Origin of the sequence: Xenorhabdus stockiae (assembly GCF_002632825.1) — a bacterium.
In the GTDB taxonomy this organism is placed as follows: domain Bacteria; phylum Pseudomonadota; class Gammaproteobacteria; order Enterobacterales; family Enterobacteriaceae; genus Xenorhabdus; species Xenorhabdus stockiae.
In genome coordinates this window covers 3055-60725 of record NZ_NJAJ01000015.1, presented here as the reverse complement: position 1 = coordinate 60725, position 57671 = coordinate 3055, and the positions used below count along the sequence as shown (strand labels likewise).

Here is a 57671-nt window from a genome sequence, read left to right as displayed (position 1 = left end):
CTTATCAACTTCCAACTGTTTATGAACTACAGCCAAGAGACGATGTAATAGTAAAGGATTCCATAGGTTGCAAACATGCTATACTCACTTATCTTGCTTTATTAAATAAATACAAATTTTTCGAAGTGCTTGATGGAGATTTTCCAGAAGACAAGCAAACATGGAATGATTGTCTGCAAGTAACGCGGGATGCTTGAAAAATAAGCCCCATTCAACATGGGGTTTATTCATTAAAAATCATTTATTGTTTACTGGTAAACTCACTGAATTACAAAATACCTTGCGCCAGCATGGCATCAGCAACTTTCACAAAGCCCGCTATATTCGCACCCTGTACATAGTTGATCTGTTTGCCTTCTCCACCATATTCCACACAGGATTGGTGAATATCGAGCATGATGTGATGTAAGCGGATATCCACTTTTTCTGCTTTCCAGTTCTGTCGTATCGCATTCTGCGACATTTCCAGGCCGGAAGTGGCTACACCTCCCGCATTAGCGGCCTTACCCGGCGCAAACAGAACACCGGCTTCAAGGAAAGCATCAGTAGCTGCGATAGTTGCCGGCATGTTGGCTCCTTCTGCTACCAATTTCACACCATTCTGAATCAGTATTTTTGCATCTTCCAGATGCAGCTCATTCTGTGTCGCGCAAGGCAGAGCGATATCTACAGGCACTGACCACGGGTTTTGCCCTTTAAGGAAAGTCAGCCCACGTTCTTTGGCATAATCCTCAACACGCCCATAACGTTTATTTTTAATCTCTTCCAGATGAGCCAGTTTCTCTGAAGTGAATCCTTCTTCATCCAGAACAGTACCGCCGGAATCGGATACCGTCACCACTTTAGCCCCCAGTTCCAGACATTTTTCGATGGTATATTGAGCGACATTTCCCGCTCCCGAAACCGATACCCGCATACCATCCAGCGCCATACCATGACGTTTCAGCATCGCATGAATGAAATAAACCAGACCATAGCCCGTCGCTTCCGGCCGGATCAAACTGCCACCAAAAGAGAGCTCTTTACCCGTGAAAACACAGGCCGTGTTGTTGGATAACTTTTTCATCATCCCGGTCATAAAAGCCACTTCCCGGCCACCAACTCCGATATCTCCGGCAGGAACATCAGTATCAGGCCCCAGATGGCGATACAACTCTGTCATTAATGCCTGACAAAAACGCATAATCTCTCCCTGACTTTTCCCTTTAGGATCGAAATCAGAGCCGCCTTTTGCACCGCCCATCGGTAATGTTGTCAGAGCATTTTTCAATGTTTGCTCAAAACCGAGAAACTTCAGAATAGAGAGGTTAACGGAAGGGTGAAAACGCATCCCGCCTTTAAATGGCCCGATGGCCGAATTGAACTGTACCCGCCATGCGCGGTTTACCTGAACCTTTCCCTGATCATCAACCCAGCTAACGCGAAATTGAATAACTCTTTCTGGTTCAACCAAACGCTCTAATAACCCCTGTTCACGATATTGCGGATTGCGCTCAAGAAAAGGCCAGAGAGAGGTCAATACTTCTCTTACTGCCTGTAAATATTCTGGTTGATGTGGATTGTGAGACTGAACAGATTCAAGAAATGAGACTAAAGATGATGGTACATTCATTTATAGCTTCCTTTATACATTCAGATGTGATGCCCTCCCCATTTCCTTTGTTATTTTTTGTCGAAAATGTGAGGTAATTACGGTTTGCTTTCTGAATATACCACTATTTTATGATTGAATTTCAATAACTATTTTTATTAATTTTGTTGAAAATAAATTTTTTATTTTCTAAATAAAAAGCTTTTTAAAGCACCTTATACTTTGCACAAGCAAAAAAATCGCCTGCAATGAGCAGGCGATTCCATAGAATAAGTTTTCGGCAGAATATTAATCTTCTTCACGCAACGGAACGATAAGCATATCAACATGGACGGTGTTAATGAGCTGACGAGCTGATGACATCAGCTTGCTCCAAAAATCCTGATGATGACCACAGACAACGAGATCCATATCATATTGCTTAATCGCATCAACAAGTACTTGCCCTAAATCACCACTACCACTCAGCGTTTCCTGAATTTCATAGCTTGAATTCTCTGACAGTTCTTTCAGGGAGTTACGAGTTTCATCTGCGATGCGTGCCTGCATATCACCAAGATTGACATCTATCAGGCCGGTGTATAAATCAGAGTAATTTACATCAACATGGATCAAGGAAACCTTAGCATTGTATGGCCTTGCCAAAGAAACCGCTTTATCCACCAAGACCCTGCTTTCTGGAGATAGATCAACTGCTACAAGAATATGTTTATAAGCCATATAAGTGAACTCCTTCCATAAAATGGATTGGCGGCATTAAACGCCATGATTTTATACTTATACTATAACTGCTTGACGCCTCTTTTGAGTGTCGTCGTGATCACAACTTGTTACTTTATTTAGTTAACCAGTTGAAAGAAAAGATATCTGCTTTCAATACCATAACTGTATTAAACATTTTATCTCTGATACTGAGGCCATTTTTCAATATCATTTGGCTTTTCTAATAAGCCATTTCCTCCTAAAATTTAATACTGTGACTATTTACATTGCTACCTTTTCAGATAAATTCTTAATCCATACACAATATCCCGTTGCCACTCTAAGGAGGGGGGAATATGTTCAGTATGCTTGCATTCTTCTGGGCAATTTGCATTATCTGTATTATCAATATATTACGTTACATTTCTTCACTACGGGCTTTATTATTTATTCTGCGTCAGGCAGATCCGATGCTATATCAAGCCATTGATGGGAATGGTTTTTTTACTGGTAATGGCCAATTCAGTAAACAAATGCGGCTGGTACGCTACATTAACACACAAAGCTATCTCAACCATCACAATGATGATGTCATCTTTTTCTGCGAAAGGCTGCGTAAGCAGTTTATATTGACGAAAGTGTTATGTGGGATTGTCTTACTGTGTCTGGTAGGAATAGCGATAGTCTGATAACAACAGAGAGGGAAAGCGAGTTGAAAATAAAAAGTGGCAATAAAAAGGGTTGAGCTGCTGATATCGCTGCCAACCCTTTTTAAAAACTTAAGCTTAGATCAATTGCAGAGCAATCCAATACAGGCAGCCTGACAGGGCAATTGAAATCGGCAATGTCAGTACCCACGCCAGCATGATATTTTTGATAGTCTTACTTTGAACACCACCACCATCAACCAGCATTGTACCTGCGACCGCAGAAGAAAGAACCTGTGTCGTCGATACCGGCATCCCCGTATAACTAGCAACCCCAATCGATACTGCGGCAGTCACCTGAGCGGAAACCCCCTGAGCATAAGTCATGCCTTTTTTACCGATTTTTTCACCAATAGTGACAGCAACACGTTTCCAGCCAACCATTGTGCCCAGAGACAGTGCCAGCGCCACCGCGATGATTATCCACATTGGTGCATATTCAACGGTATTCAGCAGATCTTTACGCAATTTATGCAGGAAACGTGCATCTTCCATGCTAGTTTCTGGCAATTTAGCCACAGCACTTGCTGTATCAGCAATACACATCAACATGCGACGCATGCTGTTACGTTGATCAGGATTCAGCTCACTATAATTCTGAATGCTTCCCAGCATTGTTTCCGTGGTATTCAGCACATCCAATGCCCGTGAATTATCACAGTGGAAATTCATATCCAGTTGATCTTCAACCGGAGATATAGCCGGAGTCAGCTCAATTGCATGAGTAAGCGCAGGTTCATGATGCTCATAATACTGCTGCAAATGCACAACAGCATCATGGGTACGAGCAATGTCATAGCTTGTTGAGTTCATATTCACAACAAAGCCAGCAGGCGCGACACCAATCAGTACCAGCATGATCAGACCAATCCCTTTCTGGCCATCATTGGCGCCATGAGAAAAACTCACACCAACAGCAGAAAGGATCAGAGCTGTTCGTGTCCAGAATGGTGGTTTACGTTTACCATCCTGCTTTTCACGTTCAGCCGGCGTCATGTGGATACGACGGCGCTTTTTAGTACCACTCCAGTAACGGCGCAGTAAAAAGACCATCGCTCCCGCGATCACCAAACCAATCATAGGAGACAGAATCAAGGACATAAAAATCTGTATCATCTTCGGAATATTCAGCGCATCAACAACAGAAGAGCTGGTCACTATCGCGTTGGTCAGGCCAATCCCGATAATAGAACCAATCAACGTATGAGAGCTGGATGCCGGGATCCCGAAATACCATGTGCCCAGATTCCAGATAATTGCCGCCAGCAGCATGGAAAAGACCATCGCCAAACCATGGCTTGAGCTGACATTCAGTAGGAGATCTGTAGGTAATAGATGAACAATCGCATAAGCGACACTTAATCCACCAAGTAGAACACCAAAAAAGTTAAAAACCCCTGCCATGACAACAGCAAATTGCGAGCGCATAGCGCGGGTATAAATAACAGTTGCTACTGCATTTGCGGTATCATGAAACCCATTGATGGCTTCATAAAAAAGCACAAACAACAGAGCAAGTACTAACATAAGGCCGGTATAAAAATCCAGGCCAGTAAACAGATGTAGCATAAACGTTAAGCCAGTTAGTAGGACATGAACGCGGCGCATTATCAGTGACAAACGCTGGCGGGAAAAGAGAAATATGACCTTTTTTTGATTTAATGACAATAAACCGGCAGCGAATGATTTACTTTTCTCATAAAAATCAAAAAATTATGGGATTTTTATCTTTTTATATTTTTTTGATGAAAAATGGCCTGCCATAATAAAAGTTCAACCAAGTACTTATTTTTCTCTGCATTTAGCAGATAGTCCCTCCACAATGAAGTGTATTTCCTGAAAAATAATCCGGCAAGAAAGTTATTCTGCAAGTATAGAGATAGCAAACGAATGGAAAAATTTGATGTAGTAATTATTGGTGCTGGCGCGGCTGGCTTGTTTTGCGCAGCACAGGCCGGACAGTCAGGGCTAAGTGTTCTGGTACTGGATAATGGTAAAAAAGCAGGCCGCAAAATTTTAATGTCCGGGGGCGGACGCTGTAATTTTACCAATATATATGCCGAACCCGCAGCCTTCCTTTCAGCCAATCCGCACTTTTGTAAGTCAGCACTTGCTCGCTATACACAATGGGATTTTATTGACTTGGTGCAGCGTCATGGTATTGCCTACCATGAAAAAACTTTAGGGCAGCTTTTTTGCGATGACTCAGCTCAGCAGATTATTGACCTTCTTTTGAAAGAGTGCGAAGCGGGCCAGGTTACAATTCGCTTACGCAGTGAAGTCACTCAGATAGAGAAACATGAGCAGAAGTTCGAAATTACTGCATCAGGGAAAAAAGTGAGCGCACACTCACTTGTAGTGGCTTCTGGCGGATTATCTATGCCCGGTTTAGGTGCCTCTCCTTTCGGTTATCGCATTGCGGAACAATTCGATCTTAATATCCTGCCAACTCGTGCCGCCTTAGTTCCTTTTACCCTACACAAGCCATTGCTGGAACAGCTTCAAACTCTCTCCGGTGTGGCGGTCCCTTCCGTTGTTACCGCACAGGACGGAACGGTGTTCAGGGAAAATATCCTGTTTACTCACCGCGGACTTTCCGGCCCCGCTATTTTGCAGATCTCCAGCTATTGGCAGCCCGGTGAATATGTGAGTATTAACTTACTTCCGAATATCGACTTGGATGACTTCTTAACTCAGGAGCGTGAATCCCACCCTAACCAAAGCCTGAAAAACACCCTTGCCAAACTGTTGCCAAAACGTCTGGTGGAGTGCCTGCAATCTCTTGGTCAGCTACCAGAACTCTCTCTGAAACAGCTCAATTCAGCACAGAAAAAAGATCTGGTCACTACCCTGCAATGCTGGCAGGTACAGCCAAATGGTACTGAGGGATATCGCACCGCAGAGGTAACTCTTGGTGGCGTAGACACTAATGAGCTGTCATCGAAAACAATGGAGTCCCATAAGGTGAAGGGATTGTATTTTATCGGTGAAGTTGTCGACGTCACCGGCTGGCTTGGCGGATATAATTTCCAATGGGCATGGAGTTCAGCCTGGGCCTGTGCGCAGGCACTGGTGACTGTGGAAAGACAATAACATTTATCTGTTGGTAATAAATTTTGCCCATAAGAACGATTCGATTCTTGTTCTTACGGGCAACCATAGCTGCCACTACAGGGATTCAGAGTGAAATACAGCATATCCTTAAAAAGGATAAATTAGTGCTTAAAAATCAGCTTAATTAAAATGCAAATTCTGTATCAGATAATCAATAAAAACGCGGCATTTGAGGCGAATACGATGATCACCGGCAAACACAATCGTGATGTCCTGCTTGGGCAATGTATAGTCAGGAAACAACTGGATCAGCTCCCCTTTCGCAATTTCCTCTTTCACCATCCACTCCGGCAGAATGGCTACACCGAGTCCGGAATACACCATCGTCTTAATAGCTGAGGCTGAATTAGAGTGAAACCGGGCCATAGCACGAAATTCGAATTCTTCCTTTTTATCGTTGCGTAAAGTCCACTGTGTTGGTGCCTGTAAGTTACTGTTAGCAATCCACTGCACAGCATTTAAATCATCAAGGGATTTAACAGGATTATTTTTTAACCACTCTGATGAGGTCACCATAACAATGGCATAATTACCCAGTTTTCTGCTTCTTAAAGTCGAGTCACGTAAAGTCCCTAAGCGAATTGCCAGATCAAACCGTTCTGAAATTAAATCATTCAGTGATGAATCAGCGTAATAATTGATGCCTAAATTTGGATGAAGTTTGCAAAACTCACCAATTAACGGCAGTAAAAATTGTGCACCAAATTCCGCCGTGGATGTAATACTCAGAGTTCCGGACAAAGAACGATGAATGTCAGATATGTTTTCAATAGATGTCTGAATATTAGAAAATATTTCCCGAAAATCCTTATATAGGACTTCACCGGCTTCTGTCAGAGTGATGCCTCGTGTGTTGCGAATAAGCAGCGGCACATTCAGCACTTCCTCCAACGATTTCACATGAATACTCGCCATCGCTTTGCTAATGAAAAGCCGTTTTGCAGCAAGAGTGAATGACCCACAATCTACTACCGCAAGAAACGTTTGAATTCGGTTTAAGTGATTAAAAACCATAGATTGTTAAATATTAGTAAACACTGAGTTCAATTTAATCTAATCGACACTACCGAGCAAGCCAAATTAGACTCCAAACTGGAGGATAAAATGACATATCGCTATCGTATTGCCTTTATTTTTTTAGCTGGCTTTTTCATTGACTGCATAAATATTTTTATGTCAGCGATTGCATTGCCTAATATTTCCCACGAACTCAACATTTCTGAATCTAGTGTGGCCTGGGTAGCAAACAGCTATATTCTGGGGTTGACGCTCATTATTCCACTCAGTACCTGGCTTGCCAGTCATCTGGGTGCCAGATTGACCATGGCAGCTTCCATGGCAATATTTTCTGTAGGGGCTTTACTATCAGGGTTATCCAACGATTTTGTGTCATTGATCCTGTTTCGATTTATTCAGGGAATAGGCGGTGGCTTATTGATCCCGGTAGGTCAGGCACTCACCTTTGGCCTGTTTAAAAAAGATGAACGCGCAAAAGTATCGACGCTGATTATGGCTGTCGCGCTAATTGCACCGGCTATTTCTCCCGGTGCTGGCGGAGTTATCGTGGATCACTTTTCTTGGCGCTGGGTATTTCTCTGCAATATCCCTTTCAGTCTCATCACGGCATTACTGGCAATATTGTGGATCAAAGAGGAAAAAACCACCGCCCGCCGACCGGATCTCATAGGACTATTATTGGTGAGTCTGGCACTTACTGCACTGCTGTTTGGCATGTCACTGTATGCGGGTTCTACCAGTCCGTGGCTCCCCCTCACCTTAGCCGGAATTGGCATTTTATTTAGCCTGCTCTACGTCAGACATGCTCGCAACATAGAGCACCCAATTCTCGACCTGAATGTGTTGCGCAATAACCGCATGCGCTTCTCTGTCTTAGTTTACTATGCTGTACCGGGCATATTTACCGGTGTGAATCTACTCAATATTTTCTTTCTCCAGCAGGTGATTGGCTGGACAGCCAGTGAAACCGGGCTTTTGATGATATTGTTCGCGGGTGGATCATTCTGTGCCATGGTAGCTTGCGGTCATCTCTATAATCACATTGGCGCTGCCCGACTATTCTGTACTGGCCTGATATTGCACGCCGGGGGGATCGTATTGCTGACGCTGGTCGGGTCGGAACATGAGTTACTCTTGCTTGTTGCTGCTTACTTGCTGATGGGAATTGGCGGAGGTATTTCAACCAATACCGCTCAGACTACTGCGATGCTGGATTTTGAGGGGGAACATCTGGCCCGCGCCAGCACTGTCTGGAACCTCAACCGCCAGATGTCATTCAGCATCGGCGCTGCGGTTTTTACACTGCTCTTTAATCTGCTACAACAGCAAACTACCACGACATCCGCTTACCATTTCACATTCCTTATTGCCGCCGGGTTAGGACTACTTCCCCTGCTAAAGCTCATTCAACTCAGTCAAAAAACGGAGTCCGTATGCAATCAGAAAAAGAATTAATTGCTCACCACAGCCTAATCGAGCTTCCTCAATGGATAGAAGAGGTATTTACTGGCCGGGAAGGTCATCCATCTGCGCTGAAGAAACTACTGGGCAGTTTTCCCGCTGATTTCAGGATGGTAACAATGAAAGGCCAAAGCATCGGTCTGGCTGAAGTAGAAAACCTGTTTCGTCACAATATAGGCACCCGGCCTCAGCTACGCATTGTTATAGATGCCTGTGAAACATTAGCGGAAACCACAGAAGGCGTGATATGCCGCTATCGCGAAACTCAACATAATGCAGGAACTACACTGGTTCGCTGGTCCACAGTCATTATAGATATTCATGCGGGGCAACCCTACTGGCGCTATCTGCACGAAACAGCTATTGAGGAATAAAAAAAGAAGTATTATTCAATCAACATCAGTAAGACATACTTATTGCCTTTCAAGTTGCAGCTTTATTGTCTGCAACTTAAAGCCTGGAGAGTATATATTCTACTTTGATCTTTTATCATTATTTAATGAAAATATATCCTTATAAAATATTAAAGACAGAGGAAAATGAAATATTCAATATATTGAAAGTCATTTGAATTAGGTGTATTAACGATGTTAGTGATGAATAATATCATTCATTTTAACACGAAAAGAATATTGCCATTCATTATAAGATAATGAAAATATAATTGATTGGATAAAATAACTTTAAAGAACAGCATTTAAAAAACAGATAAATCAATATAATTAAAAATTAAGAAAGGAGAATGATAATGTCATTAGAAATGGTTACTGCTTATCGTAAATCAAATGCTCTATTTTCTTTTGTAGACAGTGAAGCGCCATTACATTTAAGCACTCAAGATGGCAAAACAGTGGAACAACTTGCTCAGCTATGCAATGTTTATCAAGATAGATTCCATCGGTTATTGGACTATATGCAAACACTCAATGTGTTAATAAAAAAAGAAGATAAATTTTATCTCACAGAACAATGGGCATCACTCAGTAAGCCAGACAGCTTTGAAACGTTATATATAAAGTTCGAATTAGACCCCGCTTTCTGGAGCGCCTGGGCACAATACAGCTCATCATTAAGAAAAAATAATACTAAATCTGCTTTTGAACTTACCCATAATGAATCATTCTTTGATTATCTCAATAATGGGGAAAATAAAAATATAAAAACAACTTTTGATAATTTAATGGCGAAAATGACCAATATGATGAATGAATATGTTATTAACCGCCTGCCGTTAAATAACATCTCTTCATTTATTGATATTGGAGGTGGAGTAGGTTCTTTTGCAAAAAATATAAAAAGGCATTATCCCCATATTCAGTGTCATGTCATGGATCAATATGATTTTACCGAGCAAGAATCAGAAGGTGTAACTTTAATTAATGGCAATTTCTTTTCTGCTATTCCATCAGGATATGACGTTTATTGTATGAAAGGTGTTTTACATGACTGGCCAGATAATCAGGTCATCCATCTTCTCAAAAACTGTCATAAATCTATGCGGGAAGATTCTGTCTTATATGTTATCGATATGATCAAAGAACCAGATGAAACCGCATCATTTGATTTATATATCGATACCCTTCTGTTAGGCCGGAAACGGAATCAGTCTGAATTTGAATTTGTGGCAAAACAAGCCGGATTCTCTATTACAAATATCTACAATCTGAATTTCTCTACCGTAAATGGAAACCAGTACATTATTGAAATGAAAAAATAAATTTATTCTGAATTAACAGCCATGTCGCTATGACTACTCGTGTAATCCGGCTGAACGGCGTAATACCGACTCACAAACGGAGTCTATGCGAATTGATTGATATCCATGCAGGGCAGCCCGCCGACACAACCTGCATGAAACAGCTATTGTGGGGCAGAAAATGCAGCAGTATCCGATCTGCAATATTCGTACTCTCAGTGACACGATCCGGGAGTTTACTTTAGAGGCGCCAGAATGGGAACTCGCGGCGTTAACACCCGGTAGTCACTTCCGCTGGTTGATGCCCGACAATATTGGTACACGTAGTTATTCTTGCGTGATGTTGACTATACCAACAGCCACACTGACATTTGCCATCCAACTCAATACAGCGTCTGCCAGTAGCCAATATTTACAGAGCCTGAAGGTAGGTGACAGTGTCAGGCTTGAAGGGCCATTTAACCACTTCCCACAGCTCTCCGCCCCTGAGGGAGGACGAGATATAGTGATTGCAGGAGGCATTGGCATAACTCCCATCACCGGCATCATAGCGCGCCTCATTGCAATGGGAAAACACCCGGAATGTCACTACCTTATCTCCTCACAAGCACAGGCTGTCTATGCAACTGAATTGGCAACGCTCGCCGCTTCATATTTTTATCTACACAGTACAGCAGAGCAAAAGGTCTGCCTTTCCGAATTATTGGGTGCATTACAATCCCGCGATCGGCTGCATGTGTGTGGCCCTGTACGCCTGCTCAATGCCGTATTGGACTTCTGTGATAACCACCATTTTCCACGGCAACACATTGCCTTTGAGCTTTTCACCACCCCCTCAATTGAAGCTGATATTGCCAAGACGGGTTACGAAGTAGAAGCAACAGAATCAGGTATCAGGCTACAGGTCGCAGCTGGCCAGTCACTACTGGATGCCCTGGAAGCGGCAGGGTTAGAGCCACTATATGATTGCCGGCGCGGGGAGTGCGGTCTATGTGCACTGAAAGTGATCGAAGGTGATGTCGAGCACCACGATTTCATTATGACACCGCAAGAAGCGGCTACCTCCCGAACCATTTACCCCTGTGTTTCCCGAGCAAAGGGAAGCTTCCTTAAATTAGCATTGTGAATCGTTTTATGAATAAAAATCTTATATTTCGCGGAACAGAAATTCACAAATCTGCATATCTCGATGAGGCTATATTCATCACTGAGCAAAAGAGCGTCTTTATGCAGAGCTGGCTCTATCTGTGCCACGGCAGCCAGATCCCCGCAATCGGTGACTATTTCACAACTGAATTAGCATCACAGCCATTAGTCGCGATTCGCCAGAAAGATAATGAAATAAAAGTACTTTATAATCGCTGCCCACATAAGGGCGTAAAGATCTTACCCGAAACCAATGGTAACAGTGGGCGTTTTCTGCGCTGTCCCTATCATGCCTGGACATTCAAACCTTCAGGAGAATTACTCAGCATTCCGGTAAAAACCGAATATGATCCCAGTGTACTGTCCGAGTGCGAAGCCAGCATCGGTATGAAAGCTGTCGACAATGTAGTGTGTTATCGCGATTTCATCTTTGTACGACTGAGTGCTCAAGGTCTGCCATTTGATATTTTCTTCGGCGATGCTCTCTCAACGCTGGACAATATGATCGATCGTTCTCCTAAAGGAGCATTGCGAGTCGTTGGTGTACCACTGCGTCATCGTCATCATTGTAACTGGAAAATGGTGATGGATAACCAAACTGACACTTGTCACCCCATGGTGGCGCATGAATCTTCAGCAGGAGAAGCGGTTAATCTCTGGGCTCAGGCTGATCAGCAAGGTGCTCAACCCACAGCGGTGGAACTTTTGTCTCCTTTAATGTCTCCCCACGCTTTTTTTTCTGAAATGGGGATCCGCATCTGGGCTAATGGTCATGGGCACACCGGTGTCAGTAACTCTATCCATAAAGACTATTCAGAAATCCCCGATTACTGGGAAAGTATGGTGGAGAGTTATGGTGAGGAACGAGCACAGCAAATCTTGAGCGATACACGACACAATACCGTGTACTTCCCTAATCTGGTTGTAAAAGGGCCTATCCAGACGTTACGCATTATCCGTCCGGTTTCCGCCAGCGAGACTGTTGTTGAATCCTGGATTCTGGAGCTGGTAGGGACACCACAAAAGATGCTAGAGCGTACTGTACAGTACAACAACTTAATCAACTCCCCCTGTTCAATAGTGGCGCATGACGATGTGGAAATGTATGAACGCGCTACCGAAGGACTAAAAAGTCAGGCTAACGAGTGGGTCAATATCGCTCGCCTCTATGATCCTGCGGAATGCTGGGATCGAACCACTCAAATGTCAGGAACCAGTGAAGGCGCAATGAGAAACTTTTATTCCATGTGGCAACGCATGATGGAGGGAGGCAATGGAGAATAACAATGTCATACAGACCCTGACTGATTTGATTTATCACGAAGTCTGGCTACTTGATGAACAGAAATTTGACGACTGGTTCACTTTGCTGGCGGAGGAATATACGTGGTGGATTCCATCACGACACGATCAACTTAGCCCGCTGACAGAGTCTTCTTTACTGTATGAGGATCGCTTTGTCACACAACTGCGTATCAATCGACTTCGTAATGCGCGTAATTTTTCGCAGCAGCCACGCAGCCGCTCACAGCATCTGCTCCAGCGCCCCATTATCAGCTGGACTGAAGGAGAACAGAGTGCCAGTGGCGTTAGTCAATTACTCTACAGCGAAAGTCGTGGTGACAGAGAGTGGCATTACGCCGCACGTCTCGAACACCAGTTTCATTGGCGTGAAGGACAATGGCTGATCAGAGGACGCAAAACCGTCTTACTTAATCTCGCTCGGCCTTTCGACAGTTTGCAGTTGATTATCTGAGACTCAATCATGACAACAAATGATATCTCATCTGCCCAAACCCCCTCATTTCCGTTTATCGACACGCTATTTGACTATGGAGCCTTTTTGGAACAAGTTGAATCGCAGCAAGCTATTGGGCATTTACCTGACAGTCAGCAACATCAACATATTGCCATCGTTGGCGCTGGGCTAAGCGGTTTGGTTGCAGCCAGGGAGTTGTTACGTGCTGGCGTACGCAACATCACCTTGTTTGAAGCTGAGCCGGGACGTTATGGCGGGCGTTTATTGAGCACACGTTTTAATCCAGATATACCACAGTACATCGCAGAAATGGGAGCTATGCGCTTTCCTCCAACTTGTGTAGGACTGTTTCACTACCTGAATCTATTCGGTATTAATACCACCTCAGTGTTTCCCGATCCCGGTATTGTGGATACCGAGATCCACTATCAGGGAAATGCGTTAAGCTGGAAAGCTGGCGAGTCCCCGCCAATCCTATTTCAGCGTGTCGAACGCGGCTGGAAAGCATTTCTGCATGAGGGCATTGAACTGGAAGGTGAGCAACGTCTAGTGGCACCGACAGCAATAACTCAAGCTTTACGTGAAGGACGTCTAACAGATGCGAAAGCAGCCTGGCAGCACTATCTAGACGTCTTTGGTGACAGCTGTTTCTACTCTGCACTCGTGCGCATTTTCACCGGAAAAAATCCTCCTGGGGGACAATCTTGGGTGAAGCCAATTGACTTTGAGCTGTTCGGGTCGCTCGGTATAGGCTCCGGAGGCTTTCTACCTGTATTCCGCGCTTCATTTATTGAAATCCTACGACTCGTGGTGAACGGATTGGAGGAGGATCAACGTTTAGTTCCTGAAGGTATATCTTCGCTGACTGAACACATAGGGGAAGAAATAATCGGAGGCCGTCCACTGGCAGAACGCATCCGGTATCAAAAAGTCACACAAATCAATCAACAAAAAAACGGTCGCTTTTTGGTAGTAACAGAAAAGGGAGAATCCAGTACTTTTGATCGGGTCATCGTCACCATTTCCACACGTGCCATGCAGGTATCTCTTAAGCTGTCTAAACACCCACAGTGGCTGGTAACAGGTGTCGCACGTGCGATTAATGAAACTCACCTGATTGGTTCATCAAAACTGTTTCTACTCACACGAGAAAAGTTCTGGCTTAAAGAGAAATTACCACACACCATTTTGACGGATACTCTGGCAAAAGGCGTCTACTGTCTCGATTACCAGCCTGAAGATCCCAACGGGCACGGCGTGGTACTCATCAGTTATACCTGGGAGGATGACTCTCACAAGCTAGTTACGTTGAAGGATAAACGTGCTCGTCTGGATCGGCTGGTTGAAGAGTTGTCACTGACTGCTCCGGCCTTCGCCCGCCACCTAGTCCCAATGAACAACGACCCTCGCTACATACTTGAATATGACTGGTTAACAGATGCTACCGCTATGGGAGCATTCAAACTCAATTATCCTGGTGACGATCGCTATTCTGAATCCCTCTTTTTCCAGTTTCAGAGTGCCTGTTCCCGCGAAACCGATACAGGTATCTACTTAGCCGGTTGTAGCTGCTCCTTTACCGGAGGCTGGGCAGAAGGAGCTATTCAGACAGGAATTAATGCCGCCTGCGCAGCTTTATATAGTCTGGGAGGTACCCTGCAAGCCAACAACCCGTTGACTTCTATGGCTCACCATTATCATTACTGAGCACAATCCCATCATACATATAAATTCTCATATACTTCTGGCCAAGGAGGAGGCCATTAATTTTTGCAATCTGAATGCTCTTCAAACAGGCTGAATAAATAATAGAGACTAACTCAAAGATAAACGGCAGCGTTTATCGTCGTCTCCCATTTGCAGTCAGTGAAGCACTGCCTGCAACGCAGGTGGCGGCCAGAAGCATTACCACAGCAAGACCTATCAGTAATCCGGTGAAACTGGATACATCAGCCACAATGAGCGGCCCGGTGCTGGCACCGATAAACAGGATAAATCCATTAAGAGCCATACCCCCAGCCCGATTGGGAACGGACATCGTACCAAATTGCGTAATCATCGCCGGAATGGCGAGTGCCACACCTGCAACAAAGATCAGGCTCCCAATGGAAACGCCCGTCAGGGATTGTGGTAAGACTGCCACCAAAAATAAGCCAAAAGACGCAAACATATAACCCGTAATAGCAACGCCCTGCATCCCAATCCGGGCGGCAATCGGCCCGGCTAACAGTGCTGCAAACATTCCGGGTAATCCAACCATACGCAGCAGAATAATTTTTTCGGGTTCCAGTCCCAGAACTACAAGATGTGGCCCCAAAGCGGTATAGATAGCAACAAATGACAGTAGCAACGTGATGTGGGCACAAGACAGTAATAAAACAGCCGGACGCATGGTAACCGCTCCCAACTCGATAAAGCGATATCCCAGATGCCCATTAACAGCAGCACGTTCTGGTTCTCTGACCATAGCTGCAACGAATGGAATTGCCACCAGCAGACAAGTTCCTGTTATCAGAAATACCCAATACCACTCCCATCTCAGTACCACCCAAGCAGCCAGTACCTGCCCGAAAATACCGGCAACAAGAAATGAAGTCGACATTGCTCCGGTTGCTATCGCACGTCGGCGAACCGGAATCGCTTCACCGAGATAGGCGAGTGCTGTCGGTGCAAAACTGGATGCCGCCAGCCCTTGTATCGCCCGCAGCCCAGTCAGCCATGATAATGATGGCGCGAAAGCACATGCAAAGGTCGCAATTGACAATATAACTAACCCCGTCAGCATCACCGGACGACGGCCATACTGATCGGATACCGGCCCCCAGATCAAGAATCCACAGGCATAGGCCAGACTGAAACTTGTAGCAAGTGCAAATGTGACATGCCGCGGGCTGGTCGGGCTAAAATCCTGACCAACTTGAGCCAGTAGAGGGATCACCATATAAAGCTGAGTCAGAACGAACAGCGCAATCACGACCAGCAACGTAATGATACCGCCACTCGCTGCCTGAGACTGGTTATGCATGACACTTTGTCTCCACTGAGCCAAACGTGACGACGGTTTAATCATCCGTGAAATAACCAACAAAATGCTGGATCTGAGTCTAGTATGGTTTTTGTGATACTGACAGTTGTATACACAATATATTTCGAGGATATTAGTTCATACAGAAAATATAAATAATAAACTTCTGCGATTAATATATTCAATTATAAATAGACCTTTCAATTAATACTAAAACTCCTCCTATTATTTAAAAATGCTATTTCTTCCGGGCAGGAATAAATAATGAAATAGGTATATCAAATATTGATACAAGATTCTGTATGATTCAGAGTTAAACATTAGAAAAACAGATTGATTATTATATTTCTATTTGGAATAATGCGCGGCAAATTAGGACTGACAACAAACTATAAAACTGGATAAAGTACGTTTACCCAGTCAAAAACCCAATTAAGATAGTTTAAAAATAACTTTAAAAACGGTCAGAACCTTCCAACATCATTCTTCAACAAAGCCTCAGGGATTAATTATTAGTACAAATGATTTATATCGGGTAACGAAATAAATCTATTAGAAATCATTACATCCAAAATATGAGCAGACAAATTTATTAACCTTTATTGGGACATGGATCCCAAGATTGTTCTGTTCAAAAAAATGAGTCTTAACTATGCAAAACTTAACCCATGTTAAAGCGCTATGTGCTTTAGCAGATCCTTATCGTGCCTGTGCCGATCATGATGCGTTATTTAATGATGCCATGCGTGAACTGACATTATATCACTGTGAGCATACTCCGGGCTATGAACAGTGGCTGGCAAATAATGGTTTGAATAAACAATCTGTAATGGCAATGGATGACTGGTCAGCCCTGCCACCTCTTTTTGCCAATTATTTCAAACGTAATTTGATCGTGAGCAACAGCTCGGTAGATGCTTTGGAGTTAACGTCCTCAGGCACAACCGGACAAAAAAGCCGTATGCACTATGACAACCGAAGTATTACGGCTGCGCAGAATATGGTGGATCGTATTTTTAATTATTATGGCTGGAATACACCTGACCAACCCTGCAATTATCTTCTACTCAGTTATGAACCTGCCGGAGCCATTTCTCTGGGAACCGCTTATACCGATCAGTTTCTGTGTAAGTATGCACCGGTAAACCGCTCCTACTATGCCCTGCGTCATAACGGAAAAAGTAATGAGTTCGATCCTTTCGGTACGATTAAAGCCTTACAGGAATTTGCTGAAGAAGGGCTGCCAGTGCGTATTTTCGGCTTTCCGGCTTTCCTGTGGTTTACCCTGCAAAGAATGGAGCAAATGGGGCTACCCCCACTGAAATTACATCCGGATTCCCTGCTCTCTCTGGGTGGCGGCTGGAAAACACATTCCGATAAAGCAATTTCTAAACAAGAACTGTACCAACGATTGGAAAAACAATTAGGTATCCCGAATGTCCGCTGTCGCGATGGATACGGTTCCGTTGAACATCCTGTGCCTTATATGGAGTGTTCTCATCATCGTTTCCATGTTCCGGTCTACTCACAGGTCTATATCCGTCATACCGCTAATATGTCACGACAGCCTTATGGCGAACCGGGTTTTCTGCACTTCGTCTCTCCTTTTATCACTTCCAGCCCGGCGCACAGCATCGTAATGAGTGATCTGGCGGTACTGCATCCCGGAAGTCAGTGTGGCTGTGAGCTGGATACTGATTGGTTTGAGTTGCTTGGTCGTGCTGGTACCAGCAAAAGTCGTAGTTGTGCTATTGCCGCTTCAGAATTGATAAAAGAGGCCTGAGATGTCTTCCATAGAAAATATTAATGAGCCGCTTTCTGTAGAACAGCTGGCAAAACAAAAAATTGCAAAATTAAGTGCCCGTTTACCAGAGCTTCTGGCACGGCCTCATACTGCGGAACAGGTGCTTGAGTGTGCACAACGCTTTGCCGATCATCTTGCCGATATGGATGATCACCCTCTTTTTGATGCTAAAACACGTGAAGCATTAATTGCTTTCTGTCAGCGTGAAGCGCTACAGGCTAAGCTGGAGCGAGAACTGGGAAAAGACGCATTCTCCCTGCGCCGGTTCGATTATAACCAAAACCGCTATGAGTCATGGAAGCCACTGGGATTGGTCGTCCATATCACACCTTCCAATGCTGCACTGCTTCCTTTTATGGCTGTGCTGGAAAGTTTACTGGTCGGCAATATTAACTGGCTACGTCCGAGCAGCAGTGATAAAGGCTTTAGTGAACAACTTCTGCATGCGTTCCTTGCTCATGACATTTCCGGTGATTTAGCTGATCGCGTCGCTGTTCTGTCGTTACCAGCCACACAGCTGGGAGCATTGTTAAGTCAGGCTGATGCGGTTTCTGCCTGGGGCGGAGATTCTGCCTTATCTTCCATTCGTAGCCAGTTGCCAGCCGGCTGCCGCTGGATAGACTGGGGACACCGTATCAGTTTTGCCTGGCTGAACCCTGATGTAGTCGATGATGCTCAACTGGATGCGCTGGCAGATGATATTTGTTGTTATGACCAGCAAGCCTGTTCCAGTCCGCAATGCCTGCTGGTTGATAGTGATGATCCGGCCGTTTTGCAGAATATCGGGCAACGTATGGCCGCTGCTCTTGAACGTCGTTCTGGATTGCACCCTGCATTGCAGGCAGATGTACAGGAATCCGCTGAAATTACCACTCAGATGGCATTTCAGCACCTCGATTTCGCCTTCGCTCCGGTAAATGGCAAACTCTGGCAAAACGATGGATGGCGGGTAGTATGGCGACATGAGCAGGAGCTGGCTGCTTCTCCCCTGTTCCGTTCATTACAGTTACGCCCGGCACCCCGTCAACAATTATGTTCTATTCTGCGCCCGTGGCGTAATCATCTCCAAAGCTGTGCTTTGATTACCCGTCAGGAAGATATCGCTGAAATGAGCCATGCTCTGTTCGCTGCGGGAGTCAGCCGCATAGCCTCTGCCGGTCAGATGCACAATGGCTATAGCGGTGAGCCGCACGATGGCGTTTATGCATTGTCACGCCTTGCTAAGCGGGTTTCTGTCAGCCTGCCTGCGGGTACGCTGGATGGCTGTGCGCATCTGAATACTCCTCCCTCCCGTCCATACGGGCTGGATAACCTGCCAGTCATGAATAAGGCAGATTTTCAGGCACTGACTCCAAACGAAAAAAGCCGTTTGTACTTCCGTAGCGGAGGCAGCAGCGGAGCACCAAAACTGGCGGCTTACAGCTATTCCGATTATCACACACAAATGCAGTCCGCCGCTGACGGGATATTCGCTTGCGGGCTTGAGCCTGCTACAGACCGGGTCATGAACCTGCTGTACGGCGGAAAGCTATATGGCGGCATGATGAGTTTCTTCACGATTCTGGATAAGCTGGATGTCGCTCAATATCCGATGGGCGGCCCCACTGACAGTGATTTCAGCGAAATAGCGGACTTAATCATACAGGAACGCATTAATACACTGGTCGGGATGCCAAGCACGATACACCGATTATTCCTGAGTGAAGCCGACAAGCTGCGCCAATATGGCGGAGTTCGTAAACTGTTTTTGGGAGGCGAGCACCTGAATGTTGGTCAGCGGAATTTTCTGAATGAATTCGGCATCACCCTGATACGTTCAGCAGCCTACGGTTCAGTAGATGCAGGCCCATTAGGCCACGGATGTACCGCCAGCGAAGATGGTGTTTTCCATTTAATGGCTGATACCCAATGGCTGGAGATCCTTAACATTCATGATGATAAACCCGTAGCAGAAGGGGAAACCGGTCGCCTGATATTTACCTCTCGCCACCGCGAGGCGCAATCCGTCCAGCGCTATGATTTAGGCGATCTCGGGCACTGGATCACTGAACCTTGTTCCTGTGGCCTAATTACGCCTCGTTTCCGACTTGTTGGACGTAATGGTGCTTTACTGCGTGTCGGCAGTATTTTTATCAATCTGGCTGAATTGTCAGAACAGCTGGAAACGCCTGTGCAATGGATAATCGATCACAACGAAGAAGGTATCGGTGGTATCCAGTTATTGATTGAAAATCCTGATGTTGCCACAGTCCGCCAATATTTATTGGATCTGGAGCAGAATTCAAAAATTAAGGAAGTTATCGACGGTGGAATGTTGAATCTGGATGTTACATTTTGCCCAGTATCAGAATTTCGCCGAAATGCTCATAGCGGAAAAGCACCATTGTTCATTGACTTACGTAAATCCTGATTAAGTGAAGCGAATATCATGAAAAGCATAGCGTTAATTGATCTGTTCAATCATGTACGTAAGCATTCTGTTTATTATCGGGAACTCTACAAGTCCGTTCCTGATAACTGGACGCTACAAGATTTACCCTTAGTCGAACCCGGCAATTACTGGGTCGGCTCAGAAAATTTACAAACGTGGCCGGTGCTTACCGCCCCACTGGAAGGGGGGCATGTGTTTAAAACGGGTGGCTCAACCAGTGATGGTCGGCTGTCGGTTTTCAGCCAGCAAGAGTGGAAAGCATTTATCCAGTCTTTTGGCAAAGCTGTTGCCCGTCAACTCCAGCCGGGAGATCGCGTCGCCAATTTGTTTTTTGCGGGCGATCTTTATACCAGTTTACTGTTTATTCATGGTGCTTTGTCTAACTCATCATTACCTATTGTGGAGTTTCCCTTCACTTGTAAGGTCGATGACAATTTGCTGGCTCACAACATTCAGCATCACAATATCAATGTGCTGGCGGGCGTTCCCGTCCAGCTCATCCGCTTTGCTCAATATCTGAAAGAAAACGGGCAGACTCTGCCAATGGTAGAAACCATTCTGTTTGGTGGCGAGAGCCTGTTTGAAGGGCAAATCGCAGCAATGCGGCAGGTTTTCCCGCAGGCTCGCTTTGGCTCCGTAGGCTGTGCCAGTGTTGACGGCGGGTTAATCGGCTTTGCTGATCCCGCATGTGGGCCGGGAGAACATCGGGTTTTCAGTGAAGAGACTATTATTGAGATTATTGATGAAATTACTCATGAACCCATCACGGAACCGGGGCATCGGGGAATGCTGGTGGTTACCAACCTACAACGGCAACTAATGCCGGTACTCCGCTATCCGACCGGCGATCTGGCCTGCTGGTGTGAACCTGAGCAGACTCATCGTAAGTTTGCACTTCAGGGGCGCGCCAATCAGGGTTACCGGATCAGAGTGGGTGATCTTTCCTTATTTCCTGATGACTTAGCAACCCAGTTGTCACCGCAGACCGAACTACTCGCCTGGCAATTGGTACTATCTCAGGAAGAGTCAGAAGACAAAATCAAATTATTGGTGGCCAGCCCTGAACCCGTTAATATCGAGAAAATACGCCATAATATGCTATTGGCATTTCCGGGTCTGAACACAGCACATTTCCGGCAAAATATGCTGGAGATTGTTCAAACCAATATCGATGCAATGTATACCCACCCGCGTTCAGGCAAATTGCAGCGGGTTGTGGATCTGCGTAGTTATAATTGAAGGATCAAATTTATGACTACTTTTCCTTCAGCTATTTTAGATTCTGCTATTCAGATCCGCAGCTACCAATCAGGTGACAGTAAACATATCAGCAAATTATTCCGTGATATTTACGGTGATTCGTATGTCTACCCTGATATCTATCTACCCAAATTGATAGAGGATTATCAGACTACAGGAAAATGGTATTCCGCTCTGGCTTTTTCTCAGGGGCGGCTGATTGGCCATGCATCACTTGTGAAGGATTCGGTTCAGCAGGCTCAGGCAGAGCTGGCGCTGGTTGCGGTATACCCAGAATTTCAGGGCAAAGGTATTGCCACCTCTTTGGGGAATTATTTATGCCACTATGCGAAAGAGCAGCAATATTGTTTGTTGACGATAAAGCAAGTTTGTTCGCATATGAAAAGTCAGTATTTAGCCCAGAATCTGGGCTTTTATTCAACTGCGTTGATGCTGGATTATGTCGATTCTCCCTTTGGGTTACCGGAACCAGAAAGCATTGTTCAGGGTATTTTGCCACTGAAATCGTTTCCATTGCCTAAACTGAATTGGCCGCAATCCTGGCAGAACTGGGCTAACCAGATAAGCCGATATGTTGGTGAATCATCACCTGTTCAACAACAAAAAGGCTGTACCCCTTTTACTTCCAGTGCATACGCAACTTCCCAGATAAAAGGGCGACGTCTGGAGATCACATTATATGAAGCTGATCCAGACTTCTTATCTGAGATCATAGATTACCCGGCTAATCAGTTAATCTATCTGAAACTTCCGGCTAATGAAGAAGCACTACAGTTCTACCCACAATTGCAAAAAGGCGGATTCCGCTTTGCCGGACTCTGCCCTGACCCCCAAGAAGGGTGGTTTTTGCTCTGGCTACGGGGTTACCAACCAACGCCCTATAAATTTTCCGATATCAGCATACAGCATCTCTACCAAATGGAATTGGGAGAAACGGCAGGGCATTCACGACAACCCCGCGTAAGTGAACTGATTCCGGGTTAAAACAGCTCGTCTAACTGTTCGAAGAATTCACGCTTGGCTACGTTATCAAAGTCGCCAAGCGTAGTAAGAAACTCTGCGGCTATATTCACTGAAATCTCTTCACGCAAGTTACGATGCACAAATGCAATATCCAGCCAGCGATCAGCCACACCTCCCCGTCCAAGATCAATAAAGTACAGATAGTCATGTTCATCAACGAAGATATTGCTGTCACAGAGATCACCGTGGGAAAACACTCGCTCCTCACTGGGTAAAGTGGCATGCAGATGCTTCAGCAAACTCTGTGGAGTCGTTATCCCCGGCCACTGTTCAAGATCATATTGCTCAGCACACAAACCGTGATTCAGAAAATACTCAAGCTCATTGAGACGAAACCCGGCTCCAGAATCAAACGGACAATCAACAATAGGCACAGACTGCATCTGGCGGACAGCTTCGTGAAACAGTTCCAGTACCGGCTGCCCAGCATTGAGCCGTTCGTATAATGGCTTACCGGGAACAGCGCGGGAGATCATAAATTCACCTCCTGAATTTTTTGCCACGCAGACAACTTCCGCGACATTCAGGCGATCAGCCAGCCAATTCAGTACTGAGGCTTCCCGCATGACACTGTAAGTCGTATTGGCATAAACAGAAGGCGAGTATTTGAGAAAAAACCGATCATTCCCGCGTATGAAGCTGTAAACACGACAAGGAGATTCACCAATTTTATCTGGGATTAAAGCTGAGTTGCCGATAAAACAGTCAATAGATGGAGGCAGTTTAGGCAGCATTTATCTTCCTTTTGTCATTTGAATGACCTAAACACAATTTAATTTACAGGCTCGCCATCAAGCTACTCTATGTTCACTTATTCCTGCCATTTTCTTAACTGAATTCGTCAAGGTTCTGACCAGAAAGCCGATCAGGATCTAATTTTGGTCAAAAAAACACTTTACAAATGATATTGAGAACGATTATCATTATTAACACTTTCAGTGCACCACCTTCAGGGTCATGTGAAAGTACGACATTGCTCACATTGCTTCCAGTGTTTACTTTATAGCCAGCAACTTAATGTTGGCTTTTTTTTATCCTTAATATCCTCTTTTTATTATTCAAAATTTTTGATTGTTAATATTAAATTTCTAATATTTCATATTTAATTCCATCAACTAGACTATGAAAAAATGTTGAGGGATTTTGAAGATGATTTACCTACGTAAGGCTTCAGAACGAGGCCACGCTAATCATGGCTGGCTGGATAGCTGGCACACTTTTTCATTTGCACATTATTATGATGCCAACTTCATGGGCTTCTCTGCCCTAAGAGTCATCAATGAAGACCTGATTGATGGTGGTCAAGGATTTGGCATGCATCCTCATCATGATATGGAAATTCTGACTTATGTTCTGTCCGGTACAGTAGAGCATCAGGATAATATGGGAAATCTGGGCCAAATATCAGCAGGCGAGTTTCAGATAATGAGCGCGGGTACTGGTATTCGCCACTCAGAATATAATCCACATTATGATAATCCTCTTCACTTATACCAAATCTGGATTATGCCAGCAGAAAATAGTCTGACACCCCGCTATGAACAACGCCGCTTTGAGTCGGAAAAAAACCACCAGCTCATACTTTCACCTGATGCCCGTGATGGCTCATTAAAGATATTTCAAGATATGACGTTATGGCGTCATACATTGAAACGTAGTGAAAGGTACGAATATCATATAGAAAAACCGCGAAAAATCTGGCTTCAAGTGGTTCGCGGCGAAATCGATGTCAACGGTGTAAAAGCAGGGATTAGCGACGGTATCGCTATCAGGGATGAATCCGACATTCAGATAACCGCAAATCAACAGAGTGAAATCTTATTGTTTGATCTGCCGCCTAATTGATCACTCTTCCAAAAAGTAAGAAACGTCATAGTGATAAACCCCGCTAGTTTTTCAACGGGGTTTGTTAACAACTTGAAGTGGGATCGTTCTCCCACTTTATTTAATGCAGATAGTCTGAAACTCTTACAACTTCGGCCCAGCTTTTACCAATGCAGCGCCAGCGGCGGTATCGGTATATTTGTCGAAGTTATTAATGAAACGCTCAGCCAGATCTTTGGCTTTAACATCCCATTCCGCTTTATCCGCATAAGTATTACGTGGATCAAGAATACCGCTATCAACGCCCGGCAATGTCGTTGGGACAGTCAGGTCAAAAATCGGCAATTCGACGGTATCTGCATCTTCAATATCGCCACTTAGGATTGCATCAATAATCGCGCGGGTATCTTTGATAGAAATTCGTTTGCCTGTGCCGTTCCAGCCAGTGTTAACCAAATAGGCTTTTGCACCGGATGCCTGCATGCGCTTCACCAGCACTTCAGCATACTGTGTCGGATGTAACGACAGGAATGCCGCACCAAAACATGCCGAGAAAGTCGGCGTTGGTTCAGTTACACCACGCTCAGTTCCGGCAAGTTTAGCGGTAAAACCTGACAGGAAGTGATACTGAGTCTGTTCTGGCGTCAGGCGGGAAACAGGAGGTAATACACCGAAAGCATCAGCCGTCAGGAAAATAACTTTAGTTGCGTGTCCGGCTTTTGATACCGGCTTAACGATATTTTCAATATGGTAGATAGGATAGGAAACGCGGGTATTTTCTGTTTTAGAACCGTCGTTGAAATCAACCGAGCCATCTGCCAGCACAGTGACGTTTTCCAGCAGGGCATCACGGCGAATAGCGTGATAAATATCCGGTTCGGCTTCTTTCGACAGGTTGATGGTTTTTGCATAACAACCACCTTCAAAGTTAAATACGCCGTCGTCATCCCAGCCATGTTCATCATCACCGATCAGTTTACGTTTCGGATCAGTGGAAAGCGTGGTTTTACCTGTACCGGAAAGACCAAAGAAAACAGCGACATCACCCTGCTCACCCACGTTAGCAGAGCAATGCATGGAAGCAATACCTTTCAGTGGCAGCAGGTAGTTCATCATTGAGAACATGCCCTTTTTCATCTCACCGCCATACCAAGTACCACCGATCAGTTGCATTCTTTCTGTCAGGTTAAAAGCAACAAAGTTTTCAGAGTTCAGGCCCTGCTCTTTCCATTGTGGATTCGTGCACTTAGCACCGTTCATCACAATAAAGTCCGGCGTGAAGTCGATCAGCTCTTCATCCGAAGGGCGGATAAACATGTTTTTGACAAAATGAGCCTGCCATGCCACTTCCGTAATGAAACGCACTTTCAGGCGGGTATCCGCATTCGCGCCACAGAACGCATCGACTACAAACAAACGTTTGCCTGAAAGCTGCTGAGTAACTAATCCCTTAAGATGAGACCAGGTTTCCTGACTGAGAGGTTTATTATCGTTCTTACCTTTTCCCTGATCGGCCCACCACACTGTGTCGCGAGTCACTTCATCACGTACAATGTATTTATCTTTAGGAGAACGCCCTGTAAAAATCCCAGTATCTACTGCGACAGCGCCAAGATTGGTCAATGTTCCTTTCTCATATCCCTGTAAAGAGGATTTAGTTTCTTCAGAAAATAACAATTCATAGCTTGGGTTATAGATAACTTCGCTGATATCACGAATACCATAAACCGCAAGCTCCTGCGCAGTAACGCCTGTAACGCTCATTTATTGCTCCTGATCAGTTAGATTTAATCTCTGTCTCAGCCGGAAATAATAAATAATTATGACTAATTAACCGCGATTGTTATCAAAAAATTGAAATCTTATTATTTTTTTTAGTGTTATATGAGACACAGAACACGAAACAAAAAATTTTTAATAATAAAAAGGGCGTATTTATACGCCCTCCAAAATCAATACATAAATACAATCAATATAATTATTATTACTTCACTTCTTTTATTTTATTAATCGCTTTTTCATCGAAAATATAATGCATTCCACAGAATTCACATTCCATGTCAATTTTGCCATCTTTATGCAGAATATCTCGCAGATCCTCTTCTGGTAAAGTTGCCAGAGTATCGGCACAACGTTGATGAGAACAGCCACAACGGAATTCAACCTGCTGAGGTTCATACAGAGTGACATCTTCTTCATGGTAAAGACGATACAGAATTTCTTTGATATCCAGTGTAAACAGCTCTTCACCTTTGATGGTTGTCGTGAGCTGAACCAGATGGTCAAGCATATCAACATCACCGGCTTGCGCGCTCGGCAAGCTCTGCAATAACATGCCACCCGCCGCCATTTTGCCATCCTGCACACCTGTGCGGATAAACAATCTGGTTGGTAACTGTTCTGACTGCCTGAAGTAAGCATCCAGACATTCCGCCAGCGTCTCTCCTTCCAGCGCTACAACCCCCTGATAGCGCTCACCTTCTGTTGGCGTAACTGTAATGACCATATAACCATTACCAACCATATCACGCAGGCTACTCTCAGCATTAATATCACCATCAATACGGGCAGTACCACGCATTTGTTGCTGGTTATTACCATTGATAACTGCCAGCTTAACCGGCCCGTCGCCCTGAATTTGTACGGTAATATCTCCGTTGAATTTCAGGGTAGCGGTCAACAGGCTGGTTGCGACCAACAATTCACCCAGCAACTGCTGTACAGGTTGAGGAAAATCGTGATTTTCCAACATCCGCTGGTAAGTCTCACTGACGGTAACAAGTTCACCCCTGACAGAATGACTTTCAAATAAAAAGCGGTGTAATTGGTCATGCTTGATCATAAATCTCTCTCATTTCACTGAGGCGGTTATTCCCTTTATCTTTCAAGCTGCCGCTTTGCTGGCAGCGCGAAGCAACTCGAAATTTGTTAGGAATGTCCCGACTCATTTAATTTTGTATTCTTGAACTTAATCAGTGTACGCCGCTCTTTCTTATCCGGGCGACGATCAGGATGTGGCATCGTTAGTGCATTCATTTTACGGGCTAACGCCATTTTTTCCCGTTTAATAATGCTTTCTTCCGTTTCCTGATAAAGCTGCTGGGCTTCTGTAGCACCACGCCTTTGGCTGCTGAGGGCCAGAACGGTGACTGTTCTCTCATCACTACCCTGACGCAGTTTAATGACAGCATTCAACTCAACCAGTTTACTCGGCTTTCCACGCTGACCATTATAGTGGACTTTTCCTCCATCAATCATGTCACGCGCAGTGGAACGGGTTTTGTAAAAACGGGCTGCCCACAGCCACTTATCAAGGCGAACAGCTTGATCGTTGTCTGAATTAGGCATGATTGTTCTCTCTGATTGCTCTGTTTCAATATTAACGGGTAAATATTAACGGGTAATGTGTAATAACAATACCTGATCGGAGATGACAAAAAACAGGTTCAGGGTAGCATAGCCCACCGGATTATCGCTAATTCATTGGTGGTTGTTTCACATTGAAGCAACTATCGTAGTGCTGTTTTATCCGCAGCAAACGCTGCCTGTTTTTTTGTTTTTTCTTGATAGTCAGTATCCCATTGACTATCAGCGTCGCCATAATTACCGCCAGAAAAAGGCAGCTACCCAGATAACGAATCAGTGTTATAGAATCAGGCTCACTGTGCAGCGTTATATGGCGGGTGCCATTTGCATCTTCCGATAACTCCGTTACGATGCCTTTCGTTTCAAATGGTACATGCGTCAGCATTCCCGCTTGCCGCAATAAATCATGCCATTGCTGCAATGCATTGGAATCATAAGTAAAAAACGATGAAATAGGATATTCAACTAATGGACGCTTTTCATCACTAATCAATAAAACGCCCCCCGGTGGAGGACTGTTCAGAAGAATACTGTATCTATCCGTTTCCCGCTGGACAAATGAAGCTGCAGTGGAATCAACTAACTTTCCTAATGCATCCGCACTGACAGAACGTAGTAGAACCTTAGTTCCATTCAGTTTCCCTTTTTCAGCCTGATTCAGGAGATCATCCCAACTTTTGGCATTACTTAAATTGACAAGTGCATTTTTTAGCCGGTTACAATCGCCTTCCTTGAAGCAAAGCGCATTCGTCTTCAAAATAATCTGAGGAAAATTGTCGAGTAATATCATTCCCGACTTAGTAATCACTTCATTCAGGGCGGGATTATATTTCCGGGCATGCTCCATAGGACGCAATTGCTCATTCACTGTTGTCAGTAACGCCGAAGCTTTATTGATAATCTCCGATTCAGGAATGGGTAATGAGCTGCCATTGTTCCAATAAATACCAAGGCAATCAAACGGTAAAAAAGAAAAATCATCCGGGGAAGACAGTGTCCCTGATTTTGGTGGCATGTAACACATTCCCGTACCTTTCACCCTCAACACATCCCCTTCCCGCAGTGGCATATTCGATAACTCACCGGCATCAGTAATGACTGTGGTGTTATTACCATGCAGCCACGCGAAACTTAATCGCATCGATAGACTAACCGGCGGATAAAGATACAGTACAAGCATGGCTAAGATAGAAAATACCACCAGCATCTGATTCTTCTGGTAACGTTGATAAGGGTAAAGCCTTTCTTCCTCATTCAATGAAAGATGCTGCCCCTGACGGACAACATGGCCATTGGAGTACATTTCTACATCAGTATTTTTATCAAGTTCATGCGCAACATACGGCTCCCAATGAACAGGATAAATGAGATCAACGCCTCCAAGAGAGATGTTCTTTTTGTTTTCCTGCTCAAATTCACTAAATACCCCCCAGCGTTTCAGAATGCCGCTGAAACAGCTTATATTCAAATAATTACGTGTGGAGGGTAACCTGAAAAACGGCCAGAAACTGGCAAGAATAAACAGCACAGAAACCAGCATCAGCCACGGCAATAATGGTGAAGGAACAAAAAGCGCCAGAAACCACAACGATAAGCCAGCACACATCAGCACACCTTCCTGAATACCTGTTGAGTGACGCAGGCGATACTCTTCCGGAGTTTCTTTACGCAGGTACAGCAGGTTGGCATTCGAATTACCGTTTTTCTGAATTGAAGCGTGCTCTGCCTTTTTGATACTCGGTGTAACCAGCAGGTCTTGCTGATAGTCTGTCAGACTGTGACCATTTACCGCAATGACTAGCGGCATTGAAGAAGTTTCAACAATATCGATTGTATTTCGCTGATTAACAAAAGGTTCAAGCAAGGCAGGAAAATAGATTTCTGTTTCATCGAGATAGTAACGCCAGTGCTGCGTTTCCCCAGAAACAGCAGAAAAACGGGTGATAGTATGACTGATGGTATAAACGTTATTATCCCTGATGGGAAATACCGGATAGCCGGATACGTAGCTTCTGTCTAATTTCGTCTGGGGTAGGATATTTTTCAAATAAGATTCAATAACTTGAAATTCGACTGCATTCAACTTACGACTGACTGTGTTAGTCTTCAATGACATATAACGCGCGTTATCAGACCGCCTCCATCTGAAAGTCAGAAAGGAAGCCATTATAGTCAGGCTAATAATAAAAATAGCCAATATAATGACCAGTGAGCTCATTTGTTCTCCACGCCCATGACAGCAGTAAGAAACTGACAAAATAACAATCGAAAGAAACCCGCAGAATCAGGTTATTCCTATTCTCGCCTTCTATTTTTAATTTTATTTACAACATGTTATATAAATTTTCTCACACCAATTCACAAAAAACAGCATTTTCTGCAAAGTAGAACCATAACAAAAATACATACAAGCGATAATCGCTATCATTTACTAACATAATCAGCCATATTAAAGCAAAGTTTAAATACGCAACAACCATCAGGGGCAAGCATGATTGAACTGAAAAAGCCTAAAATATTGAATATAAGTAATATTGCCCATTCTCGTTTATTCAACATCCAGTCCGTCGATCTTGAATTCAGTAATGGTGCCAGACGTATTTATGAACGAATGAAACCTACCAATCATGAAGCGGTTCTCATTATTCCGGTAATTGGCGATGACTTACTTCTGATACGTGAGTACGCCGTAGGTATTGAACAATATGAATTGGGTTTTCCTAAAGGCGCGATTGATGCAGGAGAAAGTATTCTTGAAGCGGCTAATCGTGAATTAAAGGAAGAGGTAGGATTAGGTGCCAACAAACTGGAATTGTTGACAAAATTGACGATGGCGCCTTCTTATTTTTCCAGCAAAATGAACATCGTGATTGCACAGGATTTATACCCCGAAGCTCTGGAAGGAGATGAGCCGGAGCCACTGGTACAGATCCGCTGGCCTATAGCAGACATGATGTCACTACTGGAACACCCCGATTTCAACGAAGCCAGAAATGTCAGTGCGTTATTTTTTGCACAACGATACCTGAATGAAATGTGTTAAGACTCCGTTTACAGCAGCGCTGATTACTTATCTGAATAATAGAAATTAATAATATAAATTTATGAAAAAGGGGGTATTGGAGACAACCATCTTTAATACCCATTTTTTCACTATACTGAGCATACACAAAAGCATTCACTTTATTAAAAATAACAAATAAACATATTTATTATTATTTAAAAATTAATACCCACAATCGCGATATTCCCCTGATAACCCCTTTATGATTTATTCAATAAACTCAATTTTTAAAACTCCCATTGAAATAAAATAACTTTTTAATAAACGATCAGATCCGGAATATATTTTAGGCTGGATAGCTCACAATAACAGGCCATAGTGTAGCCGTTTCAATAGCACCAGAAACATAACTTAATGTTATGAGAAAGGTGTTATGAAAAATAGAAGTGCCGTTTTCTTTTAATCGAATTTCTATTTCAAAGGTAATCATGTATGGCAAATAATATAAATTCACAGATTAGTTATAAGACACTCTTTAACGATAATCCGGATCTTTATTGTTTTCCGGGTTTACCCGAAGCCAATGACGGGCCGTTAGCCTATCTGGTTGAGCTATATCAACAGATTCAGATGTTTGAAAAAGACGCAGACAAAGAGAGTGCCCGTTTTCTCAGCCAACGGCGGACTGATATCGAAAAATTATTGCTTGATAGTACTAACCTCAATCAGACTAGCAGCCTGTTACCACTCGTCATTGAAGCTCTGGCCGAAAAAGTCAAAAATCATATCAATAATAATCAGCCTTTGACGCATTCTCTGGCTGATATTCATTACCCGCTTTCGTTGCCATTCCACTTTCCGCTAAAGCAAACTACAACCGTACTGGCAAAAAAAGAGATCCCATTACTAGATTTGATCCAACGGGCTGACAGCAAGTATCCCAATTTTATCGATGACAATCTGAGTGCTGACTCGCTGCAAACAGCAATGATGATAAGCAGCACACTGGCACCGAAACTTCAGGCATTATTGCTGGAAAAATCACAAAGCAGCCAAAAAGATTTCTTCGAAAAATATTACGGCCTAAAAGGAGATACAATCAAAGCCGCAGGATCTCTGGAGCGTCTCACCATATTCACTCAACAAACCGGCCTGACTTCTCAGGAAGCAGAATCATTGTTTGCGGTTAACGGAATCGCCGAAGAAACCAAGACTCACAGTATCGTCACCTACTCCAGTAACGTCACTAAACCGGATAATGCGGATAAACAATTTCCCTCCGGGGCCAACTATGCCGCTTCCTATATCAACGCAGGTAAAGCCCCTGCTCTCTATCTGGAAAAAACAAAAGATAAAGACACGGCAAAAGATGTTATCCGGATTAAAGAAGCCAGTAACGATAACTTTGACCGTATCCAGCGTTTCCTTCATATCCAGAAAGCATTAAAACTCAGCTATGAAGATCTAGATCTATTATTGGTAACAGCCAGTAAAGCAGAAAAACAGACTGAGTTTTTAATAACAGAAGCAACTCTGCGCACGTTGGGGGTATTTCTGCATTTTCAGCAGGAATATAACGTCAGTGCAGAGCAATTTGCCGCTTTTATCGGCCAAGTAACCCCCTACTCTCTTGAGAATAAACTCTCTTTCTTTGATCAGCTTTTCAATGCTCCGGGATTGTCACAACAGGCATCTTCTTCATTTGTGCTGGTTCTGGATGATAAAGAATTTGATCCCGCCGCGACCGAAGGTATTGATGCACTGACTATCAACCAGTTATGCCGGGGGTTGAATATTGATGATGCAACCTGCCAGATATTACTTTCTTTCGTTATGCAGGCACAGAATCTGAGCAAGCCCAAACGTTCGCTGGATGTGGTTTCCGCACTGTATCGTCTGGTTGCCATACCCCGCATATTGCGCATGTCAGTGAAAGAAAGTTTAGGTCTATTGTTGCTATTGAACCGCGATAATCCGAACTATCTGCAACAACTGGCAGGTATTCCGGTATTAGCTAAGGACGCTAAAGCCATTGATATTCTCGATGTACTTATCGCTGTTATGAATGCCACGCAATGGATTAAGCAGCATAATCTATCCCCCTTGTCCCTTAACCTATTACTGATGCCTTATCAGTCCGGCAGCAATACCTCTGCTGATATTGAAAATATTGATTGGATTAAAAAAATCAGATCCGTTATTCCCAGTGCAAATGATGCCATGCTGAGTGAAGATAAAATCGCTTCTGCCATGCAGGGCTTTCAGGCAAAAAACACATCCGTCATTTGGATGACTGCGCTCGCCAAACTGGTGGATACACAATTCGGTATTATTCTGGACAGTGTAATTTCAACTAGCGGGGAGAGCGAAAAAGCCCTGTTCAATGAAGTGAATAAAATACTCAAAGATCTGGCTCAGGAAGCCGCATGGAAACAACAGGGGGATATCTGGACGCAAAATCTGGTAACGTTACTGACCAATGCGTTTATTGCTCAGCAAGATCTCATTATTAACGCCGTTAACCATGTATTTGGCATTGATAATACACTTTCCCTACCGCTATTACGCTGGACAAACAACAAACAAGCTGATTTTCTGCGTAATACCATAGCACTGTCCCGCAATTTAGGTGAGCAACAACGCAAAGATAAAGCCGTTGCTGCATGGTACGATCTCAACCGTTACGCCGCGATTTGCAATATATTCAAACTGACAGAAAAAAGTATAGAAACCCTGATTGACCATCCGGATTGGTTCAAACTGCAAAAAGATGGCAAACTCCGCGCTCTTGATCTGACCTTCCTTCATCGCCTGAGCCGCTATAGCGACTGGCTGAATTTATTACCTGAGAATAAAACGGAAGACGATGTTATTTATTACCTGCGTCAGGCCAACCAAATCGGTCAGAATTCATCTGCCACAAATGTCTGGAGCATAGAACAGGCAGCCGCCAATCTGGCTGAATTGATAGGCTGGTCAGATAAAGAAATCCTTCGCGTAACACAATACTTTGCGCCGAAAGTGGCACAAAACATTGTCGGCATCAGTAACGTGATGCGGCTAAAAACACTAGCAGAGAAAAGTGAAATGTCAGTTCAGCCGCTATTAGATGTGGCTAAACTGAGCACCGCATCCGGTTATGATCACTGGCATCAGGTCAGTAGTGCCTTATTTGCAGCCATTAAACCAGAAGATCAATCTCGGCCAGAGGGTATACTCAATGAGCTCTGGCGTGATGCACTGGTAGATTACCTTTTACGACGCTGGGCACCTTCTGATGATTCATTGTCAGATATCGTCACCATTGAAGACCTTTCAAACTATTTTCTGACTGACATACAGGTTGCCGCAGAAGTTGATACCAGCCGGGTAGCTTTCGCTATCGCCAGTTTGCAACGCTATTTGTTCCGGCTCTTTTCTCATCTGGAAATGGGCTATGATGCCATTCCCATTACTGATGAAAGAATTGAATACTGGAATCGCTATCTGAGTCAGTATAGCCACTGGCAGGTTTGGCAACGACAAAGAAACTTCCCGGAAAACTTTATTGACCCGACTCGCAGGTTACGTAAAACAAAGGCATTTAACGATTTAGAAAATGATTTGGGCCAGTCCCGTTTAAATAACGATATGCTGCAAACAGCTATTCTGCGTTATCTCACCGAATTTGAACGGATCAGTAATCTTCAACTCATCAGTGGCTATATTGATGGCACAGATCCCACGAGTGATCGCTACCACTTTATTGGCAAAAACAATTCTGAACCAGTGGAATATTACTGGCGAACGCTTGATATCAGTTTGCGTGACAGCAATAACATCATTAGCCCACTAGCCTGGAGTGAATGGGAAAAAATCACCCTGTCTTTATCAGGCACCTTGCTGGCAATCCGGCCCATTGTAATTTCTGGTCGCCAATATGCTATCTGGGTTGAACGTGAAGCCACACCTCTCATGGGAGCCGATCAAAAACCAACGGATTACCGTGCTATCAACGTAAAATTTACTTTCAAGCAAAGCAACGGTGAATGGAGTGCACCCAACGAATTATTCCGTCTGGATGGCACCGATGCTAACGGTGAATATCCAACTAAAGACGGTAAGCGGATCCCTGATAATGAAAACCATTATTTGAAGGATGAAAAATACAAGCCCGCTCTAATCGCAATGGTAGACGTACAACGTGAAGAAGATCCCTGGATGGGCGTTCTGTTATACGATACCAAAGAAAAAGACAGCAGCGCATGGGTAAAAAACAAAGATTATTATCTGGAGCTACGAGATTTATTATTAGTAGATAAAAAGACGCTTGATGATGAAAGGAAGATTGTCGAAACGTGGTATAAACTGTTTAACAATCCTGATACCTTACAACATCATTATGCTGGTACAGAGAAATTTGTAATTGTTAAAGAAATTGAGGCAAAAACCAAACATAGCTTCTTTAGTCTTAAGCCATTTAGATCTCCAATTCTGACTTTAGATGTCAGATTAGACCCAACGAAAACCAAACTTCTATTAATGGGTAAGAACTCGCTAATCAAGTTTGACACTAATAATCAGGCTGCGTCAGTTAATTCCAATAAACTCCCTACCAAAGAACTCCAATGGGTAATCAATACTGATGACATTCATATTGAAGCTCAAATACCGGCCAGTGACACAGGTCTTAAAACCTTTAATTTTCAATGGAAAGGGCAAAACACCCCAACAGAAGTATTCACTATAAGCTATGGCGAAACAAAACTTTTCCAGTTATTACCCAATGAGTGGAAAGAAAATAAAATTATTAAAAGTTGTGATCTTTCATGGGTTAGCGGGAAAGTATTCCAAAAAAGCATTCAATGGGATGCTAAAAGTGACAAGAAACTCTCAATCTCAATTGAGGGAAACAATACTTCTATCGCCAGTAAGCAATACCAGACTAAAAATGAAAAGTTTGCACAATCTTTTTTTGTTATGGGAACTTATCCACAAGAAAAATCACTATTTGGCCAAGAAGTATATCTTAATGGTCAGGCATCAACGGGAGAAATACCATTTTCTCTTAAGCCAGACACTAAAAAATATTATTTTATATTAGGTTCAATTTTTATGTTGGATCAAAATAATCCAGAAGACACCTCAAGATTTGTCGAGAATGTATACGAGGTCACTATCGGAGAAAGCGACAAAATTCCCTCCATCACATTGCAGCGAAGCAAACAACAGGCACAATATCTCGATATCAAAACATTAGGATTCAATTCCACTGCCATCAGATTAAACACACTATTTGGCAAACAACTGGTCTCACGAGCCACCCAATCCATAGAACGAGTTCTGGCATGGGACTCCCAATCATTACCCGAACCCACCTTAGATGACAAATCATCACTAACCAAAGTCGATTTTAACGGGGCTAATGGGCAATATTTCTGGGAACTGTTCTTCCATCTCCCTTATCTGGTTTCAGCCCGGCTCGGTGACGAACAACGTTTCTACGATTCCCGCCGTTGGTTTATCAACTATCTGTTTGACCCTTATGGCGGCATTCGGATGTGGAATTCTCGCCCCATTATTGAAAGTGGCAGTAATCTTCCATCATCATTCAACGAGATTGATCCGGATACAGTCGCTTACAGCCAGCCTGTCTATTACCAGAAATCCCTATTCCAATACCTCATAAAACTTTGGATGCAGGAGGGAGATTACCTTTATCGGCAACTGACCAGAGACAGCCTCAACGAGGCCGGTTTACTTTACCAACAGGCGCAGCAATTGCTCGGGGCATTACCGGAAGGCATGGATGCAACGCGCTGGTATCCTGTGACTCTGGACAAGATAAAAACGAGCTTTAAACAGAATGTGCGAGCTATTGATAGCTTATTTATATCCCCTTTCAATACCCAACTCATCGAACTCCAGCAAACACTGAAAAATAGACTGTATAACCTGCGTCATGGGCTGACAATTGATGGCAAAGCATCATCGTTGTCACTTTATGCCAGTGCTGCCAATCCAGATAATTTAACGCAGAGAAATACAGGGTATGCCACCAGCACCCTCAGCAACATGCAGCAGCAAATTCCGCCATATCGCTTCCCAATCATGTTAAAACGCGCCAGTGATGCCGTGAAACAGCTTACTGATATGGGGCACCGATTACTTCAGGCTACAGAAAGCGAAGTCAATGCAGAGCAAGAGGTACTGGAACAATCACAATTGATTAGGTTGTCTGAATTTGCCATTGAACTGCAACAAGAGGCTGTCCAGATGGCCCAAATGGGTAAGGCAACACTGGAAGAAAGCAAGAAAATGGCTCAGGAGAGATATGATCATTATCACAACCTGTATGAAGAAAACCTTTCTTCTTTGGAAATCTCCGCCATCAGCATGAAAACCATGTCAGAAGTTGCCAAACTGGCTGCCGCTCCTTTCTACGTTACTGGTGCCGCACTAGAAGTTGTCCCCAACATTTTTGGTATGGCAATGGGAGGGGCTAAATATTCGGCCCCAGTCACCACTGCGGCTATCATCGCACAACTTACTGCGGAAGGATTAGATATTGCCGCCGAAAGGTTGCAGGACGGTGCAGATTACCAACGTCGCCGTCAGGATTGGGAAATTGAATACAAGCAGGCTCAAAGTGAAATCAATATCATTGAGATGCAGTTGAAAGAGCAGGATCTGTTAATTAAGAGTGCCCAGATTGCTCTGCGGGAAGCTCAGGCTCAGCAATCCACAGCCCGTGAGCTGTATGAATTTATGACCACCGGATTCCTGATCGTTCCCACCTACCAATGGCTGATGGGGCGTCTTGCTGCCCTGTATGCTCCGGCTTATGACGCAGTGTTATCCATGTGTCTGATGGCAGAAAGTAGCTGGCGCTATGAAGTCGGAGATTACAAACGTCAGGGCTTTATCAAAACGACGGCATGGAACGACTCTTATCGTGGGCTACTGGCCGGGGAATCATTACAGCTGGATCTGCTGCAAATGGAAAACACATGGTTACAGCGCAATGAGCGCCGTTTGAATATTAAGAAAACGGTCTCCCTCAGTTCACTACTAACGAGCGGCGGGTTAAGAAAACAGATCGATAATAAACAATCCATCAGCTTTACCCTGAATCCAAAACTGTTTGACGACAATTATCCCGGCCATTATCTGCGTCAGATTAAACGGATTTCCGTCTCAATCTCTCTGGATACTCTGAATCTTGGCTCTGTCCTGTCATCAGAGATTAGTGCGATCCTGACCCAAACCAGTAGTTCTACCTTAACCCATCCGGATATGGACGGAGTTAATTGGCTCTATGATCCAAACAGGAAAGCAGGTAACAGCAAAAATGTGGTTAATAATCTGCGCGCTCAACAGCAAATCGCTCTTTCTTCTTTGAGTGATGATGATGGCAGTGTGGCGAAAGAAAATTGGCTATATACCCTGATGTTTGATGATGACCGTTACCTGCCATTCGAAGGTACAGGCGCTATTTCCACCTGGACACTGGAATTCCCTGATCAGGATGTGATCGATAACATATTTTATTATCCGGGGCTTGTTCCTGTGTGGCGGTTAAAAGATATCAATATTCATATTCACTACACCGCTGTAGATGGCGGTAAACCATTCGCAAAAGCTGTGAAAGATAAAATGAATAAATAGCCCTTATGCTATAAAAATTGATAAATAACCTATAACAAAAGGCTCCGTCAGGAAACTGACAGAGCCTTTTTATCTCAGTTTAATACCTGCGCAGGCACCTAAAACTGATCAGAACAGTTCTTGGCTTTCACCATTCTCAATGACAGTCGTACCCGCCTCTGGTACAGAATATTCTGTCGGTTGAGTGCCCTCAATAAAATATTCTGCACGGGTATTTTTTCCACCGCTAGAGAGCTTACCCGTAGCCCGATCAATCGTGACAGACACAATGCCTTGAGGAGCCTCCATCAGTTTTTCAGGCACTCCTTCTAATGCCATTTTCATGAAGTCATCCCAGATTGGCTGAGCCGTTTTCGCTCCACCTTCTCCTTTCAGAACCGGAGTACGTCCCAGACTTCTGCTGTGCTCATCAAAACCAATCCAGACTGTTGCCACCATATCCGGCCCGTAACCAGAGAACCATGCATCTTTCGAACTATTGGTTGTCCCGGTTTTACCGCCAATATCACGACGCTTTAAATCTCGGGCGGCGCGCCAACCCGTTCCCATCCAGCCCGGTTCACCAAAGATGTTGGTTTTCAGGGCATCATGGATCAAAAATGCCAGCGGTGTGCTGATAACATGCGGTGCATATTGCTGATCATCAACGTACAGATTAGGCGCGACACTTTCCAGATCCGGCTGTGGTAGTAACACGGGGTTTTGGGAAACATCGGAATGAGCTACGTTCTCAATCGAATCTTCGGACAGCTCAATAGAGCGTGTTGTATCCCCGTAGATCACCGGAATATCAGTACATTGTGGGCAGGCAACCTTAGGTTTCGCTTCATACAGAATTTTCCCTGCATCATCCTCAATTTTGTTAATGAAGTAAGGATCAACCAGATAGCCACCATTCGCCATCACTGCATAGCCGCGTACTAACTGCATTGGTGTGAAAGAAGGTGAGCCCAGCGCCAGTGATTCTGTGCGGACAACATTCTCTCCCGGTAAGCCAAAGCGTTTCAGATAGTCAGCCGCATAATCGACCCCCATCGCACGCATAGCTCGCACCATCACTACGTTCTTGGACTGCCCCAGTCCCTGACGCAAACGAACTGGGCCATCATAGGTCGGAGGCGAGTTTTTCGGGCGCCAGTCCGTACCTGCACCGGCATCCCAACGGCTGATAGGTGCATCATTCAGCAATGATGCCAGCGTCAGCCCTTTATCCATCGCAGCGGTATACAGGAATGGCTTGATATTGGAGCCAACCTGACGCAATGATTGAGTCACGCGGTTAAATTGACTTAATTCAAAATTGAAACCACCAACCAACGCTTCTACCGCACCATTTATTGGGTTAATGGAGATCAACGCTGCATTCACTTCCGGTAATTGAGCCAGCCACCAGACGTTATTGACCTTTCTGACCCAAATCTGCTCACCAGCCCGAATGACGCTATCCACACTCTGTGGTGCCGGCCCTTGCAGGCTGTCAGTTTTGAACTGACGTGCCCAGCGGACTCCTGCCATCGTCAGTTCAACTTTGCTGCCATCTGTCAGCATCACTTCAGCCTGAGTAGCATTAGATTTCATGACAACCGCAGGCAACAAGGGGCCATATTTTGGTAAGGTTTTCAGCTTATCGGTAATCTTAGACTGACTCCATGCAAGCTGGCCTCCCTTCCATAACACTTCCTGAGCACCGCGATAACCATGACGCATATCATAGTCAATCACATTAGTACGAACGGCATCGACAGCAGCCAACTGGATTTTGCGCGTCACCGTGGTATAGACCTTATAACCATCCGTATACGCATTTTCGCCATAACGGTTAATCAGATCCTGTCTGACCATTTCAGTCAGATAAGGTGCAGAAAACGCAATCTGCGGAGTGTGGTAACTGGCAACTAATTTCTCACTTCTAGCCTGATAATACTGCTGCTGAGTAATGTAGCCCTCTTCCAGCATGCGCCCCAGCACCACATTACGGCGGTTGGTCGCACGCTCATAAGAATACAGCGGGTTTAAGGTTGAAGGTGCTTTCGGCAATCCGGCAATCATCGCCATTTCACTTAGTGTCAATTCATTCACGTTTTTGCCGAAATAAACGTGCGCTGCAGCGCCGACACCATACGCACGATAACCAAGATGGATCTTGTTGAGATACAGCTCAAGAATTTCATCCTTGGTTAACATCTGCTCAATTCTAATCGCCAGAAATACTTCTTTCGCCTTACGAATCAAAGTCCTTTCCGGAGTAAGAAAAAAGTTTCTCGCAAGCTGCTGCGTGATGGTACTCGCTCCCTGAGACGCGTGCCCCGAAGTCATCATAATGGAGGCAGCACGAATAATACCTATCGGATCAACACCGTGGTGTTCATAAAAACGGCTATCCTCTGTGGCAATAAAGGCTTTTACCAACAACGGAGGCATTTCGGATAGGGTAAGCGGTATGCGGCGTTTTTCGCCATATTGAGCGATGAGTTCGCCATCAGCACTGAACACCTGCATTGGTGTCTGTAATCGGACATCCTTTAACGTCGCGACATCCGGTAACTGTGGCTCGATATATTTGTACAAACCAAAAATCGAGGCTGTTCCCAAGAAAATGCAAAAAACGACAAGGATCAAAAAATACTTTATGAACTTCACCTGAAATTTCTCACGCCATGTTAATGAGGCAGTTTATAAACGATTAGTACGTAGTATAAAGGCTATACAACACGATGAATATGACCTTTCATTAATTACTAATCACTGATAAGGAAATCACTATATGTACCCAGCTACATGGTATATCGGCCTGGATATCCATAATCATTACATTCGTGCGCTTGCCGCCACTAAACGCCGTCACGGCTGGCAATTCCGGCACTGCTGGCACTATTCTTTATTTAACGAAACATCTTTATTTAATGAAACATCGTCATTTAGTGAAACTCCCTTATTAAATAAGGTACCAAACACCCCTATCTCAGGGGGATGGTTACAGTATCCAGAAAAATTACGCAAAATTTTAACGCAGTGGCGGCAAATATTACCTAACAAGGTTAAATTAAGGCTGGCACTACCTGTTCAACAAACATTACAGAAACAAATTCCTCTGCCTCAGCACATCTCATTACAGGAGCCGGAACTCGGTTGGTTTGTCCGTGCTAACGCCGAAAAGCAATTCCCCACCACTGATCTGGCTCTCGATTATCGGGTACATGGGCAACAAATCTGTATAAGTGCAACCCGCCAAAAAGACCTCAATTTCTGGCTCAGCCTGCTCGCAGAAATCGGTTTATCACCCGATGCCATCGATATTGCCCCCTGCGCATTACGCTATGTAGCCGAACTTGCCGGAATTCCCGGTAACAGCTGGCTGGTTCATCAACGAAAAACTGACTGGTTATGGCTGGCCCCGGCGAGCCTGCCTTTCAGTTATGGGCTGATATCAACTCAGTCTCATGCCAGTCTGAAACAGGTCATTAACCAGCTCCCCATTACTCCGGGCAGGGAAAATTACCCGATTTATTACAGTGATGAACAATCCACCAGCCTTACTCCCATAACGCAGCAGGCCGCGCCAGCAGAATCCGTTCAGGTTTGGCACCTACTGTCAGCATTTTGCCATTACCAGCCCCCAATACCGGAAAACATGGGTGCTTTCATGATAGCGGCAGGATTAGCACTAAGACCGGATGACCAATGATGCATCAGGTGAATTTTCTACCCTGGCGACAGGCAAGGCTTAAACGTCGGTGTCATAAATGGGGGATATTCCTCGGGTTACAACTGTTCCTGTGGGTTGCCGCTCTGGTAATCATTTCAATAGAGCAAAAACAACAAATTGAACAATATCAAAACCAATTTACTGAAAATAGCCACCAACTTGCGCAATTAAAACAAACTATTAGTGAAACAGAGCAGGCTGTTCAACAGCAACAACAACTGTCTCAACAATTAGGGAAAAAACAGTTATTCATGGAGCAGAATCAGCGATATTTACAACTATTTCGTCAGCTTCCTCACTTATTACCGGAAAAAAGCTGGCTAACCACATTCAGTGATGATTCCGGCCAATTAGTTTTTGCTGCTAATAGTCAAAGCTATGAAGATGTTTCTGATTTATTGGATAACCTGACAGGCAATATTTCACTTATTAATGTCCAATTGAAAAAAATGACAACGATACCTGAAGACTACCTCCGAGTATTTACCATTGATGCTGAGTGGTTAATGGGGAACAGTAATGAAAAATAATTATCTGGTGTGGTTATTTCGCCCTGCATGGCAATTATTTTTATTACAGCAATTGGTGATCGTTCCTCTTATTTTGGGATTCTATTTTTTTATCTGGCAGGGCAATAAAGATGCCATTCATTCTTTTCGCTCCAAAATAGCAGGACAGAAAAATGATATCGCATTATCTCAAACCCGTTTTTCCGAACTACCGGATTTAACCGAACTTCACCAGCAGATCCAACAGATAACCGCTAATCTCGACTCAAATAGTCACATAACATCATCCCCGAAAACGACGGTACTTAAACGGCTCCACCAGCCTTTAACCCGTTCCGGCAGCCAACTGATGGAATGGAAAAGTCACAAAGAAGGTCATCAGGTTTTATGGCATATCATATTGTCACTGACCTATGAGCAATTACTCCGCTTTCTGAGTGAAATTCAGCAGTTACGGCCCTTATTGCTGATTAAACACCTCACAATCACCCCCGCCGATAATGGCCTGACCGTCCGCATGGTACTGGCAGATATGAGTCATGAGGAAAATATAAATCATGAGGAAAAGCAACAATGAAGAATTGTGTTTACACCTTACTGGCACTCCTGTTTTTATCCTTTTTCAGTTGTGCGGAAGATACTGAACCGGAAGAAGCGGCTTTTTCCATAAATGTAAGAGATCCTTTCCAGCCGCCACACAATCCTATCAATGAAAATACGGCAGATGAAGCAACGGAGTTCCATCAGTCAGAACAGGATGATCAGGAAATCGAATATCAGGTTATTACCCTGCAATACGCTGATGCAGGAAAAATAACAGAACAATTGCAAAAAAATACCCCAGCGTTGCTGACAAAATGGGGAAAAGTAGAACATGATGCTTTAACAAACAGCCTGATATTAGAAGATAAATTTGATGCTATTACTCGCATCAAAAACTGGCTGAAAGAAGTGGATACACCACAACAACAAGTACAAATTACAGCGCATATTGTCACCAGCAGTAGAGAAGCACTGCATGAATTAGGTATTCACTGGGGCATTACCGCCGATCCACTAAATCGGGCACTAGGGTTTAACCGCCTGAATCTGCATCAACCTGCGGGTAGCCAAAGCCATCGTTTAGTGCTGAATGCAGCCCGTATCCATGCCACTCTGCTGGAAATGGAACTCAGTGCATTAGAACAAGAAAATCAACTGGATATCATTGCCAGTCCACGACTGACAGCCTCACATCAGCAACCTGCCAGTATCAAACAGGGTTCTGATATTCCTTATATCGTACAGAATAAGGATAAAACAACGATTCAGTTTAAAGAGGCCGTATTGGGGATGGAAGTCACTCCACACATTTTAAAGAACGGAAAAATCCGGTTAATACTCAAGATCAGCCAGAATGCACCCGGCCTTCCCATTAATCAGGGAGGAAATGAAAATCTGGCGATTGATAAACAAGAAATAATGACACAAGTTACCGTTAGAAACGGTGAAACACTTATTTTGGGCGGTATTTTTCAACAGAAAAAAGGCGCCAGTCTGCAAAAAGTGCCCTACTTGTCAGAAATTCCTATATTGGGTGCATTATTTAACCAACAGGGAGAACGACATAGCCGAAGGGAGCTCGTAATTTTTATTACACCTCAATTGACTGATATTTAACCACCATGAAATATAAACATATTTATCAGTTAGTTAAATGCAACATATGTGATTTAATCGCCCGATTATCAGCCATTTTCCTTGGTCTGACCTGTTTATGGATTTGACGCTGAGGGCAATTTAGCATACAAGGATTATCTAATTGAGTGAGCAGGTCTCTCATTACCAGCAAAAGCCTACCAAAATATCCATGGGTAGGGTTACAGTCAGCCAGAAAAAAAGCATGAACCTGATTCAATCGGTTCGTGCTGATTTATATAGTTGCAATATAGGCTGATGTGCTGAGATAATTTTTCCATCTGATCTCACATTTCACTCATGAGGTTTCAGTTTAGGTCCCGCGGCTAATCTGATTGGCGGGGCGGGTTATCATTAACAAATAGTCTTAGTAATACCAAAAACATGGCAGAGAAACGCAATATCTTTCTGGTTGGGCCTATGGGTGCCGGCAAAAGCACTATTGGTCGTCAGTTAGCTCAGCAACTCAATATGGAGTTTTACGACTCCGATCAAGAAATTGAGCGACGTACCGGAGCTGACGTGGGCTGGGTATTCGATGTGGAAGGCGAAGAAGGCTTCCGTGAACGCGAAGAAAAAATAATTAACGAACTGACTGAGAAACAAGGCATTGTATTGGCAACTGGGGGGGGTTCTGTTAAGTCAAAAGAAACCCGCAATCGTCTGTCTGCCCGTGGTGTTGTCGTCTATTTAGAAACAACTATCGAAAAACAGTTAGCTCGTACCCAGCGCGACAAAAAACGCCCTTTACTTCAAGTTGATGCACCAGCACGTGAAGTTTTAGAAAATCTGGCTGATGAGCGCAATCCTCTGTATGAGGAGATTGCTGACCTGACTATACGTACAGATGAGCAAAGCGCCAAAGTTGTAGCTAATCAAATTATTGAATTATTGGAAAAAAATTAATTTCCGCGGATTCAATCCGTTGCAAAAAATAAGGCGAAAGCTGATATGGAACAAGTGATTGTTACGTTAGGTGAAAGAAGCTATCCAATTACCATCGCCCAAGGGCTGTTTTCGAGCAGTGAAGCATTCAGGCCCCTGCAATCTGGTCAGCAGGTCATGATAGTGACCAATGAAACACTGGCTCCCCTGTATCTTGAACAGGTGAAATCCACATTGCTGAATATGGGCCTTCGGGTGAATGAAGTTATCTTGCCTGACGGTGAACAATACAAATCACTTTTTGTGCTCAATGATATATTTTCGGCCTTACTGGAAAATAATCATGCTCGGGACACAACGCTTATCGCTCTCGGTGGTGGTGTCATCGGTGATATGACGGGTTTTGCTGCTGCCAGCTATCAGCGCGGCACCCGTTTCATTCAGGTGCCCACCACTCTACTTTCTCAGGTTGACTCTTCTGTTGGTGGAAAAACCGGAGTCAACCACCCCCTCGGTAAAAACATGATTGGGGCGTTTTACCAGCCCGCCTCTGTGGTCATTGATCTCAACTGCTTAAATACCCTGCCAGCCCAAGAGCTGTATGCAGGGCTGGCTGAAGTGATCAAATATGGCGTGATCCTGGACGGTGAATTTTTCAACTGGCTTGAAAACAATATCGAAAAATTATTGGATCTCGACCATCAGGCTATGGCTTACTGCATTCGTCGTTGCTGTGAGCTGAAAGCCCTTGTTGTTGCAGCGGATGAGCATGAACGCTCAGGTATGCGGGCTTTATTAAATCTCGGCCATACTTTCGGGCATGCGATTGAAGCTGAAATGGGATACGGAGTCTGGCTGCACGGGCAAGCAGTCGCAGCAGGGATGGTTATGGCTGCACGGGCTTCTGAGCTTGTTGGCTCATTCTCCGGTAAGGATACACAGCGCATCATCAGTCTGCTGGAAAGAGCAAAACTGCCTGTACATGGCCCGTCAGAAATGCCTCCTGAAAATTATTTACCTCATATGATGCGCGATAAAAAAGTCACTGCGGGCAAACTTCGGCTGGTATTACCCACAGCTATCGGGAAAGCAGAACTTCGTTCTGATATCAGCACCGATGTCATATTAGAAGCCATCCGACGTTGTAGTGAATGACCCCTAATTTTCTGGCTGTTTGCTATAAAATAGCTACATTGATAGATATATCCGATAGATTTTTCAAATAATGGGTATAATGTGAACAGCTTCAGTTAGGTATGGCCGCCAAACCTATCACTCCGTTATCAGTCACATAGCAATTGGCAGTATTATCTCAGCTGGGAGGGCATATGGACGAATTAAAATCAGAAAATAAACAAAAAACAGAAAACGAGTTTAAACCCGATACATCTGATCGTCCCACTCAGCGATCACGCCCCCAGAAGCAGAATCCAAAACTGGCAATATCCCGTCAACAAATGATGATTGGGGCCGGTATCCTTGTGCTTCTACTGCTCATTATCGCTATCAGTTCTGCCCTGAAATCACCAACAGAACATGAAAAGCAGCAGTCATCAAATTCAGTCGAGAAAAGTATTAACCTATCCGGCACTTCATCATCTTCCGACAATGAGCAAAATAGCGCACAGGAAGCACCATCCACATCTGCCACTGACCATCCGCATGAAATCGGCATGCCGCCAATCAGCAGTACCCCTAGTCAGAACCTTTCCCCGACCAGCGGAACGGGTGGCTACAACCAACGTATCGAATTACCCGGTGATATTTCTGATGCTTTAAATCAGCAACAGAGCAATATCAACAATGCGGTACAAAAAAATACGGAACAGGAAAACCAACCATCCTCACAACCGACACCACAACAGAGCCGTGTAAAGCAGACGACAGTAACGCCGGTTGAACAGCAAAAAACCGAAAAACAACATAAGGTAGCCACGAAACCCGCAACTACTGACCATCAGACAAATAAGCAAAGTACTGCAAGTATCGGTGAAGACCTACTGAAAGTACCGGCAAATCGGTTTACACTCCAGTTAAGTAGCGCCAGTCGCCCGGATACCTTGATTGCTTTTGCGAAAAAGAATAACCTTTCCCATTACAAAGTTTATGAAACTAAACGTAATGATAAGGCATGGTTTATTTTGATCTACGGTAGCTACAATTCCGCTTCAGACGCCAAAAAAGCGATTGCCTCACTCCCTGTAGACGTTCGGACACAAAAACCCTGGGTAAGAAAACTACAACAGGTTCATCAAGATCTGAAAAAATAAAACTATTTTGATTAGGCGCTGATATGCTGTCCTAAACAGAGTACAATCTGCGACTCTGAAATTATTGAATACTTTATTGACGGCATGAAAAAAAAACGCGCTTTCTTAAAATGGGCCGGTGGAAAATACCCCTTGGTGGATGATATTAAACGTCATCTGCCAGAGGGCGATCGCTTAGTTGAGCCATTTGTTGGCGCAGGCTCGGTATTCCTGAATACCGATTATGATTCTTATCTCTTATCAGATATCAATAGTGATCTGATTAATCTGTACGATACGGTAAAATTTCGTGCGGATGAGTTTATTGATCATGTCCGTCCCTTATTTTCACCAGCATACAATACGTCTGAAACCTTCTATCGCCTGAGAGAAGAGTTCAACAAAAGCAAAGATCCATTCCATCGCAGCGTGTTGTTTCTGTATCTTAACCGTCACTGCTATAACGGTCTGTGTCGCTATAATTTACGCGGCGAGTTTAATGTTCCTTTCGGACGCTATAAAAAACCTTATTTTCCGGAAGATGAGCTGTATTGGTTCGCTGAAAAATCTAAGAAGGCTACTTTTATCTGTCAGCATTATGAAGTCGCATTAACTAATGTCCCAAAAGGCTCAGTGGTTTACTGCGACCCGCCCTATGCTCCTCTTTCAGCAACCGCAAATTTTACAGCCTACCATACAAATAGTTTTAACCTGACAGACCAAGAAAATCTGGCGCGGCTTGCCTATAATCTTTCGTCTCAACACGGTATTCCGGTGCTCATATCCAACCATGACACGCCGATGACACGTGAATGGTATCATCATGCTTCCCTTTACATTGTTAAAGCCCGCCGGACAATAAGTAGAAATATTCTTGCCCGCAGTAAAGTTGATGAACTTTTGGCGTTATACTGCCAGAAGTGATTGAGGTTTCCTGCCCCTGAAATAACGGGGATAAACAATGAATTGGAGAAGAGAATAATGAAGAAAGATTTTCTGATTGCCCCATCCATTCTATCTGCAGATTTCGCCCGTCTGGGTGAAGATACCGCAAAGGTGCTGGCTGCCGGTGCTGATGTTGTGCATTTTGACGTTATGGATAACCATTACGTACCAAACCTGACAATTGGCCCGATGGTCTGCCAGGCACTGCGCGATTATGGTATTACCGCTCCCATTGATGTTCATCTGATGGTGAAGCCTGTAGATCGCATTATCCCCGATTTTGCTAAGGCCGGTGCAACCTATATCACTTTCCATCCCGAAGCGAGTGAACATATTCACCGGACACTACAGCTGATTAAAGATCATGGCTGTAAAGCTGGTCTGGTATTCAATCCGGCAACACCTCTCAGCTATCTGGATTATGTACTGGATAAACTCGACGTTATTTTGTTGATGTCAGTTAACCCCGGTTTCGGCGGCCAGTCGTTCATTCCGGAAACCCTACATAAATTGCGTCATGTCCGTAAAATTATCGATGAAAGCGGCTATGATATCCGTCTCGAAATTGATGGTGGTATCAAAGCCAACAACATCGCTGCGGCAGCTCAGGCTGGTGCAGATATGTTCGTTGCAGGCTCTGCTATTTTCAGTCAGCCTGACTATAAAGCAGTCATTGATGAAATGCGCAGTGAGTTATCAACAGTGGCATAACGACAGGCAACATGATGAAAAAAAATGTAGCACAAGCAATTCAGGCCATTGCATTCGATCTGGATGGAACGCTGGTAGACAGCGCCAGTGGGCTGGCAGATGCTCTGGATCAGGCCTTACTCACCAAAGCTCTGCCCGCAGCAGGCAAAGAACGCGTTGCTGTGTGGGTGGGTAATGGCGCGGACATCATGGTTGAACGTGCCCTGAAATGGGCTGTCGGAGAGTTTTCCCCTGAACTGTTCAGTGAAGTCCGCAGTCTGTTCGATAAATTCTATGAAACTACCGTCACGACGGGTAGCAAACTGTTTCCTCATGTCAAAGAAACACTGGCTGAGCTGGCAAAACATAACCTGCCGATGGCGATTATTACTAATAAGCCGACACCTTTTATTGCACCATTGCTGGAATCTCTTGGTATCAGTCAATACTTTTCACTGGTACTGGGAGGAGACGATGTTAAACAGAAAAAACCGCACCCTGCACCACTGTTTCTGACAATGGGCATGTTTGGTTTAAATAAAGATGAATTGCTTTTTGTTGGTGATTCCCGTAATGATATTTTGGCTGCACAGGCGGCAGGCTGCCCTTGCGTTGGCTTAACCTATGGATATAACTATGGGGAATCAATAGCATTAAACCACCCGGATTATGTACTAGACAATTTTCCGGATTTACTACCAACAATTGGATTACCAACTTTGAACTTACAGGAAGCGTAATAAAATGAACGAACCCACAGCAACGAAACAGAAACCTATTGTATTCAGCGGCGCACAACCCTCCGGTGAATTGACCATCGGTAACTACATGGGAGCGTTACGTCAGTGGGTTCAGATGCAGGATGAATATGATTGCATCTATTGTATTGTTAACCAGCACACCATTACCGTACGTCAGGATCCTGAAGAACTGAAAAAACGTACGCTGGATACGCTGGCACTTTACCTTGCCTGTGGTATCGATCCAAAGAAAAGCACTATTTTCGTACAATCACACGTACCTCAGCATAACCAGCTAGCCTGGGCACTGAATTGTTATACCTATTTCGGCGAACTCAGCCGCATGACACAGTTTAAGGATAAGTCCGCCCGTTTCCCGGAAAATATTAACGCGGGTCTGTTTAACTATCCTGTCCTGATGGCTGCTGACATTTTGCTTTATCAGGCTAATCAGATCCCTGTAGGTATTGATCAGAAACAGCACCTTGAATTGACTCGTGATTTGGCACAACGTTTTAATGCTCTTTACGGTGAGATTTTCACGATCCCGGAACCTTTCATTCCGAAAGAAGGCGCTCGTGTCATGTCATTACAAGAGCCGAGCAAAAAAATGTCTAAGTCTGATGATAACCGCAATAATGTCATTGCTCTATTGGAAGACCCGAAATCTGTTGCCAAGAAAATCAAACGTGCAGTCACCGATTCTGAAGAGCCACCTCGTGTCCGCTATGATTTGGAAAACAAACCGGGTGTTTCCAACTTACTGGACATTCTGTCAGGTGTAACAGGCAAAACCATCCCTGAATTGGAAGCAGAGTTCGAAGGAAAAATGTACGGCCACCTGAAAGGTGCGGTTGCAGACGCAGTGTGTGAAATGCTGGCTGACTTGCAGGAACGTTATCACCATTTCCGTAATGATGAAGCTCTGCTTAACCAAGTCATGGCAGAAGGTGCAGCAAAAGCACAGGCTCGTGCTCAGGAAACCCTGAATAAGGTTTATGAAGCAATTGGGTTTATTACCCATCCGTAATAGCAGTTACATGCCAAAGGGTTATTAACGCTGACCCTTTGGCATATATACATGGCTTAAGTAACAAGCGATTGAATACCTGTTTAAAAATAGAAAATTTACTTATTTTCCAAATAAGCGGTGACTAAAACTCTCTATTTTTCCAAGTAATATCCGCTTCTGCATCGTGAGATTCCAGCTGGCAGATAGCCCGGCAGCTCCCATTAAACGACGATATTGTTCTTCATCAAATGGGCTATGAAAAGCAATGGAAATAGCTTCTTTCACAGAAACATCACTATTCCGACTGAGAAGCTTTATTGGTTCACCCGCACAGGTTACACCTGAAGAGATCACACGGTATAACCAGCCGCAATAGCCTCTGTCTTGCATGATGGCAGCAAAATTCTCAATACCGGTAATGATATTAAGTTTATAACAAGGCGAACGAGGCTGAGTTACCTGAATAATTGTCTCTCCCCACTGGAAAATGTCTCCGATATAAACGCTCTCTTCTGTCATCCCTTCCGTTGATATATTTTCACCAAAGAGCGGGGGTACAAATAACTCCATTAATTCAGGGAATTGCCTTTTCCAAAATAGATAATGTTCCATCGGATAATGGCAAAGTGCACGATCTGGCCCGCCATGAAAGCGGGCTTCTGCCTGTTCATCACCTTCCAGTCCCAGAGAAGTAAGCTGTAAACTGCCATTTACCAGCAGTTTATTGATTGCAGAGGAACCCAATTTCTCGGAGGAGATTATTTTTCCTCTATATATCTGTGGGTAATACATTTCCATTTCTCCTCAATAAACACATAATGAACAGACAGTCAGTAAAACAATCGGTTAGTTCCGACCTTCATAACCATCCATATAAGTAGCAGATATAGCTTCGGACATTGCCTTACGCCATTTTATTGAAGGGCCTTCGCTGCTCTCATAAACTCTACCCTCAAAATGCGATGTTCTCCGAATTGAATTCATGAATTCATCACCTTTTAAATAAATTACTCGTTGCTGCGCCTCTTCGGGGGATACACCTGCTTCTCTGTCTTTTTTACCCAACTGCCAGAATTGTTCAAAAAATGGTACTGAAAGCTCGATACTATCGTAGATTTTAGTTCTGAAATTGGGGTCAAAATCATCATTAGAAGCATAAACAAAATGCTTGGCATTACGTTCGGCACTTGTTTTGGGCTGCGCACAGCCAGACATTAGTAGGGAGGATACTATAAGGGTTGTAATCGTTATGACAGCGTTCTTTTTCATTATGTGCCTTTAATCGCGAAACAAGAAAAAATCGAATGATAGCGAAAATTATGACCAATAAAAATGCTGACCACGGTTATGATCAGCACTTTTTGAAAGATGAAGATAATAGCTGTTATTTAATTTTTTCTTCGTAACGCCTTGCTGCTTCATCCCAATTTACGACATGCCAGAATGCCTTAATATAATCAGGGCGGCGATTTTGATATTTAAGGTAGTAAGCATGTTCCCATACATCTAACCCTAAAATGGGATAACCGGAAGTACCGGAAATTTCTTCTCCCATCAACGGGCTATCCTGATTTGCAGTAGAAACAACATCAAGTTTTCCATCTTCTTTCAGTACCAGCCAAGCCCAGCCAGAACCAAAACGGGTTGCTGCTGCCTGTTCGAATTTTGTTTTGAAAACATCAATGCTGCCAAAATCTCGTTCTATCGCTGCTTTTAAAGCACCGGATAACGTCGTATCTAATTTTAGCCCTTTCCAGAACATGCTGTGATTTGAATGACCTCCTGCGTTATTACGCATAAAAGTACGTTTATCAGCCGGGATTCTGTCAAGCTGCTGAACCAGATCATCAATGTCCAGACCAGCGAGTTCAGGGAAATTTTCCAGTGCGGTATTGGTATTTGCAACGTAGGTTTGATGGTGTTTAGTATGATGAATAAGCATCGTTTGTTCATCAAAATGAGGTTCCAGTGCATCATAAGAATAAGGCAAGGAAGGTAATGAATGACTCATATTAAATCTCCAGTTGTTTAAAATACATACACCCTTTATTTATTGGGGGATGAAGATCACACCTTGTAAGCAACAGGATTATTATAGTGAATCAAACGGTAATGAAAATGATTATCAATTCCATATTGTCACTGTGGTTTCCTTTCCTTTTGTATTTAATCTATAAATAAGAATAAATAACCAAATAGAATCCAACAGTTAGTTAATTTTTCCAAAAATGAGATTATGAATAACGGTATATTTTATATAAATACACCGCATTAAATGTTCCCTTCATAACATTCATTATCTCTATTGCGTGATCTTCCGCGCAAAAAAGAAACAAAAATTCTTCTTACACTTTAGTTAACCTTGTTTTGACATAGTATTAACAATTGCAAGGAGATAAAAATATGACTCAAATAATTAAGCACCCTATTCCTGCTGACATCGCAGAAACAGCCCTGATAAACAAACAACAATATCTGCAAGAATACCAACGCTCACTACAGGATCCTGAGGGGTTCTGGGGAGAAAAAGGTAAAATTGTCGATTGGATAAAACCTTATACAAAAGTGAAAAATACCTCTTTCGACCCCGGGCATATCAGTATCCGCTGGTTTGAAGATGGCACACTTAACCTAAGTGCTAACTGCCTTGACCGCCATTTACAGGAGCGAGGCCATCAGACTGCCATTATCTGGGAAGGAGACAATCCGGCTGAATCCAGACATGTTACATATCAGGAGCTATACCACGATGTCTGCCAGTTCGCCAATGTCTTGAAAAAACTCGGAGTCAAAAAAGGCGATGTTATCGCTATTTATATGCCAATGGTGCCAGAAGCCGCTGTCGCCATGCTGGCTTGTGCCCGGGTTGGCGCGATTCACTCCGTAATTTTCGGCGGCTTTTCTCCTGATGCAATTTCCGGTCGAATTATCGATTCAAATGCGAAGTTAATCATCACAGCCAATGAAGGTTTACGAGCTGGCCGAGTTGTTCCGCTGAAAAAAAATGTCGATGAAGCACTAAGCAATCCGGCTGTGACAAATGTGACTAATGTTGTCGTCTTCAAACGTACTGATAATGCAACAAACTGGCATACCGGGCGCGATCTCTGGTGGCATGAATTAACCAAAGAGGTTAGTTCAGATTGCCCTGCTGAAGAGATGAATGCCGAAGATCCGTTGTTTATTCTTTATACATCCGGTTCAACAGGTAAGCCTAAAGGTGTTCTACATACCTCTGGTGGTTATCTGGTCTATGCATCTTTGACATTCAAATATACGTTTGATTACCGTCCCGGCGAAGTTTACTGGTGCACAGCTGATGTAGGCTGGGTAACCGGCCATAGTTACTTGCTTTATGGTCCGCTCTCCTGTGGTGCAACAACCTTAATGTTTGAAGGAGTACCAAACTATCCCGATGTGAATCGTCTCTGTCAGGTTGTAGATAAACATCAGGTCAATATCCTCTATACCGCACCAACCGCCATTCGAGCGTTAATGGCAGAAGGGGATAAAGCTATTGAAGGCACCAAACGCACATCATTACGCATCATGGGTTCAGTGGGGGAACCCATCAACCCAGAAGCCTGGGAATGGTACTACAAGAAAATAGGCAACAGTAAATGCCCTATCGTCGATACATGGTGGCAAACAGAAACAGGTGGATTCATGATCACACCGTTGCCCGGAGCAACCGATCTCAAAGCTGGATCAGCCACACTGCCATTCTTCGGCGTAAGCCCGGCAATAGTCGATAATACCGGAGAAACCTTAAGCGGCGAGAGTGAAGGTAATCTTGTCATTACCGATTCATGGCCGGGGCAAGCTCGTACATTGTTTGGTGATCATGACCGTTTTGAGCAAACCTATTTTTCTACCTTCAAAGGCGTTTATTTCAGTGGCGATGGTGCCAGACGAGATGAAGATGGTTATTACTGGATTACTGGTCGTGTTGATGATGTGCTGAATATTTCAGGCCACCGATTGGGAACTGCAGAAATTGAATCTGCGTTGGTTGCTCATCCCAAAATTGCGGAAGCGGCTGTTGTCGGGATACCACACCGTATTAAAGGGCAGGCAATTTATGCTTATGTCACATTAATTCATGGTGAAGAACCTTCTCCTGATTTGTATGCAGAAGTCAGAAGCTGGGTTCGCAAAGAAATCGGCCCAATTGCGACTCCGGACATCCTGCACTGGACTGATTCTCTGCCAAAAACACGTTCAGGAAAAATTATGCGGCGTATTTTACGCAAAATTGCTTCCGGTGATACTGGCAACTTAGGTGATACTTCCACTTTGGCTGATCCCGGCGTTGTGGAAAAATTATTGGAAGAAAAGCAATCCATAATGATGCCTTAATGTATATGCCATAAGGCACATATAGTTCATATGCACGCCGCCGCAAGGCGGCTTGGTAAGCATAATCAAAAAATACAGAACTGTTCAGGGACGTGACAGATAGTCATGCATTCTCTCGAATGTTGCTGTCCGTATCTGGCAACCCTCAAAGTTGTTTAAGGTTCGTCCTTTAATACCTAAAAGGAGATAGCCTGATGAGTACCGATATTTATCAAGAAATCGAAAACAACCCTCACTTTAAAGAGTTAATTGAAAAGCGTGGGCGTTTTGCCTGGTTGTTATCTGCCATTATGTTAATACTTTATGTTGGTTTTATTTTCCTCATCGCTTTTGCTCCTGGATGGCTTGGCACTCCTCTTTATGAGGGCTCCAGCATGACTCGTGGTATTCCTGTGGGTGTCGGTATTATTTTTATTTCTTTTATATTAACGGGGATTTACGTAATCAGAGCGAACGGTGAATTTGATCGTTTAACCTCAGCTATTCTCAATGAGGTGAGAAAATGAGAAAACTTGTCCTATCAACAATCGCGTTATTTTCTTCCCTCTACCCCATCCTCACTCAAGCAGATGCCATTTCAGGTAATGTAGAAAAACAACCTTTAAATATTCAGGCAATCATCATGTTCCTGTTATTTGTCGGGTTCACACTCTACATCACTTATTGGGCATCAAAACGGACAATTTCACGTTCTGATTACTATACCGCAGGCGGGCGGATCACTGGCTTCCAAAACGGTATGGCGATTGCTGGCGATTATATGTCTGCAGCATCATTTTTGGGGATTTCAGCGCTGGTTTATACCTCCGGTTATGATGGCCTTATTTATTCCATTGGTTTTCTTGTCGGCTGGCCGATTATTTTGTTCCTAATCGCAGAACGATTAAGAAATCTGGGCCGCTACACATTCGCTGATGTTGCTTCTTACCGACTAAAACAGCGCCCAATCCGTACATTATCAGCAGTAGGCTCACTGGTTGTTGTTGCTTTATACCTGATTGCACAGATGGTTGGAGCAGGAAAACTCATCGAGTTGTTATTTGGGCTGAATTATTACATCGCTGTGGTTTTAGTTGGTATTTTGATGGTTCTGTATGTGCTGTTTGGCGGAATGCTGGCAACAACATGGGTGCAGATTATTAAAGCAATCCTGTTATTGGCCGGTGCCACATTTATGGCGTTGATGGTCATGAAAGCCGTAAATTTCAATTTCAATACTCTGTTTAAAGAAGCTATTGCCGTTCACTCAAATGGCCAAAAAATTATGAGTCCCGGGGGATTAGTTTCTGATCCAATATCTGCGCTTTCTTTAGGATTAGCGTTAATGTTTGGTACCGCAGGTTTACCACATATCATTATGCGATTCTTCACCGTTAATGATGCCAAAGAAGCACGTAAAAGTGTTTTCTATGCCACCGGATTTATCGGCTATTTCTATATTCTGACATTTATTATCGGGTTTGGCGCAATACTGTTAGTCAGCCCTAATGCTGCATTTAAAGATGGTACTGGCGCATTGCTCGGTGGAACTAATATGGCTGCTGTTCACCTTGCGACTGCCGTGGGTGGTGATTTCTTCCTCGGGTTCATCTCTGCTGTCGCCTTTGCCACCATTTTAGCTGTAGTTGCGGGATTAACACTTGCAGGTGCCTCAGCAGTTTCTCATGACCTCTATGCAAATGTGATTAAACAAGGTCAGGCTAATGAACGGGATGAATTAAGAATTTCGAAAATTACGGTTGTTTTTCTGGGGATTATCGCTATTGGGTTAGGTATTTTATTCGAAAAACAAAATATTGCCTTTATGGTCGGTCTGGCTTTCTCTATTGCAGCAAGCTGTAATTTCCCGATTATTTTGCTGTCAATGTACTGGAACAAACTGACAACACGAGGTGCACTCATAGGCGGGTGGTTGGGATTAATAATAGCTGTTGTGCTCATGATCCTAGGCCCAACAATCTGGGTTAGTATTCTTGGACATGAAAAACCCATTTATCCCTACGAATATCCAGCTTTATTTTCCATGATTGTGGCATTTGCTGGTGCGTGGTTCTTTTCTATCACTGATACATCAGAACAAGGCCAGCAGGAACGCGAAATGTTTCGCAGGCAATTCTTGCGTTCACAGACAGGAATTGGAATTGAACAAGGAAAAACACATTAATTTCTTCAGGTTTAAAATGCAAAAAAGCCATCCGGTGAAGGATGGCTTCTCTGTCAAAGTGATGTCTGGCAGTTCCCTACTCTCACATGGGGAGACCCCACACTACCATCGGCGCTACGGCGTTTCACTGCTGAGTTCGGCATGGGGTCAGGTGGGAC

Annotated in this window: 45 protein-coding genes and 1 other annotated feature (1 of these 46 running past the window's edge); of the genes, 31 read left to right on the top strand and 14 right to left on the bottom strand. The window is 44.0% G+C overall.

Annotated elements, in window-relative coordinates; translation table 11 throughout:
• A protein-coding gene (locus Xsto_RS09430; RefSeq protein WP_099124897.1) for a lipase family protein crosses the window boundary here: on the top strand, positions 1-197 show its end. The gene continues 694 nt to the left of window position 1, outside the view; only the last 197 of its 891 coding nucleotides appear in the window; the start codon falls outside the window, past its left edge; it ends in the stop codon at positions 195-197.
• 71 nt (positions 198-268) lie between these two features.
• Here the strand turns inward: Xsto_RS09430 and gdhA are convergent, their stop codons facing one another.
• A complete protein-coding gene (gdhA, locus tag Xsto_RS09425; RefSeq protein ID WP_099124896.1) occupies positions 269-1612 on the bottom strand; it encodes an NADP-specific glutamate dehydrogenase in 1344 nt (447 codons plus the stop codon).
• Positions 1613-1879: 267 nt separating this feature from the next.
• A complete protein-coding gene (gene uspA / locus Xsto_RS09420; protein ID WP_099111017.1) occupies positions 1880-2311 on the bottom strand; it encodes a universal stress protein UspA in 432 nt (143 codons plus the stop codon).
• 338 nt (positions 2312-2649) lie between these two features.
• On the opposite strand from uspA, the gene uspB reads away from it, so the two are divergent.
• Positions 2650-2982, top strand: coding sequence for a universal stress protein UspB (gene uspB / locus Xsto_RS09415; RefSeq protein WP_099124895.1), 333 nt, complete (start codon positions 2650-2652; stop codon positions 2980-2982).
• A gap of 96 nt (positions 2983-3078) precedes the next feature.
• Here uspB and pitA read toward each other — a convergent pair whose 3' ends face one another.
• Positions 3079-4569, bottom strand: a complete 1491-nt coding sequence (gene pitA, locus Xsto_RS09410) for an inorganic phosphate transporter PitA (protein WP_099111019.1) — start codon at positions 4567-4569, stop codon at positions 3079-3081.
• Between the two features lie 321 nt (positions 4570-4890).
• Here pitA and Xsto_RS09405 point away from each other — a divergent pair, with 321 nt between their 5' ends.
• Positions 4891-6093 (top strand): BaiN/RdsA family NAD(P)/FAD-dependent oxidoreductase, encoded by a 1203-nt coding sequence (locus Xsto_RS09405; protein WP_099124894.1) that lies wholly within the window; start codon positions 4891-4893, stop codon positions 6091-6093.
• Positions 6094-6234: 141 nt separating this feature from the next.
• On the opposite strand, the gene Xsto_RS09400 is transcribed toward Xsto_RS09405, so the two are convergent.
• Positions 6235-7128, bottom strand: a complete 894-nt coding sequence (locus Xsto_RS09400; RefSeq protein ID WP_099111021.1) for a LysR family transcriptional regulator — start codon at positions 7126-7128, stop codon at positions 6235-6237.
• A 90-nt stretch (positions 7129-7218) separates the two neighbouring features.
• On the opposite strand from Xsto_RS09400, the gene Xsto_RS09395 reads away from it, so the two are divergent.
• From Xsto_RS09395 to Xsto_RS09365, 7 genes are all read left to right on the top strand, one after another.
• Positions 7219-8586: an MFS transporter gene (locus tag Xsto_RS09395; protein ID WP_099111022.1), complete on the top strand. Its 1368-nt coding sequence runs from the start codon at positions 7219-7221 to the stop codon at positions 8584-8586.
• Positions 8565-8966 carry a hypothetical protein gene (locus tag Xsto_RS09390; RefSeq protein WP_099111023.1) on the top strand — a complete coding sequence of 134 codons (402 nt, stop codon included), beginning with the start codon at positions 8565-8567 and terminating at the stop codon, positions 8964-8966. Before Xsto_RS09395 ends, Xsto_RS09390 begins: the two co-directional genes overlap by 22 nt.
• Positions 8967-9340: 374 nt before the next feature.
• Positions 9341-10309, top strand: coding sequence for a methyltransferase (locus Xsto_RS09385; protein WP_169926621.1), 969 nt, complete (start codon positions 9341-9343; stop codon positions 10307-10309).
• A gap of 160 nt (positions 10310-10469) precedes the next feature.
• Complete coding sequence (locus tag Xsto_RS09380; protein WP_099111025.1) at positions 10470-11414, top strand: flavin reductase family protein; 945 nt, start codon at positions 10470-10472, stop codon at positions 11412-11414.
• Between the two features lie 8 nt (positions 11415-11422).
• Positions 11423-12718 (top strand): aromatic ring-hydroxylating dioxygenase subunit alpha, encoded by a 1296-nt coding sequence (locus Xsto_RS09375; RefSeq protein ID WP_099124892.1) that lies wholly within the window; start codon positions 11423-11425, stop codon positions 12716-12718.
• Positions 12708-13190 (top strand): aromatic-ring-hydroxylating dioxygenase subunit beta, encoded by a 483-nt coding sequence (locus tag Xsto_RS09370; protein ID WP_099124891.1) that lies wholly within the window; start codon positions 12708-12710, stop codon positions 13188-13190. Before Xsto_RS09375 ends, Xsto_RS09370 begins: the two co-directional genes overlap by 11 nt.
• Positions 13191-13199: 9 nt before the next feature.
• Complete coding sequence (locus Xsto_RS09365) at positions 13200-14900, top strand: NAD(P)/FAD-dependent oxidoreductase (RefSeq protein ID WP_099124890.1); 1701 nt, start codon at positions 13200-13202, stop codon at positions 14898-14900.
• Between the two features lie 133 nt (positions 14901-15033).
• On the opposite strand, the gene Xsto_RS09360 is transcribed toward Xsto_RS09365, so the two are convergent.
• Entirely contained in the window at positions 15034-16218 is a 1185-nt protein-coding gene (locus tag Xsto_RS09360; RefSeq protein ID WP_211284305.1) for an MFS transporter, read from the bottom strand.
• Positions 16219-16870: 652 nt separating this feature from the next.
• Between Xsto_RS09360 and Xsto_RS09355 the strand changes: the two genes are divergently transcribed.
• Genes Xsto_RS09355 through Xsto_RS09340 form a run of 4 tightly spaced genes read left to right on the top strand, consistent with a single transcriptional unit; the run spans position 16871 to position 22697 of the window.
• Positions 16871-18001, top strand: coding sequence for a LuxE/PaaK family acyltransferase (locus tag Xsto_RS09355; RefSeq protein ID WP_099120428.1), 1131 nt, complete (start codon positions 16871-16873; stop codon positions 17999-18001).
• A gap of 1 nt (position 18002) precedes the next feature.
• Positions 18003-20432, top strand: coding sequence for an acyl-CoA reductase (locus Xsto_RS09350; protein WP_099111031.1), 2430 nt, complete (start codon positions 18003-18005; stop codon positions 20430-20432).
• Between the two features lie 18 nt (positions 20433-20450).
• Positions 20451-21692: a phenylacetate--CoA ligase family protein gene (locus Xsto_RS09345; RefSeq protein WP_099124889.1), complete on the top strand. Its 1242-nt coding sequence runs from the start codon at positions 20451-20453 to the stop codon at positions 21690-21692.
• A 12-nt stretch (positions 21693-21704) separates the two neighbouring features.
• Entirely contained in the window at positions 21705-22697 is a 993-nt protein-coding gene (locus tag Xsto_RS09340) for a GNAT family N-acetyltransferase (protein WP_099124888.1), read from the top strand.
• On the opposite strand, the gene Xsto_RS09335 is transcribed toward Xsto_RS09340, so the two are convergent.
• A complete protein-coding gene (locus Xsto_RS09335) occupies positions 22694-23470 on the bottom strand; it encodes an APH(3') family aminoglycoside O-phosphotransferase (protein WP_099124887.1) in 777 nt (258 codons plus the stop codon). The genes Xsto_RS09340 and Xsto_RS09335 overlap by 4 nt on opposite strands.
• Positions 23471-23885: 415 nt before the next feature.
• Between Xsto_RS09335 and Xsto_RS09330 the strand changes: the two genes are divergently transcribed.
• Positions 23886-24581 carry a pirin family protein gene (locus Xsto_RS09330; RefSeq protein WP_099124886.1) on the top strand — a complete coding sequence of 232 codons (696 nt, stop codon included), beginning with the start codon at positions 23886-23888 and terminating at the stop codon, positions 24579-24581.
• A 123-nt stretch (positions 24582-24704) separates the two neighbouring features.
• Here Xsto_RS09330 and pckA read toward each other — a convergent pair whose 3' ends face one another.
• The 4 genes from pckA to Xsto_RS09310 form a co-directional block, all read right to left on the bottom strand.
• Positions 24705-26324 (bottom strand): phosphoenolpyruvate carboxykinase (ATP), encoded by a 1620-nt coding sequence (gene pckA / locus Xsto_RS09325; protein WP_099124885.1) that lies wholly within the window; start codon positions 26322-26324, stop codon positions 24705-24707.
• Positions 26325-26544: 220 nt separating this feature from the next.
• Positions 26545-27402: an Hsp33 family molecular chaperone HslO gene (gene hslO / locus Xsto_RS09320; protein ID WP_099124884.1), complete on the bottom strand. Its 858-nt coding sequence runs from the start codon at positions 27400-27402 to the stop codon at positions 26545-26547.
• 86 nt (positions 27403-27488) lie between these two features.
• Positions 27489-27908 (bottom strand): ribosome-associated heat shock protein Hsp15, encoded by a 420-nt coding sequence (hslR, locus tag Xsto_RS09315; protein WP_099111038.1) that lies wholly within the window; start codon positions 27906-27908, stop codon positions 27489-27491.
• Positions 27909-28035: 127 nt separating this feature from the next.
• Positions 28036-30144, bottom strand: coding sequence for an IgaA/UmoB family intracellular growth attenuator (locus Xsto_RS09310; protein WP_099124883.1), 2109 nt, complete (start codon positions 30142-30144; stop codon positions 28036-28038).
• 273 nt (positions 30145-30417) lie between these two features.
• Between Xsto_RS09310 and nudE the strand changes: the two genes are divergently transcribed.
• Both nudE and Xsto_RS09300 read left to right on the top strand, forming a co-directional pair.
• The gene (gene nudE, locus Xsto_RS09305) at positions 30418-30969 is read left to right on the top strand and encodes an ADP compounds hydrolase NudE (protein WP_099124882.1); all 552 of its coding nucleotides are present in this window, start codon (positions 30418-30420) and stop codon (positions 30967-30969) included.
• A gap of 453 nt (positions 30970-31422) precedes the next feature.
• Positions 31423-38577, top strand: a complete 7155-nt coding sequence (locus Xsto_RS09300; protein WP_099124881.1) for a Tc toxin subunit A-related protein — start codon at positions 31423-31425, stop codon at positions 38575-38577.
• A 108-nt stretch (positions 38578-38685) separates the two neighbouring features.
• Here the strand turns inward: Xsto_RS09300 and mrcA are convergent, their stop codons facing one another.
• A complete protein-coding gene (gene mrcA / locus Xsto_RS09295) occupies positions 38686-41217 on the bottom strand; it encodes a peptidoglycan glycosyltransferase/peptidoglycan DD-transpeptidase MrcA (RefSeq protein ID WP_099124880.1) in 2532 nt (843 codons plus the stop codon).
• Between the two features lie 124 nt (positions 41218-41341).
• Between mrcA and Xsto_RS09290 the strand changes: the two genes are divergently transcribed.
• The 11 genes from Xsto_RS09290 (at position 41342) to trpS (ending at position 51008) form a co-directional block, all read left to right on the top strand.
• Entirely contained in the window at positions 41342-42262 is a 921-nt protein-coding gene (locus tag Xsto_RS09290; protein WP_099124879.1) for a type IV pilus biogenesis protein PilM, read from the top strand.
• Positions 42259-42813: a PilN domain-containing protein gene (locus Xsto_RS09285; protein ID WP_099124878.1), complete on the top strand. Its 555-nt coding sequence runs from the start codon at positions 42259-42261 to the stop codon at positions 42811-42813. Before Xsto_RS09290 ends, Xsto_RS09285 begins: the two co-directional genes overlap by 4 nt.
• Positions 42803-43369, top strand: a complete 567-nt coding sequence (locus Xsto_RS09280) for a hypothetical protein (RefSeq protein ID WP_099124877.1) — start codon at positions 42803-42805, stop codon at positions 43367-43369. The genes Xsto_RS09285 and Xsto_RS09280 overlap by 11 nt, the downstream gene beginning before the upstream one ends.
• Entirely contained in the window at positions 43366-44451 is a 1086-nt protein-coding gene (locus tag Xsto_RS09275) for a secretin N-terminal domain-containing protein (protein ID WP_193756966.1), read from the top strand. The genes Xsto_RS09280 and Xsto_RS09275 overlap by 4 nt, the downstream gene beginning before the upstream one ends.
• Before the next feature lie 402 nt (positions 44452-44853).
• On the top strand, positions 44854-45375 hold the full coding sequence (gene aroK / locus Xsto_RS09270; protein ID WP_038260059.1) for a shikimate kinase AroK: 522 nt from the start codon (positions 44854-44856) through the stop codon (positions 45373-45375).
• 45 nt (positions 45376-45420) lie between these two features.
• Positions 45421-46509, top strand: a complete 1089-nt coding sequence (gene aroB, locus Xsto_RS09265) for a 3-dehydroquinate synthase (RefSeq protein ID WP_099124876.1) — start codon at positions 45421-45423, stop codon at positions 46507-46509.
• Positions 46510-46682: 173 nt separating this feature from the next.
• Positions 46683-47624 (top strand): SPOR domain-containing protein, encoded by a 942-nt coding sequence (locus Xsto_RS09260; protein ID WP_099124875.1) that lies wholly within the window; start codon positions 46683-46685, stop codon positions 47622-47624.
• An 84-nt stretch (positions 47625-47708) separates the two neighbouring features.
• Positions 47709-48527, top strand: coding sequence for an adenine-specific DNA-methyltransferase (gene dam, locus Xsto_RS09255; protein ID WP_099124874.1), 819 nt, complete (start codon positions 47709-47711; stop codon positions 48525-48527).
• Between the two features lie 57 nt (positions 48528-48584).
• Positions 48585-49259, top strand: a complete 675-nt coding sequence (gene rpe, locus Xsto_RS09250; RefSeq protein WP_099111050.1) for a ribulose-phosphate 3-epimerase — start codon at positions 48585-48587, stop codon at positions 49257-49259.
• Positions 49260-49273: 14 nt separating this feature from the next.
• Complete coding sequence (locus tag Xsto_RS09245) at positions 49274-49978, top strand: phosphoglycolate phosphatase (protein ID WP_099111051.1); 705 nt, start codon at positions 49274-49276, stop codon at positions 49976-49978.
• 4 nt (positions 49979-49982) lie between these two features.
• Positions 49983-51008: a tryptophan--tRNA ligase gene (gene trpS, locus Xsto_RS09240; protein WP_099111052.1), complete on the top strand. Its 1026-nt coding sequence runs from the start codon at positions 49983-49985 to the stop codon at positions 51006-51008.
• Between the two features lie 102 nt (positions 51009-51110).
• On the opposite strand, the gene yiiM is transcribed toward trpS, so the two are convergent.
• From yiiM to sodA, 3 genes are all read right to left on the bottom strand, one after another.
• On the bottom strand, positions 51111-51782 hold the full coding sequence (gene yiiM, locus Xsto_RS09235; RefSeq protein WP_099111053.1) for a 6-hydroxyaminopurine reductase: 672 nt from the start codon (positions 51780-51782) through the stop codon (positions 51111-51113).
• A 54-nt stretch (positions 51783-51836) separates the two neighbouring features.
• Complete coding sequence (locus Xsto_RS09230) at positions 51837-52259, bottom strand: Exc2 family lipoprotein (RefSeq protein WP_099124873.1); 423 nt, start codon at positions 52257-52259, stop codon at positions 51837-51839.
• 115 nt (positions 52260-52374) lie between these two features.
• Positions 52375-53001, bottom strand: a complete 627-nt coding sequence (gene sodA / locus Xsto_RS09225) for a superoxide dismutase [Mn] (RefSeq protein ID WP_099124872.1) — start codon at positions 52999-53001, stop codon at positions 52375-52377.
• A gap of 392 nt (positions 53002-53393) precedes the next feature.
• On the opposite strand from sodA, the gene acs reads away from it, so the two are divergent.
• The 3 genes from acs (at position 53394) to actP (ending at position 57513) form a co-directional block, all read left to right on the top strand.
• Positions 53394-55349: an acetate--CoA ligase gene (gene acs, locus Xsto_RS09220; RefSeq protein ID WP_099124871.1), complete on the top strand. Its 1956-nt coding sequence runs from the start codon at positions 53394-53396 to the stop codon at positions 55347-55349.
• Between the two features lie 194 nt (positions 55350-55543).
• A complete protein-coding gene (locus Xsto_RS09215; RefSeq protein WP_099111057.1) occupies positions 55544-55855 on the top strand; it encodes a DUF485 domain-containing protein in 312 nt (103 codons plus the stop codon).
• Positions 55852-57513: a cation/acetate symporter ActP gene (actP, locus tag Xsto_RS09210; RefSeq protein WP_099124870.1), complete on the top strand. Its 1662-nt coding sequence runs from the start codon at positions 55852-55854 to the stop codon at positions 57511-57513. The genes Xsto_RS09215 and actP overlap by 4 nt, the downstream gene beginning before the upstream one ends.
• 74 nt (positions 57514-57587) lie before the next feature.
• Positions 57588-57671, bottom strand: a sequence feature (5S ribosomal RNA rRNA prediction is too short).

Coding starts and splice junctions, on each gene's coding strand:
- gdhA (WP_099124896.1), bottom strand. CDS start 1,612: ATGAATGTACCATCATCTTTAGTCTCATTTCTTGAATCTGTTCAGTCT.
- uspA (WP_099111017.1), bottom strand. CDS start 2,311: ATGGCTTATAAACATATTCTTGTAGCAGTTGATCTATCTCCAGAAAGC.
- uspB (WP_099124895.1), top strand. CDS start 2,650: ATGTTCAGTATGCTTGCATTCTTCTGGGCAATTTGCATTATCTGTATT.
- pitA (WP_099111019.1), bottom strand. CDS start 4,569: ATGCTACATCTGTTTACTGGCCTGGATTTTTATACCGGCCTTATGTTA.
- Xsto_RS09405 (WP_099124894.1), top strand. CDS start 4,891: ATGGAAAAATTTGATGTAGTAATTATTGGTGCTGGCGCGGCTGGCTTG.
- Xsto_RS09400 (WP_099111021.1), bottom strand. CDS start 7,128: ATGGTTTTTAATCACTTAAACCGAATTCAAACGTTTCTTGCGGTAGTA.
- Xsto_RS09395 (WP_099111022.1), top strand. CDS start 7,219: ATGACATATCGCTATCGTATTGCCTTTATTTTTTTAGCTGGCTTTTTC.
- Xsto_RS09390 (WP_099111023.1), top strand. CDS start 8,565: ATGCAATCAGAAAAAGAATTAATTGCTCACCACAGCCTAATCGAGCTT.
- Xsto_RS09385 (WP_169926621.1), top strand. CDS start 9,341: ATGTCATTAGAAATGGTTACTGCTTATCGTAAATCAAATGCTCTATTT.
- Xsto_RS09380 (WP_099111025.1), top strand. CDS start 10,470: ATGCAGCAGTATCCGATCTGCAATATTCGTACTCTCAGTGACACGATC.
- Xsto_RS09375 (WP_099124892.1), top strand. CDS start 11,423: ATGAATAAAAATCTTATATTTCGCGGAACAGAAATTCACAAATCTGCA.
- Xsto_RS09370 (WP_099124891.1), top strand. CDS start 12,708: ATGGAGAATAACAATGTCATACAGACCCTGACTGATTTGATTTATCAC.
- Xsto_RS09365 (WP_099124890.1), top strand. CDS start 13,200: ATGACAACAAATGATATCTCATCTGCCCAAACCCCCTCATTTCCGTTT.
- Xsto_RS09360 (WP_211284305.1), bottom strand. CDS start 16,218: ATGCATAACCAGTCTCAGGCAGCGAGTGGCGGTATCATTACGTTGCTG.
- Xsto_RS09355 (WP_099120428.1), top strand. CDS start 16,871: ATGCAAAACTTAACCCATGTTAAAGCGCTATGTGCTTTAGCAGATCCT.
- Xsto_RS09350 (WP_099111031.1), top strand. CDS start 18,003: ATGTCTTCCATAGAAAATATTAATGAGCCGCTTTCTGTAGAACAGCTG.
- Xsto_RS09345 (WP_099124889.1), top strand. CDS start 20,451: ATGAAAAGCATAGCGTTAATTGATCTGTTCAATCATGTACGTAAGCAT.
- Xsto_RS09340 (WP_099124888.1), top strand. CDS start 21,705: ATGACTACTTTTCCTTCAGCTATTTTAGATTCTGCTATTCAGATCCGC.
- Xsto_RS09335 (WP_099124887.1), bottom strand. CDS start 23,470: ATGCTGCCTAAACTGCCTCCATCTATTGACTGTTTTATCGGCAACTCA.
- Xsto_RS09330 (WP_099124886.1), top strand. CDS start 23,886: ATGATTTACCTACGTAAGGCTTCAGAACGAGGCCACGCTAATCATGGC.
- pckA (WP_099124885.1), bottom strand. CDS start 26,324: ATGAGCGTTACAGGCGTTACTGCGCAGGAGCTTGCGGTTTATGGTATT.
- hslO (WP_099124884.1), bottom strand. CDS start 27,402: ATGATCAAGCATGACCAATTACACCGCTTTTTATTTGAAAGTCATTCT.
- hslR (WP_099111038.1), bottom strand. CDS start 27,908: ATGCCTAATTCAGACAACGATCAAGCTGTTCGCCTTGATAAGTGGCTG.
- Xsto_RS09310 (WP_099124883.1), bottom strand. CDS start 30,144: ATGAGCTCACTGGTCATTATATTGGCTATTTTTATTATTAGCCTGACT.
- nudE (WP_099124882.1), top strand. CDS start 30,418: ATGATTGAACTGAAAAAGCCTAAAATATTGAATATAAGTAATATTGCC.
- Xsto_RS09300 (WP_099124881.1), top strand. CDS start 31,423: ATGGCAAATAATATAAATTCACAGATTAGTTATAAGACACTCTTTAAC.
- Xsto_RS09290 (WP_099124879.1), top strand. CDS start 41,342: ATGTACCCAGCTACATGGTATATCGGCCTGGATATCCATAATCATTAC.
- Xsto_RS09285 (WP_099124878.1), top strand. CDS start 42,259: ATGATGCATCAGGTGAATTTTCTACCCTGGCGACAGGCAAGGCTTAAA.
- Xsto_RS09280 (WP_099124877.1), top strand. CDS start 42,803: ATGAAAAATAATTATCTGGTGTGGTTATTTCGCCCTGCATGGCAATTA.
- Xsto_RS09275 (WP_193756966.1), top strand. CDS start 43,366: ATGAAGAATTGTGTTTACACCTTACTGGCACTCCTGTTTTTATCCTTT.
- aroK (WP_038260059.1), top strand. CDS start 44,854: ATGGCAGAGAAACGCAATATCTTTCTGGTTGGGCCTATGGGTGCCGGC.
- aroB (WP_099124876.1), top strand. CDS start 45,421: ATGGAACAAGTGATTGTTACGTTAGGTGAAAGAAGCTATCCAATTACC.
- Xsto_RS09260 (WP_099124875.1), top strand. CDS start 46,683: ATGGACGAATTAAAATCAGAAAATAAACAAAAAACAGAAAACGAGTTT.
- dam (WP_099124874.1), top strand. CDS start 47,709: ATGAAAAAAAAACGCGCTTTCTTAAAATGGGCCGGTGGAAAATACCCC.
- rpe (WP_099111050.1), top strand. CDS start 48,585: ATGAAGAAAGATTTTCTGATTGCCCCATCCATTCTATCTGCAGATTTC.
- Xsto_RS09245 (WP_099111051.1), top strand. CDS start 49,274: ATGAAAAAAAATGTAGCACAAGCAATTCAGGCCATTGCATTCGATCTG.
- trpS (WP_099111052.1), top strand. CDS start 49,983: ATGAACGAACCCACAGCAACGAAACAGAAACCTATTGTATTCAGCGGC.
- yiiM (WP_099111053.1), bottom strand. CDS start 51,782: ATGTATTACCCACAGATATATAGAGGAAAAATAATCTCCTCCGAGAAA.
- Xsto_RS09230 (WP_099124873.1), bottom strand. CDS start 52,259: ATGAAAAAGAACGCTGTCATAACGATTACAACCCTTATAGTATCCTCC.
- sodA (WP_099124872.1), bottom strand. CDS start 53,001: ATGAGTCATTCATTACCTTCCTTGCCTTATTCTTATGATGCACTGGAA.
- acs (WP_099124871.1), top strand. CDS start 53,394: ATGACTCAAATAATTAAGCACCCTATTCCTGCTGACATCGCAGAAACA.
- Xsto_RS09215 (WP_099111057.1), top strand. CDS start 55,544: ATGAGTACCGATATTTATCAAGAAATCGAAAACAACCCTCACTTTAAA.
- actP (WP_099124870.1), top strand. CDS start 55,852: ATGAGAAAACTTGTCCTATCAACAATCGCGTTATTTTCTTCCCTCTAC.